Origin of the sequence: Pseudomonas akapageensis (genome assembly GCF_011355085.1) — a bacterium.
GTDB lineage: Bacteria > Pseudomonadota > Gammaproteobacteria > Pseudomonadales > Pseudomonadaceae > Aquipseudomonas > Aquipseudomonas akapageensis.
Genome location: NZ_VXCP01000045.1, coordinates 1 through 56,219 on the forward strand (window position 1 = coordinate 1; position 56,219 = coordinate 56,219).

Below are 56,219 nucleotides of genomic sequence, written 5' to 3' on the forward strand. Positions count from 1 at the left end.
GCGGTGGTGGTGGCGGCAACGGGGGTGGCAATGGAGGCAGTGGCCATGGCGGTAGCGGCAGCGGTGGCAACGGTGGCAATGCCTCGGGCCACAGCAGCGGCGATCACGGTGGTGACCATGCCGGCAACAGCGGCCCCGGCAGCGCCAACTCGGGTCGTGGCAACAACCACGCAGAGCGGGGCGACGACCGCGGTGCTCATCACGCAGGCGCAGAGCCGGGCGACGACCACGGTGTTCATGTAGGCGGTGAACCGGGCGACGACCGTGGTGTTCATGCAGCTGGTGAACCGGGCGACGATCGTGGTGTTCATGCAGCTGGTGAACCGGGCGACGATCGCGGTGTTCATGCCGGCGGCGAGCCGGGCGACGATAACAGCGGCGTCTGAAGGAAGCTGACTGCCTCATACAAAACCCCAGGGACTGGTTTTGTATGAGGCAGGCTTGCTGCTAGGGAATGACAGGACGCCTACGCATATGGGAATTTTTCCCGCACCGCTATACTGGGTTTATCTGTCAAGGAATGCGCTGAATGCAACCGCCCAGCCTGCCTGTTTCCCTGCTAAAAGCCCTCAAGCATGTCATGCGCCCCCTGGTGCGCCTGATGCTCCGTAAAGGCGTCACCTATTCCGTGTTCGCCGACCTGCTCAAGGAGGTCTTCGTCGAGGTGGCGGACCGTGAATTTCGCCTTGACGACAAAGCCCCGAGCGACAGTCGCGTCAGCCTGCTTACCGGCGTTCACCGCAAGGATGTGCGGCGCTTGCGCCATACCGACGACACGAATTTCAACGCGCTTCCCGAAAACATCACCTTCGGTGCCCAACTGGTCAATGCCTGGACCAACAGCATGCCCTTCTGCACCGGTGCCGGCCAGCCGCTGCCCCTGCCGCGCCTGGCCAGTGTCGGCGGCGACTGCTCCTTTGACGCCCTGGTCGCGAAGGTCAGTACGGACATTCGCGCGCGGGTGGTGCTGGACGAATGGTTGCGCCTTGGCGTCGTCCGGGTCGACGAGCAAGACCAGGTCCACCTTGAAGTCCAGGCCTTCGTGCCGCAGAAGGGCTTCGATGAGAAAGCCGCATACCTGGGGCACAACCTGCACGATCACGGCTGCGCTGCGGTGCATAACCTGAGCGGGGAAGGCGTGCCCTTTTTTGAGCGCAGCGTCCACTACGACGCATTGGCCCCGATCAGCGTCGAGGTGTTGCGCGAAGCTGTCGCCAACGAAGGTATGCAGGCCCTGTTCAGTTTCAACCGGCTTGCTGCTGAACTCGAAAGTCATGACCTGCAAAGTCTCGAACCCCGTCAACGCATCACGATCGGCCTTTACTTCTACACTGAGCCCACCGACCCCAACTCGTCGACGGGGCCCTGACCATGACCGTCAATCTGCGCCTCTTTCGTGGGATCACCCTCGCCCTGGGCCTTGCGCTGGGCCTCGTGCTTCCCGTGCAGGTCCTGGCGGCTCCCGTGTGCGTCAGCCGCAATGAAGTGGGCATGGCCGGCGCACCGGCCCTGCAGGCTCCGGGCGGCATCGGTGGCACCGGTAAGGCGGCCGGCGGCGTGGGGGGGACTGGAATTCAAAGCGAAACGGGTGGCGTCGGCGGCACTGGCGCGCCCACCCAGCAACGTCCAGGTGGCATGGGCGGCACGGGTATCTACAGCGAGAATGGCGGGATCGGCGGCACCGGTGCGCCCATCAAGCAGCTTCCGGGCGGCATGGGTGGCACCGGTATCGTCGGCACGATCACCGGGTTCGCTTCGATCTGTCTCAACGGCGTCGAAGTGCACTTTGCCCAGAATGTACCGGTCAGCGAAAACGGCGCGGCCGCCACTAGCGCCCGCCTTGCGATAGGCCAGGTCGTCGCAGTGGAGGCGTTCAACTCTCGGCGAGGGCTGGAGGCGCGGAACATCTCGATCCTGCACGTCTTTGAAGGACCTTTGACCGAGCTTGGGCGCGCTTCGGCGCCACTGCGGGTCATGGGGCAACCGGTGCGCCTGGCCCTGGGCGCGCGGGTCGCTGAGGGGCTGCGTCCGGGCGAGCCGGTACGGGTCAGCGGGTTGCGCAATGCATTTGGCGAGGTTGTGGCCAGCCGTATCGACCGCGCGCCCGGTCTGACGACGGCCAGTGCCATCGGCTCGATTGATCGCGACGGCAGTCTCCAGGGGCTCAAGCTGAGTAATCGCCCAGCGCCCGCGCAAGAAGTGCTGGTGCGCGGCCAATGGTCCGGTCGCGAGCTGCACGTCGCCCAGAGCCGTCCTGACCCGAGCCTGCCTTTCGCGGGCCGGGTGCGCGAGGCTGTGATCGAAGGCCTGGTGCAGGAACGGCATGGCCGGCAGTTGGTGGTTGCCGGCTTCAAGGTGACGCTGGATCACGACACGGTGCTTGTCGGGGATCAACCCGTCGGGCTGTCGTTGGATCGACGCGTGCGGGTGAATGGTGTGTTCAGCGGGGCGCGCGAAGTACGGGCAACGCGCATCGAGTACCCCCGCGAACAAGTGGATACGCCCGGCAGGAATAATTCCGGGCGAGGCAGCGCCGCTGAAGGCGACACTGAGCAGAGGCGGCAGGAGTCGGGCGACGACAATAGCGGCCACAGGGAAGCCGATGACGGCTTGCGCAGCGAATCCGGCCACGGGAGCGACGACAGCCGCGAAGGTTCCGGGAAACTGGAAAGCGTGGAGCAGAACGAAGCAACAGAGCGCGTCGAGAAGGTGGACAACTCAGGCAAGAATGAGAAGGTCGAGAAAGTAGAGAAGGTCGACAATTCCGGCAAGAGCGAAAAGGTCGAGAGAGTAGAAAGGGTCGAGAAGGTTGAGAAGGTCGAGAAGGTAGAAAAGGTCGAACGTCCGGAGAAGGTCGAGAAAGTCGAACGCCCTGAGAAGGTCGAGAAGGTCGAACGTCCAGAGAAGGTCGAGAAAGTCGAGCGTCCAGAGAAAGTCGAAAAGGTCGAAAAGGTCGAACGTCCTGAAAAGGTCGAGAAGGTTGAACACCCGGAAACGGTCGAAAAGGTGGAGCGCCCGGATCGTTCTGGAAAGGGGAGTTAAGCAGTGCGCTCATGATGCGCTATTGTCATAAGCAGCCAGGCTGGCTTGATAACATCACGCTCGCGCCATGCTAAAAACGTTTTGTGAACTTCGATGACTGGATACACCGAGGTGAACATGGATTTCAGGCGCACCCTGATTGCCAGCCTGCTCGCCAGCCTGACCTTTCCGGTCCTGGCCGATACCTTCAGCACTTCGATCGGCGCCGACTACTCGGAAGGTGACTACGGTACCGGCACAAGATCCGAAATCTGGTACGTCCCGCTGGTCGGCAAATACGAAACCGGGCCCATGACTTACAGGCTCACCGTGCCCTGGCTGCGCATCACCAACCCTTCGGTCGGCCCTGATGGCGCACCGTTGCCGGGCGGATGCGGCAAAGTGGAAAGCGGTCTGGGCGATACCATCGCCAGCGCCGACTATGCCGTGCTCGACGGTAGCCAGAGCAGCGTGCTGGTGGATCTGATTGGCAAGGTCAAGTTCCCCACCGCCGACGAAGACAAGTGCCTGGGCACCGGAAAAACCGACTACTCCGTCCAGGTCGACCTCGCCAAGGCCTTTGGCCCGGTAACCGGGTTCGCCACCCTGGGCTGGCGCAAGTTCGGCGATCCGTCCGACTCCAACTTCGACGACCCGATATTTGCCAGCCTTGGCTTCGCGCTACCCGTAGCGGCACTCACCACAGTGGGCGCCTCCTACGACTGGCGGCAGAAAGTCGTCTCGACGGGTGACCAGATCAAGGAGCTCACTCTCTTCGTCACCCGGAAACTCAACCATGAATGGAAGGTCCAGTTTTATGTGGTGAAGGGTTTTTCCGACGCCAGCCCGGATGGGGAGGGTGGTCTGGTGCTCAGTCACACGTTCTGATATTAAAAGGAAGCGGCCACCCGATGAGTCAGGCTCAAAGCCCGACAGCCCAGACCAGTGCCGCCTGGCCAATCGACTTTCCCTCGGCATCGTTGACGCACCACAACTCCCCCCGTTCGATGCGAAAGAACGAGCCATCCTTTCTGACGCGCACGCCTGTGTATCCGCTGGCGTATCCCTTTTGTGCAACGGCGGCCAGGACTGCAGCGCGTTCGGCCCAGGCGTCGACATTGGCGCTCAGTCGCGAGTGGAGGCCAATAAATTCCTCCTCGGAATAGCCGAAGGCGCGCCGGGCGGCTGCGTTGACGTAGGTAAAACGTGGATCAGCCTGGGTGTCGTGCGCGAGCAAGGCGAAGGGGGCGTGTTCGTCGATCCATTTCAAGCGTTCGGCTTCGTCGCCCGAGAAAAGGTCGTGGGCCAGTCGATAGCCGTGGTAGCGGTAGAAAGCGTCGTCGATGTATTGGAGAAGCTGTTGCTTGTTGTCTGAATCAGTCATCCATTAACCCTCAATATTTTTGGTTCGCGTCGATTCGGCATCATCCTCGTTCCCGCGCTCTGCGTGGGAATGCCGTGCCAGACGCTCCAGCGTCGAACCGCCGGGCGTGACGCGGAGCGTCGCTGGAGGCATTCCCACGCAGAGCGTGGGAACGAGAATCCGGTTTGGTCGGCATCTTTTGCATACACTCCCGATCTCTGCTAGAAGTCCATAGCATCAAAATATTACCAAGCACTCCGCACCGTCTCTCAGCCAAAAAAACAATAAAAGGCGAGGCCATGCTCCGCAAAACACCCCAGCACCCCAACGCGCTTTCCCCCCAGGCCTGGGCCGCTTTCATGCCCACGCCGGCACAACTCTCCAGCGAAGACAGCGGGTGGGCATCGATCACCGCCCGCCGTCACCAGCACCCACCCAGCGGTTACATCCAGCCACCACCACTGGCTGCGCATTTTATCGTGATCCACCTCGATACCCCTGGCGATCTCGGTGTAAAGCTCAACGGCCAGTGGCTGCGCGGGCACAGCCAGCCGGGGCAGATTTCGATCATGTCGGCCAACCAGGAAAACGCCTGGGAGTGGACCTCGGCCATCGATTCCCTGCACGTCTGCCTCGACCCGCAGGTGCTCAAACGCATCGCGCGGGATATCGACATGGCGGGTTTCGAACTGGTGGACGGGATTGGCCTGGAGAACAAGGCGATCTACAACATCGGCCTGGGGCTGCTGGATGAATTGCGCGGGGAGAAGCTGGGCTCGCGGGCGTATGTCGAGGCGCTGACCCAGACGTTTTGCCTGGAGTTGTTGCGCAGCCATTGCAATCTTCACCCCGACGAGCCGGATGAACGTCTGGCGCTGTCACCGCACAAGCTCAAGGCCGCGCTGGATTTCGTCGAGGGCCATCTGGCGCAGAACATATCGGTGGAGGATATCGCGGCGGCGGCCAGGACCAGTCACTTCCATTTCGCCCATACCTTTCGCCAGGCCATGGGCGTTTCGCCGTACCACTATCTGCTGCAACGACGCATCGAGCGGGCCAAGGTGCTGTTGCGGGAAACCGACGCGCCAATCAGTGAAGTGGCGCTGGCCACCGGCTTTTCCAGCCAGAGCCACTTCACGGCCTGTTTCCATCGCACCAGCCAGGAAACGCCGAAGCGTTTCCGTGAGCGCAGCGACGCTTAGCGGTAGTCGCCTTTGCCTGCCGGTATCACCCAGAGCCGGGTGACGATGCAGTACACCAGTGCGGCAATCAACACCGAAGGCAGGGATGCCGTGGTGAAGGCATAGGGGCCGTGGCTTTCATAGGTCAGCGGGTCGAGCAGGCCGACGTAGGTGGCGCAGCCGGCAACCATGGCCAGCAGTGCCGCCGGGTTGTAGCCGGCCCAGAAGCGGTACGGGCTGTTCGCGCTGTTGTCGAACAGCGCACGTACGCCGACGCGGCGTTGGCGCAGGAGGTAGTAGTCGGCGATCTGGATCCCGCACAGAGGCGCGAAGCCCACGCCAATGAAGGCCAGGAAGGTGCCGAAGTGGGCGAAGAACAGTTCCGGGATGAACAGGCCGACAGCGGCCACCGGCAGGATGGTGATCAGCAGCAGGGCCGGCCAGGACAGGTTCTCCAGGGCCTTGAAGTGGCGCAGGCCGATGGCTGACGCGTAGACCCCGGCCACGGCGGTACCCAGGTTGGCGGCCGCGACAAACAGCAGGGCGATGATGCCGTAGGCCGGCCCGCCGATGGTGCGTAGCCACTCCGATGGGTCGGAAACCTGCAGCACCAGGACCCCGGCGATACCGATCAGGCTCAGTGCCGGCACCGGCGCGGACATGCCCAGCATGATCGGCAGGGCAGCGGTGCGGCCCTTGGGCGCCATGCGCACCATGGCGCCGATGTAGGGCCACCAGGACAGCAGCGAGGCGATGCCGATTTCCACGCCTGTGGTGTAGTTCCACAGCTTGTCTGGCGATGCAGCCGCCGGCGTGGCGGTGGCGAGTTCGTCCCAGCGCTGGCTGACGATGATGTAGAGCACCCAGAAGCCGACCAGTACATGGACGACGAGAATCCGCGCGACCTTGTCGACCCCGCTCGACCCCTTCAACAGGAAGCAGAACACCAGCGAGCAGGCCAGCAGGATGGTCAGCGGCACCAGCAGGGCGCTGTTGCCGTCGGCGATCCAGCCGAGCGCCAGGAGCAGTTGCGTGGTCGACTTGGCGAAGAAGATCAGCAGCAGCGAGTTCCAGCCCACGATCGAGATGAACTGCATGGCACTGACCAGGATCCAGCCGCGATTGCCGAACTGCGGCTTGGCTGAAGCGATGGAGTCGACGCCGTAGCGCATGCACACTGGCACCACGGCCAGGGCCACCAGCAGCATGCCGATCATGCAACCGGCGCTCAGCGAGATGGCCCCTTGGGTGAAGGGCAGGTAGGCGCCGACATAGCCGCCGATCAGGTAGCACCAGGTCGCGGCAGCGGCGGTGGCCAGGGAGATACCGAGTTTCCAGCTACCCCAGGTGCGCTCGTGGCGCAGCAGGGGCAGGGCGCTTTTGTCGGCTTCGATGCTGCTGTCGCTGCCGGCACCTGCGGTGGCATCGCTCAGCGTAGAAAGTGGCTCGTTCATAGATTCCACCCCGCTACCAGGGCAACGATGGGCAGGAAAACGCCGAGCAGGAGCAGCCAGAACCAGCTCATGCCGTCGAAGTCCTCGCCTTGCTCGGCCGGGTTCTCCAGCAGTCGCAGACGTCTTTCCAGTTCGCCAGTTTGTTGTTGCATTTGTTTGGCCCTCACCAGATGTCTATTGCCCCCGCAGCCCTGAAGAGGGCAGCGGGGGTGTTTCGTTATAACGCCATTCAACGTTGTCCGGGAAACGCATCTTCATCGCGGAACGGGAACCACCAGAAGTCCTGTGGCGAAGCGGCCGGGTCCATCATCACGAACTTGCTGTGACGGAAGTTATCCAGCCCCTCGGCACCCAGTTGCCGGCCCATGCCCGACTGCTTGCGCCCGCCGAACGGCCCCGCATCGTTGTCCAGCAATGGCGCGTTGACCCACACCATGCCCGCTTCCAGTTCGTGGCTGGCGCGCATGCTTTCTTCCAGGTTGGTGGTGTAGATGGTCGAACCCAATCCATAACGGGAGTCGTTGGACAGCGCAAGGGCTTCGTCGAGGTTGGCCACCTTGCAGATCGGCGCCACCGGCCCGAAGCTTTCATCCTGCATGATCTCCATGCCGGGTGCCACGCCGGTCAGGACCGTGGCTTCGGCGAACCAGCCCTTGTCCAGGCCACGGGGTCGGCCGCCGCCGGCACCGACGCGAGCGCCTTGCTCGATGGCCCGCTGCAGGATCCGCTCGTAGCGTTCGCGCTGAGCCCTGGAGGCCAGCGGCCCCATGTCGACCTTGTCCAGGCCATTTCCGACCCGAATCAGCCGGGTATGGTGGACCAGGCGCTCGACGAATGCATCGTAAACCGCTTCATGCACGTAGAAGCGCTCCGAGGAGGCGCACACCTGGCCGCAGTTGAGGAAGGCGCCGAAGGCCGCACCGCGCGCGGCGATATCGATGGGCGCCGAAGGCATGACGATGAACGGGTCGTTGCCCGAGGTTTCGATCAGGGTGCGCTTGTACTGCCCGGCGCATTCGCGGGCAATGCTGCGCCCGGTCTCGATCCCGCCGGTAAAGGCAACCATGTGCGTGTCGGCGTGGCGCACCAGTTGCTGGCCCACGTCGGCACCGCCGGTCAGCACCTGCACCAGGCCTTCACCCAGTTCGGCGAAGGCCTGGACGAATTGCAGGGTGGTCAGCGAGGTCAGCTCCGACGGCTTGATGATCACCGCATTGCCGGCCACCAGGGCGGCGGCGGCTTGCCAGCAGAGCAGGCACAGCGGGTAGTTGAAGGGCAGAATCAGCACCACCACGCCCAGCGGTTCCTTCAGCGAGAAGTTGAACTGGCCATCGACCACGGGGCCCGCGACCCGGCCGATTTCATGCCGGCCCAGTTCCGCGTAGTAATCCACGGCGGTGGCCGACCAGGAGACTTCGTCGAAGGATTCCTTGTAGGTCTTGCCGATTTCACGGGTGAGCATTTCTGCATACAGCGGGCGCAACGTACGGATTTTCCCGGCCACTTCATGCATGGCTTCGGCCCGGTGCAGGCCGTTGACCCGGTTCCAGCGCTTCTGCGCCTGATTGGCGACGGCGACCGCACGGTCCACTTCTTCGCGGCTGGCTTCACTGAGCTGGCCGATGCACTGCTCGGTAGCCGGGTCGAGCACATCGTATCTGGCGTTGTTGGCGCCGACCTGCAATTGACCATTGATCCAGTGATGACCGCTGAGTTGGGCAAATTGTTCGAGAGCATTCATGGCTGGTGCAGTTCCTTCAGTCGATGGAATGGCGCATCCGGCAGGCGCGGATGCACAAGAGGCAAACCAAGGTTATGCCGCAGCGGGTTCTGGGCTCTTTCAGGTTCCTGCTGGTTTTTATGCAATCTTGCGAATTGTTTTGCCAGCGTGATGGGAGGGCGCCAGAAATGGATCCAAAAAAATAGATCCTTCACGTTAATTTGGCGTCTTTATGTGGCAGCGAAACGGTAAAAATGAGTGGCTGATCTGCCAATTTTCGATTTGAGGCCGAGGTGCCGGGCGCAAGTCCATGTATGATCCGCGCCCGTTTGTGTACAGGGTCCTGGATACCATGCGAGTACCACGTGTCACTACCTACATTCGCAAGGGATCGCGACCGGAATTATTGATTTGGAGTGGCTGCCTGGCGCTGATCGTGCTGGTCGCCGGTCTGGGTAATTGGACCCTGTGGCGCGATTTTCAGGATCGGCAAAGCACGGCGAGCATGCGCACCCGGATCCTGGCAGCCGCCGTCGCCGGATACACGACAACGGCCCTGCAACAACGGCGTCTGAGCATGGATGTGTTGGCTCGGCATTTGTCTGCTTTGCCCTGGCCGTTGGATGATGGCCAAACCCGCGAGGAACTGGAGCGGTTTGTCGATGCGGACCCGCAAAGAAATCCGCTGTTGGTGATCGCCGCGGGCCAGCGCTGGTCGTTGCCCGACCTTCCCGGGGGAGAACTCGAGCGACTGCCGGTGCAGCGTGTTGGCCCTTCGATCTGGTTCGCTGACCGTTTGCAGCTCAATGGCAAATCCTGGCTGCCCGTATTTCGTCGCTATCGTCATCCAGACGGCGAGTGGTTCACCGTCGGCGCCCTGGTGCCGCTGGAGGCGGTTCAGGGTTTTATCGAAAGCCTCGGCTTGCCATCGAATCTACCCATTACCCTATTGGACTTTCAGGGCCGCATCTATGTGCAGCGCGGGCCGGTGCCCCAGCAGGCGCTCGCGCCGGATGACGACGGTTTGCTGCGTCTGGAGGGAGAGGGTGTGCGGGGCACGTTGCTCGCCCGCAAGTCGGTGCCCGACTACCCGCTGCAAGTGGTGGTCGCCCGTTGGCCGGACGAGTACCTGGCGTCCTGGTATCAGCAAAAGCGCCTGACCTTGATCGCCGTCCTCGTCTCGATTCTGGTAATCCTGGGCCTGGCTGCAGGGATGGCATCGTCCTGGCGGCTCCTGGCTCGCAGCGAGCGACGCTATCGTCAGTTGTTCCAATCGATCAACGACGGGGTTCTGCTGGTCGGCCGATCAGGCGTGCTGGAGGCCAACGCGCGTGCAGCCGAGTTGTTCGGCGTCAGTTCCGGCGCCTGCCTTGAAAAACAGAAGCTGCTTGATCTCTGTATGCCCTACCAGGCAGACAACAGGCCGGCGCGCCATTGGCTTGCGCAGTTGCAAGTGGAGGTGGAGCGAGGTTCCGAACTGTTCACCACTCTGAAGTTCAAGCGTCTGGATTCGTCCGGCGAGTTCGAGTGCGAGGTGCATCTATCGCCGATCCGGTTGGGTCGCACCGTCTATCTGCTGGTGTGCATGCATGATATCTCGGCCCGGCGCAAAGCCGAGGACGAGCTTCAGGTGTCGCGGCAGAAACTGCTGGAGGCACAACTCATTGCGGGGCTGGGCGTGTGGTCCTGGGAGGCGGGTGCCGGGCATGTCATCTGGACGGATGGCTGCGCGCGCATTTTCGGCATGCCGGCCGATGTCAGTGAATTCTCGCTCAACGACTTTATCGAGAGCATCGTGGTCGAGGAGCGCGCAGACGCCATCGAGGCCTTCCAGCAGGCATTGCGCGGAGAGCGCCTGGACATCGAGCTGCATATCAGGCGGCCCGATGGCGACCTGCGCAATGTGCAGTTTTGCGGGGTACTGCGCCAGCATGACGGCAACCCGCAGTTGTTGGGGGCGATGCACGATGTCACGGCGCAGAAACGCGTGGAGCGCCGCTTGAGCGAGCGCGAGCGGCATTCCCGCGAGCTGGTCGAGATGCTGCCCGAAGGGCTGCTGATCCATCGCAACAAGAAAGTGATTTTCGCCAACGCCGCGGCCGCCAAACTCTTCGCGGCAGAGTCGGCGTCGCAGCTGGTCGGCCTGGATATTTTCGACCTGATCGATGCCAGCTCCACCGAGCAGGCGAAGTCCGAGATCGAATTGATCCTCGGCCCGGATTACACCCCGGTGTTTCTACCGCGTCGCTATCGTCGCCTGGACGGCACCTGTTTCGATGTTGAAATGGCCGCTCAACGGTTGTTCATCAATGGCCAGGTGTGCGCGCAGGTGGTGATCCGCGATGTCACCGAGCAGCGTTTGCTGCAGCATGACCTGGAAGCGGCCAACGACCGCTTGCAGCGGCTGTCCCGGCAAATCATCGAAGTGCAGGAGCGCGAGCGCCACCACCTCGCCCGTGAGTTGCATGATGATGTGGGGCAATTGCTGACCTTCATCAAGATCAGCGCCGCCGGGGTGCAGCGCCATCTTGACGGCGAGCAGGAGCAGCGCCAGGCGGCGTTGGTGAGGATTGCCGACGAAGCACTGAGCAAAGTGCGGGACCTTTCGCGTATGTTACGTCCGGCACAGCTCGATGGCCTGGGCCTGGTGGCGGCCATGCGCTGGCAGGTGGAAAACTTCCTGCCGCAGTTGCCCGATGGCGTCAGTTGCCGGCTGTATCTCGCCGAGCTGGAACCGCGTCCGGACCCTTGCCTGGAAATTTCCCTGTTCCGGATATTCCAGGAGGCCTTGAGCAATGTGCTCAAGCACGCCAATGCCAGCCTGGTCGAGGTGCATCTTGAGCGGCGTGATGGCAAGGTTGAACTGAGTATCCGTGACAATGGGCAGGGTTTTGACGCCACGGCAGCGTTGCAGAGCGGCAAGGGCATGGGATTGATGGGCATGGCCGAACGGGCCAGGCTCGCAGGAGGTGAGTTCAGGCTGAACTCAAGCCAGGGTAGCGGTACGCAGATAGGGGTAGGCATCCCGGAACACAATAATAGCGAGATGGGGTGATGGGCGTGAGCAGTCGAATCGTACTGGTGGACGATCACACGCTGGTGCGTGCGGGAATCCGGGTATTGCTGGAAGAGTGGGGGTATTCAGTGGTGGCCGAAGGCTGCGATGGCGATGACGTCGAGCGTCTGATCAAGCAGCACCGGCCGGACGTCCTGCTCATGGATATCAGCATGCAGCGCTTGTCGGGTCTCGAGGCACTCAAGCAATTGCGCGTCAACTGGCCGGCATTGCCGGTGATCGTGCTGTCCATGCATGACACCCGCGATTTCGTCGTCAAGGCCATGCAGGAAGGGGCTTCGGCCTACCTGCTCAAGGACGCCGCCGAGGTCGAGCTGCGCCTGGCGCTCGAGGCCGTGCTCCATGGCCACCGCTACTTGAGCCCGAAGGTTTCCGGGCGAGTCATCGAAGCCCTGAACACCCCGGGCGGCCCGGCCGAAGAGGCCACCCTCACGGCCCGTCAGCGTGAAGTGCTCTACTGGCTGGCCAAGGGCAAGACCAACAAGGAGGTGGCCTACCAGCTCGACCTCAGCGTCAAGACGGTCGATGCCCACCGTGCGCAACTGATGGCGCGCCTGAACATTCGCGATCTTGCCGGCCTTGTGGTGTACGCCATCCGCCAGGGCATCCTGGCGCTCGATGAGTAGATCTACGAGTCGGGCCATCGCGTGCCCGGCTCTCGCCTTGTTGCCGAACGAGATCGGCAAAGCTTTATAGGTAGTTTTACCTAGTCGTCCCCCGTAATTGGCTCGTAGTCGACCGCGCCCCAACCCCTCTAGACTGAACGACGGTGACGTGGCCCTGTGCCATCACTCTGGGTTTTCCTGTCCGTGCCGTTCGTGCATGCAGGGGTTCGCGCTAAAAAAAGAGTCATGGGGTACCTTGATGAAACCGAATCCGACGCGCGACCAGGCGCATAACCCCTGGGTGTTGGCAGCGGGTTTGCTGGTGACATCACTGATCTGCCTGGCCGTGGCGCCGGCGTGGTGGCAGGCCGGGCTTGCGGCCATCGGGCAAGGCCTGTTGCTGTGGTGGTATTGGCAGCGGCCCATCAACGCAAAGGTGGAACCGATCACCTCCCTGGCCGACGAAGACTGCTCGGCCGAACTGCGGACCTTGCGCACCTTGCTGTCGAGCATACTGCCGCTCTGGGAGAAACAGGTCGAGCTGGCCCGTACCCAGACTGAAGATGCCGCCGGCGGCCTGACCGAAAAGTTCGTTGCCATGAGCCGCCAGGTCGGCGAAACCATCTCCCTGAGTGCCGATGGCGACAGCCATGACAGCGTCTTCGAAGTCATGCGTGGCGCCCAGGTGGAGTTGCCCAAGGCGGTCAGCGCACTGGATGAAACCCGTGCCGAACGGGAGCACTTCCTGAGCGAAATTCACGAGCTTGGCCACTTCGTCGACGAGCTGTTCAGCATGGCCGAGGACGTCGCCAAGATCGCTTCGCAAACCAATCTGCTGGCCCTCAATGCAGCCATCGAAGCGGCCCGCGCCGGTGAGTCCGGGCGCGGCTTTTCGGTGGTGGCCGACGAGGTGCGCAAGCTCTCGACGATGTCCGGCGAGACCGGTGCACGCATCACCGAGAAAGTCCGGATCATGGGCGGCACCATGCGTGAGCTGGTCGCCCAGGCCAGCCGGGTCGCCGAAGTCGAACAAGGCAAGATTCGTGAAGCCGAAGGCATCGTCAACCAGGTGCTCGACGAGCTGGCCCATGGCATTTCCCAGCTGGAGCAGCGTATCGGCCTGCTGCAGGGCTCCAGTCGCGAAGTGGAGCACACGGTCAATCAGGTGCTGGTCGATCTGCAGTTCCAGGATCGAGTCAGCCAGATCGTCTCGCACACTGTCCTGGACATGCGCCGCCTGCAAGAGCGTCTGCATGACGTCACGCAACTGGAGAGCAAGGCCTGGCTGCAGAACCTGGAGTCCAGCTACACCACCCTTGAACAAACGCGCCTGCACAGCGGTGATTCGCGCCCTCAGGTTGAAGCGTCTTCGGTGACCTTTTTCTAATCCTCTCTCCCAGCTCGAAGTAAAGAGACAACTCCATGGCAAAAACAATTCTGATCGTCGACGACTCCAGCAGTTTTCGGCAAGTGGTGGGCATCGCGCTGAAGACCGCCGGCTACAGCGTGGTCGAGGCCTGTGATGGCAAGGATGCGCTGGGCAAGCTCGATGGTCGCAAGATCAACCTGATCGTTTCCGACGTGAACATGCCGGTCATGGACGGCATCACCTTCGTCAAGGCAGCCAAGCAGCTGCCGGCCTATCGCTTCACCCCGGTGATCATGCTGACCACCGAAGCCGGCGAGAGCAAGAAGAGCGAAGGCAAGGCCGCCGGCGTGCGTGCCTGGGTGGTCAAGCCGTTTCAGCCGCCGGTCCTGCTCGATGCTGTCTCCAAACTCATCCTGCCCTGAGGAACCTGCGCCATGGCGGTTATCGTTCAGCGTGAAGAAGATGCGAGTCACTGCCTAGGTATCACCGGCGAACTGAATATCTACAGTGCCGCCACGGTGCTACAGGAGTTGCTGCAGGCCCTGGAGGCCCACCGGCAACTGGAAATCGGCCTGGCCGGCGTCGATGACTTCGACACCGCCGGCGTTCAGCTGTTGCTGATGCTAAAACGCGAGGCCGCGCGCCAGGACAAGCCATTGACCTTCGTCCAGCATTCGGCGGCCGTGCGTGAAGTGCTCGATCTGCTCAATCTGGTCGCCGAGCTGGGCGACCCGATGGTGATACCGCTCGAAGACGGGGAATGCTTATCGTGAATCTGGACAGTGCACGCGGTGCGTTGGTGCAAGAAGGGCGCGAGTTGCTGGCGGCGATGGAGGAGGCGCTGCTGGCGATAGAAACCGAAGGCTATACCGAGGAGCGGGTCAACGCGATTTTCCGGGCGGCCCATACCATCAAGGGCTCGGCCGGGCTGTTCGGCCTGGAATCACTGGTCAATTTCACTCACGTGGCCGAGAGTCTGCTCGATCGGGTGCGTACCGGCGAGCTGTTCGTCGAAGGGGCCATGCTCTCGCTGCTGCTGACCTGCGGCGATTACATCGGCAGCCTGCTCAGCGCCGTGGAAATCGGTACCGAAGCCCAGGAGCCCGACGAGGCACTGCGTGCCTGGTTGCTGACGCAATTGCAGGAATACCTCGATGGCACCGCCAGCGATACTGCGCAGGAAGTAGCCCCCTTCGACGAGCCGTATGCCAGGGTCGATGTGCTGCAGGGCGAGCCCGTGAGCAGCGATCTCTGGCACCTGTCCTGGCGTTTGTCGCCCGAAGTGCTGCGCAACGGCATGGACCCCCTGTCGTTCCTGCGTTACCTCGGCAAGCTGGGACGCATCGTCTACCTGCATACCATCACCGATCGCTTGCCTGCGTTGGGTGATTTCGAAGCCGAGGCCTGCTACCTCGGTTTCGAGCTGGAGTTCGAGTCCAATGCCAGCCGGCAGGAAATCGAGAGTGTGTTCGAGTTCGTGCTCGAAGACTGCCTGCTGCGTATTTTACCGCCACACAGCCAGATCGAAGAATACCTGCGCCTGATCAGGGAGCTGCCCGAGTCACCGCAGCGCCTGGGCGAAATCCTGCTGCAGAGTGGCGCGCTCACCCCCAATGAACTGGACCAGGTGCTGACCCGCCAGCATGCCGAACCCCAGCCGGCACCACCGCTCGGGACGCTGTTGCTGGAAAGCCAGCTGGTGCCGCAACCGGTGGTGGCGGCGGCCTTGAGCAAGCAGAAGCAAGTGGAAGACAAGCGCAACCACGAGCAAGTGTTCATCAAGGTCGAGGTGGGCAAGCTCGACCAGTTGATCAACCTGGTCGGCGAACTGGTGATTGCCGGCGCGGCAACCAACCTGCATGCCCTGCGCCGCGACATGGACATGGTCGAGGAAGCGGCCCAGGCCATGTCGGTGTTGGTCGAAAGTATTCGCGATGCCTCATTGAGCTTGCGCATGGTGGCCATCGGCGAAGTATTCCAGCGCTTCCCGCGCGTCGTGCGGGACATTTCCAAAGAACTGGGCAAGGACATCCAGTTGCTGGTCACCGGCGCCGACACTGAATTGGACAAGTCCATGGTGGAGCGGCTCGCCGACCCCCTGATGCACATCGTGCGCAATGCCATGGACCATGGAATCGAAACGGCCGAGGAACGTCTGGCCAGCGGCAAGGTAGCCAGCGGTTCGCTGCGCCTGAATGCCTACCACGAGTCCGGCAGCATCGTCATCGAAGTCAGCGACGACGGCCGTGGCCTGGATCGTCAGCGCATCCTCGACAAGGCCTTGCAGCGTGGCCTGGTGCAACCCGATCAGTCACTCAGCGATGCCGAAGTGTATCGCCTGATCTTCGAGCCCGGTTTTTCCACCGCCGAGCAGGTCACCAACCTTTCCGGTCGGGGCGTGGGCATGGACGTGGTGCGCCGCAACATCGAACTGCTGCGCGGTGAAGTGGAAGTCCTCAGTGAATTCGGCCGGGGCGCCACGGTGCGCATCCGCCTGCCGCTCACCCTGGCGATCATCGACGGCTTTCAGGTGATGGTGGGCGACGAGCATTTCGTGCTGCCGCTGGAACAGGTGATCGAATGCGTCGATCTGCCGCCCCAGGAAGGCCGGCACCACTTGATCAACCTGCGTGGCGAGCCCTTGCCGTTTCTGCGCCTGCGCGAACTGTTCAACATCGGTGGGCGTGCTTCGGGACGCGAAAGCCTGGTGGTATTGCAGCACGGCAACAGCCGGGCAGGGGTGGTGGTGGATCAGTTGGTGGGTGAGTTTCAGGCGGTGATCAAGCCCCTGGGCATGTTGTTTCAGAAAAGTCGAGGTTTGAGTGGCTCGACCATCCTCGGGGATGGCCGGGTGGCCCTGATCCTGGATGTCGCGAACCTGCTCCAGCGTGCCAGTGCGTTATCGGTCGGAACACCGGTGCGTGTGAGTGCCGGTGGGGCCTGACAGTGATCGTAGTCAATTGAATTCAATTTGGGTCATCGGAGAAACGTTATGCAGTGGTTCATGAATCTGAAGCTGGGGACGAAACTGATCGCGACCTTTCTGGCGGTGGCGCTGGTGGCATTGGCCATAGGGCTTGCCGCTGTGGTCAATATCGACAAGGTCAACCGCATGATGACCAGCATGTATGCCGACCGGCTGGTGCCCATTCGCGATCTGAACAAGATCGAGATCGAGGTGCTTCAGCACAGCCGGCGCAACTACGTTTCTTATGCGCTGAACGACCCTGCCCAGATCACCATCCAGCTTGCCGAAAACGAAGCATCGGTGCGTAAGATCGAGGAGCTGTTCAATGCCTATCGGCAGACCTCGCTGGTCGATGCCGAAAAGCGCCTGATCGAACAGTACGACCAGCAGATGCCGGCCTACCTGGCGTCGGCCAAGGCGGCCGGGGCTCTGATGCAGGCCGGGCAGATGCCCGAGGCATTGAACAACCTGCGCAATGAAACCAAGCCGCTGTTCGAAGCGTTGCTCAAGACGGTGACGGCCCTGGTCGAGGTCAACAGCACGACCGCCGAGCAGGTCAATACCGAGGCCGACCAGATCGTCGCGGGCATCAGTAACTTCATGATCACGCTGATGATCGGCGGCTTTATCCTGGCCCTTGCCCTGGGCTTGTTCATCACGCGCATGATCGTACGCCAGGTGGGTGGCGAGCCGGCAACGGCGATGGACGCACTGCAGCGCGTGGCGGCTGGTGACTTGACGGTCGACGTGCAACTGCGCCAGGGCGACACCACCAGCATGCTCTACAGCCTGCAACTGATGGTGGGCCGCCTGCGCGGAATCATGAGTGATGTGCGCATGACCGCCGACTCGCTGGCCTCGGCCTCCGAGCAGGTTGCCGCTTCTTCCGAAGCACTGAGCCAGAATGCCTCCGAGCAGGCGGCCAACGTCGAGGAGACCAGCGCCTCGGTCGAGCAGATCGCCGCCACCGTGGCGCAGAACACCGAGAACGCCAAGGTCACCGACAGCATGGCCAGCCAGTCGGCCAAGGATGCGGTCGAAGGTGGCGAAGCCGTGGGCCAGATGGTCAATGCCATGCGCCAGATCGCCCAGAAGATCAGCATCATCGACGACATCGCCTACCAGACCAACCTGCTGGCGCTCAACGCTGCCATCGAAGCGGCCCGGGCCGGCGACCATGGCAAGGGCTTCGCCGTGGTGGCTGCCGAAGTGCGCAAGCTGGCCGAGCGCAGCCAGGTGGCCGCGCAGGAGATCGGCGGCGTGGCGACCGACAGCGTCACCCTGGCCGAACGCGCCGGTACGTTGCTCGATCAGATGGTGCCTTCGATTCGCAAGACCGCCGACCTGGTTCAGGAAATCACCTGTGCCTCCCGTGAGCAGAACACCGGCCTTGAGCAAATCAACCTGGCGGTGGGTCAGTTGGCGCAGACCACCCAGGTCAACGCTTCGGCCTCCGAAGAGTTGTCGTCGACCTCCGAAGAAATGAGCACCCAGGCCGTGCAGCTGCAGGAGATGATTCAGTTCTTCCGCATTGGCGATGAAGCCTTGCAATCGCCGGCGCGTGCGATGCCCGCCATGCGCAAGCCGAAGAAAACCCAGGTCATTGCCATGAAACGTCCACCGCACGAGGAGGTTGTTGACGAAGCGGCCTTCACTCGGTTCTAGGAGGTCTGCCCATGTCTTCACTCGCCATACACCATCAGGGTCGGGCGCTCGCCATTGCCGAAGCGCCACTGACTCAGCAGTTCCTGACGTTGACGCTGGGGCAGGAGTTGTATGCCCTGCCGATCGAGCATATCCGCGAGATCATCGAGTTCGGTGGCTTGACGGAAATCCCGATGATGCCGGAGTTCCTGCGCGGCGTGATCAACCTGCGCGGTGCGGTGGTGCCGGTGGTCGATCTGTCGGTGCGGTTCGGCCGGCAGCGCACGGCCATAGGCCGACGCACCTGCATCGTGATTGTCGAGGTCGAGCAGGAAGGTGCGGCACAGATGCTTGGCATCATCGTCGATGCGGTCAACGAGGTGCTGGCGGTCGATGCCAATCAAGTGGAAACCAGGCCCGCCTTTGGCGCCCGTATTCGCGCGGATTTCATCGCCGGCATCCTCAATCAGAACGAACAATTCGTGATCGTGCTCGATATCCGCCAGGTACTGTCGGTCGAAGAAATCTGCGAGTTGGTCGGGATGGCCTCGCTCGAAAAATAAGGAAGGTTCATGGCACAAGAGAGTGCGGCAACGACGTTGAACTCGAGCATCAGTGACCAGGAGTTCGGGTTGTTCCAACGGTTGTTCCACGAGCAGATCGGCCTGCAACTGACCCCGGTGAAAAAGCCGCTGTTGTGCGGGCGGCTGGCCAAGCGCTTGACGGCGCTTGGGCTGGGCAGCTATCGGGACTATTACAATCTGCTGGTTTCGAAAAGCGGGGCCGAAGAAAGAGAAACGGCGATCGACTTGATCACCACCCATGAAACCTACTTCTTTCGCGAGCCCAAGCATTTCGAATTGCTGCAGTCGAAGATTATCCCCAGCCTGTATGCCAATGACGAACTGCGGGTCTGGAGTGCCGCCAGCTCCACCGGTGAAGAAGCCTATACCCTGGCCATGGTCCTGGACAGTTTTCGCTCGCCCAGGCCCTGGTCGATCACCGCCACTGATATCAGCCGCCAGGTATTGATCAATGCGCGGCGCGGGCTGTACCCGATGACCCGTGGCGAACGCATCCCCGAGCACTATCTCAAGCGTTACTGTCTGCGCGGCAACGGACGCTATGCCGGCTATTTCATGGTGGAGTCGGCATTGCGCGAGCGTGTCGAGTTTCTGCCCGGCAACCTTACGCAACCCTGCAGTGACCTGGGTCTGTTCGATGTGATTCTGCTGCGCAATGTGCTGATCTACTTCGACCCGCCCACCAAGCTGTTGGTGTTGCGCAATGTATTGGAACGACTCAAGCCGGGCGGCTGGCTGATGGTCGGTCATTCGGAGTCCCTGCATGACACCCGCCTGCCCCTGGAGTTGGTAATGCCCTCGGTTTATCGCAAGGCTGCTGAATGAGTCAGAAAGTTTTTATCCGGCCCGGTGGCTGGTTTTTCGGCACCGGCCAGATGCAGGTCGAAACCGTCCTGGGTTCCTGCGTCACCATCACGCTCTGGCATCCCGAAGAAAGGCTCGGCGGCCTGTGTCATTTCATGCTGCCGACGCGGTTGCGCGACGCGGAGCAATCGCTCGACGGGCGTTATGGCGAAGAAGCGGTGCTCTGGCTCAAACAGCAAGCGCGGGCCTATGGGCTGGATATCCGCGATTGCCAGGCAAAGTTGTTCGGCGGGGCGCAGGCCTTGGTCGGGACCAATGGTCATCATGGCGTGGGCTTGCGCAATATCCGCTTTGCCGAGGACTACCTGCGCGCTGAAGGGGTGGCGGTGGTCAGTTGCGATCTGGGTGGCCAGGGGCACCGCTATCTGCGCTTCGACCTTGCCACGGGCGATGTCTGGGTGCGCCATGGTGCGCCGTTGTCGCTGGTTGCCAGATGGCGGGAGAAGGCCGTATGAGCATCAAGGTAATGATCGTCGACGACTCGGCGGTGATGCGCCAGGTCATGCAGGAGCTGTTGAGCGGGTACAAGGATATCGACGTCATCGGCACGGCGATGGACCCTTTGCTGGCGCTGCAAAAGATGGACCGCAACTGGCCGGACGTGATCGTGCTGGATGTGGAGATGCCGCGCATGGATGGCATTACCTTCCTGCGCCAGATCATGGCCAGCCGGCCGACCCCGGTGGTGATTTGTTCGACGCTGACCGAAAAGGGCGCCGATATCACCCTCCAGGCCCTGGCAGCCGGTGCGGTCGAGGTCATTGCCAAGCCCACCGCCGGCCTGCGGGATTTCCTCCAGCAAAGCGCCCATGAACTGGTCAGCGCCATTCGCACGGCCGCCCAGTCGCGACCACGCCAGGGCCGGCAACCAGCCGGCGGTGAGCCGCAGCAACCGGGCAAACTCACCGCCGATGCCTTGCTCAAGGCGCCCAGCAGTCTGCACAACCAGCGCACGACGGAAAAGATCGTCGTGCTGGGAACCTCCACCGGCGGCACCCAGGCGTTGGAGACGGTGCTGCGCGAACTGGGCATCACCTGCCCGGGCATTGCCATCGTCCAGCACATGCCGGAGCGTTTCACCCGCAGTTTCGCCGAGCGGCTGAACACCCTCTGCACCATCGAAGTGCGCGAGGCTCGTGACGGCGACCGCATCCTGCCGGGGCTGGCGCTTATCGCGCCGGGCGGCCGGCACATGTTGATCAAGCGCAGCGGTGCGCAGTATTACGTCGAGGTCAAGGATGGGCCGTTGGTCAGTCGTCACCGACCTTCGGTGGATGTGCTGTTTCGTTCGGCCGCGATCCAGGCCGGGAGCAATGCCCTGGGCATGATCATGACCGGCATGGGCGATGACGGTGCCCGCGGCCTCAAGGAAATGTTCGATGCGAAGGCCCGCACCTATGCGCAGGATGAGGAAAGTTGTGTGGTGTTCGGTATGCCTAAAGAAGCCATCAAGCTGGGAGGTGCCGAGCAGATCATTGCGCTCGATGCCATTCCTGCCGTGCTCATGAGTTGGCGTTGAGAATGAGGGTTCAGGTATGCAATTGAGCAAAATTCCGAAGCGCATTCTGGTCGTCGACGACAGCCGGGTTCAGCGCGAATTCGCCGTTGATCTTTGTTCGCGCCTCGGCGCCAGTGAAATCCATCAGGCCGAGGATGGCGATCAGGCCATTGCGTTGTTGCGTCAGGCCCCGCAAATCGAAGTGGTGATTCTCGACCTGGAAATGCCGGGCATGGACGGCGTGCAGGTGTTGCATGAAATGGTTCGGCTGGGCATGGACCCGGCCGTGGTGGTGGTCAGTGCCAGGGAAAGCGTGCTGCTCAATGTCGTGGAGAGCATGGGCAAGAGCCTGGGGGTCAAGTTGCTGGGCGTGCTGCAGAAGCCGGTGTCGCTGGAGCAACTGGCCGGCAGCCTCGGGCGCTTTGCCGCCGTGCAGCAGCGCGAGGCGTTCCAGGCCATGGCCGAGCAGGTGCCCGATTTGACCGAGCATGACGTTGCCACTGCATTGCGCGAGCGCCAGTTCGTTGCCTATTTCCAACCCAAGGTGGACCTGCGCGATGGCCACCTGTGTGGTGTCGAAGCGCTGATTCGCTGGCAACACCCGGAGCATGGCCTGCTGCTGCCCGGGCACTTCATCGAACTGATCGAGCGCAGCGATGCCATGTCGGCCATCAGCCTGCTGATGCTGGACATTTCGTTGCAACACTGCCGGCGCTGGCATGCCGCGGGTCTGATGGTCAGCGTCTCGATCAACCTCTCGGCACGCTCGCTGTCGGATTCGAAACTGGCCGATGCCATTATCGAGCGCGTCATGGCCAGCGGGATTGCGCCGCGCTACGTGATGCTGGAAATCACCGAGAGCGCGATCATGACGGACCTGGGCATGACGCTGGGTACCCTGGCCCGTTTGCGCCTCAAGGGCTTCGGCCTGTCGGTGGATGACTATGGCACCGGCTTCTCCTGCATGTTGCAGCTGTCGCGCATTCCCTGCTCGGAATTGAAGGTCGACCGTGCCTTCGTCAATGGGGCGAGCGAAAACCTGCACCTGCGGATCCTGCTGGAAAGCGCCCTGGACATTGCGCACAAGTTGAAGCTCAAGGTTGTCGCCGAGGGCGTGGAAACGCTCAAGGATTGGGGGCTGCTGCGTGAGCTGGGCTGCGACGAGGCCCAGGGCTATTTCGTTGCCAAACCCATGCCGGGGGATGTGGTGCTGCTGTGGTGGAGTACCAACAAGGAGCGTCTGCAGAAACTGGTGAAGCCGGAGGGGTTCTTGCGGCGGGTGTTGGGGATGGATGGCTGAAAATTTGCTGTATTAGTGCTGGCCCTATCGCTGGCAAGCCAGCTCCCACAGAAATCTACAGTGAACTCTGTGGGAGCTGGCTTGCCAGCGATGAGGCCGGAACTGCTCACTCAAACAAACGGCTGCCCACCAAACCCTCGTGGTAACCGCTGAGGCCCGGGAATTTCGGTGAGCCTCTGTTGCCAGGCTGCACGCCAGTCACTGGCCACATGCCCGGCCTTGGCCCTGCGTGCCGCCCGTCGGGCAGCATTGCGCGCCTCTTTGCGGGCTTCCTTGAAGGCATCGGTATTGCGGCAACTACGGCATTTCACCCGCGCAAGTTCGGCGGTGGAAACGAGGTTCTTGCCATGGTGGCCGCAGGCAAGATGCCCGGCGACCCGGAAGTGCGTGACCATCGGTGGATCTCCTTCGTAGTGAATGAGATGCCTTATTAAGCTTAGCAGGTGGTCAAATATTGCTACTTTGTTGCCTGTTCGGGCCTCATCGCTGGCAAGCCAGCTCCCACAGATACATACAGCGGCGGACCCTGTGGGAGCTGGCTTGCCAGCGATGAAGCCGGCCCTGCCTACCAAAACTTGTATGTATACCCAATAATCACTCGATTCTCGTCAATGTCAGTCGTATCACTCCCACGATAAGTGACATTGCGCCACCGCAAGCTCAGGTTCTTCAACGGCCCGCTCTGGATCACATATCCCAGGTCCGTGTCACGCTCCCACTCCCTGGCAGCGGCTGCGCCGACATGGAAGTCATCACCGCGCATGTACCGCGTCATCAACGTCAGCCCGGGAATGCCGGCAGCGGCAAAGTCGTAGTCATAGCGCAACTGCCAGGAGTCTTCCTCGGCGCGCACGAAGTGGTGGTATGTGCCATTGTTCAAGGCCCAGGGGTCGGCGACCAGCAAGAAGGGCAGGCCGGTCCTGCCGTCCTGGTTCTGGTAGGCGATACCCAGCGAATGGCCCTGGGTACTCAACGTGAACATGCCGCCCAGGAAGCGGTTGTCGACGTCGGTCTGGCCTTCGGCATCGCTGCCGAAGTAGCGGATGTCGGCCTTGAAATTGAGGCTGCCGGTCAGTGGCAACTTGTACAGCAGGCTGACGGAATTCTGGCTGTAGTTGTCCTTCAGTTCGGCGCGGTAAAGCGTGGTACTGAACGTCGGCGTGAAGGCATAAGTTGCACCGGCATAGTTGAAACGGTCGGTCGGGACGCCACCGCTGGAACCGTCGGAAAACATGCGCAGATCCTCGTAGTCGGACGAGTCGCGCTGGTGGGCCTGGCGAAACTGACCGGCAGTGAGGTTCAGGTTCTGGATGTCGTTGGAGACAACCTGTGCGCCTTGGTAGGTTTGCGGCAGCAGGCGGGTGTCGTTGCGGAACAGAACCGGCATCACCGGTTCATGGTCGCCGACAGTCACCAGGGTCCTGGCGATTTTCATCTTGGCGGTCGGGCCGAGGAAGCTGAATTCATCCACCGGCTCGCCGGTCAGGCGATTGCGCTGCAGGGCGCCGGTGCCGCTGCTGCCGCCACCGGAGTCGAGCTTGATCCCGACCAGCCCAAGCACGTCCAGGCCGAAGCCGACCGTGCCGTCGGTGAAGCCTGAGGAACCCCGCAGGATAAACCCTTGTGCCCAGTCTTCGGCCTTGCTCTGGGTCTGGCCGTCATGGCGCGGGCCATCGAACAGGCCGTCATCGCGGTAGTCGCGGTTCATGTAGAAATTGCGGGCTTCCAGGCTCAAGTGGCTGTCTGCAAGCAGATCCGCGTGGGCCTGTGCAGCGAACACCAAAGGGGCCACATAGAGGGCTTGGAGGGAAAACCGGGCACGAGTCGGCCCGGCCAATCGACCCATGACGGGATTGGCTGTACACATGATGAGTTGTTCCTGCCTGCTGTTAGTTGTTGTTATTCAACCGGCCCCGTGAGGGGCATGTTTCGGGTTTTATCAACAGAGACACTTCGGCGAGGGCAGGAAGGGAAGAAAGCCTACTGCGCCTCGTCGTCTTGCGGCTCGTTGCCGAGCGATATTGCTGCCATGTCGCCTTGAAGCTTGTTGAGAAAGTGCAGCAGGCTGATGCTGTCGTCGAAACTGAAGCTCTTCAGGCCCTGCTGGTAAAACGTCTGGATTCGCTCCTGCAACGACGCCCAGAACGCCTTGCCGGTGTCGGTCAACTGCACCAGGCGGGCACGGCCGTCATCCGGGTGCGGCACGCGCAGCACGTGGTTGTCGCGTTCCATGCGCTTGAGCACGCCGTCCAGGCTCTGGCGGCTGACGACCAGGTACTCGGTCAGTTCAAAGAACGAAATGCCGCCTTCATGGCCTTCCCGCGAGAGGGCGCCGAGCACGGCCCATTGCACTGTGCTGATGCCCATCTCGTTCTGGACTTGCCTTTGCAGGACGTTGCCGGTCTGGAACAGCCGGAAAAACAGCCTGTTGGGTACGGATCTGTTGTCACTGGTCGTCATTGCTGGATTCCTTGTCGGCTCCGATAGGTCATGTGCGGCGTATGGGCGCCCGGCCTGGCGGAGCAGACAGGGCATCAGTTGGGGACAAACTCGCGCGCAATTATATTTTTCATGATCTGCGCGGTGCCGTCACCGATTTGCAGGCCAAGCACGTCACGCAGGCGCTGGGCGAACGGCAGGTCCTCGCCGTAACCGGTGTGCCCGTGGGCCAGCAGGCACTGCTTGACCACATCGAACGCCAGTTTCGGCCCCCACCACTTGTTCATCGCTGCCTCGGCATTGTGCGGCAGCTTATTATCCTTGAGCCACAAGGCGTAATAGCACTGCAGGCGCGCAGCATGCACGTAGGTCTGCAATTCTGCCAGTGGGTGGGTCAAGCCCTGGAAGGACGACAAGGCCTGGCCGAAGGCCTTGCGCTCGGTCAGCCATTGCCAGGTTTCATCCAGCGACTGCTGCGCCAGGGCCAGGCACTGAAGGCCGATCAGGGCGCGGCTGTAGTCGAAGCCTTGCATGACTTGCTTGAAACCCTTGTTCTCATCGCCCAGGCGATGGTTGACCGGTACTTCGACATTGTCGAAGAAGATCGAACCGCGACCAATGGCGCGCTCGCCGGCGTCCTCGAAACGGGTGGTGCTGATGCCGGCCAGGTTCATCGGCACCAGGAAGGCGCTGATGCCGCTGGCGCGTTGTTCGACCGTGCCGGTGCGGGCGAAGACCACGGCGACGTCGGCCTGGTCGGCCATGGAGATGGAGGTCTTTTCACCGTTGAGCACGTAGACATCGCCCTTGCGCTCGGCCTTCAGGCGCAGGCTGGCGGCATCCGATCCGCCGCTGGGCTCGGTCAGGGCGATGCAGGCGACCTTGCGTCCGGCGGTGATCTCGCTCAGCCATTCCCGGGCCAGTGCCGATTCGGCGTACTGGGCGATGATCTGGCCGTTGAGTGAGGTCAGCAGGGGGATATAGGCCACGTTGAAATCGCCACGGGCCAGTTCTTCGATGATCAGGCCGGCCGTGACGCAGTCCAGGCCGCTGCCGCCGAACTCTTCCGGCAGTTCGCCGCCGAGCAGGCCCATTTCGCCCAGCTGGGCAATCACCTCGCGCTCGATCCGGCCGTCGCGGTCGCGTTGACGGTATCCGGGGGCGAGGACGTCGGCGCTGAAGCGGGCAACGCTTTCGCGGATGGCATTTTGTTGTTCTGTGAAGGCGAAGTTCATGATTCTCTCCAGGCCAGTGCGGGTGCTCTTTGCGGGGGCTGTGCCGGCAGCGCAGGGCCGCCGGCAGTGGGCTCACTTGTAGAACTTGCGGAACTCGGGCTTGCGCTTTTCCTTGAAGGCTGCGACGCCTTCCTTCGACTCTTCGGTGTCGTAGTACAGGCTCAGGGCCTGCATGCCCAGGCCGCCGATACCGCCGATGTTGGCGCTGTCGGCGTTGAACGAGCGCTTGGCGATGGACAGGGCGGTAGGGCTCTTCTCGAGAATCTCCTCGCACCATTTCTGCACTTCTTCGTCGAGCTGATCATGGGGCACCACAGCGTTGACCAGGCCCCAGTCCAGCGCCTGCTGGGCGCTGTATTTGCGGCACAGGTACCAGATCTCGCGGGCGCGTTTCTCGCCGATCAGGCGCGACAGGTAGGCGGTGCCGTAACCCGGGTCGACCGAACCGACCTTGGGGCCGACCTGGCCGAACACGGCCTTGTCGGAGGCGATGCTCAGGTCGCAGACCACGTGCAGCACATGGCCGCCGCCGATGGCAAAGCCGTTGACCCGGGCAATCACCGGCTTGGGCACTTCGCGGATCAGGTTCTGCAACTCTTCGACCGGCAGGCCGATCAGGCCACGGCCGTCGTACTGGCCTTCATGGGCGCCCTGGTCGCCGCCGGTGCAGAAGGCCTTGTCGCCAGCGCCGGTGAAGACGATGACGCCGATGGCCTTGTTCCACCCGGCGCGGTTGAAGGCGTCGATCAGTTCCATGCAGGTCTGGCCGCGGAACGCGTTGTAGCGATCGGGCCGGTTGATGGTGATGGTCGCTACACCGTTGAGTTCCTGGTACAGGATGTCTTCGTAGTTCATTGCAGGCTCTTTCATTGCATAGTCTCCTGGTTTAGCCGGCCATGGTCAGGCCGCCGGACACGCTGATCACTTGTCCGGTAATGAAGTTGGCATCGTCGCTGGCGAGCAGGGCGATGATTCCCGGGTAGTCTTCCGGTTGGCCGAGGCGGCGCATCGGCACCGCATTCTTGAAGGCCTCCAGGAGCTTTTCCGGATTGTTGGAGGTGTCGGCCACACTCTTGAGCAGGGCGGTATCGGTGGGGCCCGGGCAGACCACGTTGAGGGTGATGTTCTTGGTCGCGAGCTCGCGCGCCAGGGTCTTGCTCAAGCCCACCAGGCCGGCCTTGCAGGCGGCGTACACCGCTTCGCCCGAAGATCCGACGCGGGCGGCATCGGACGCGATGTTGATCACCTTGCCGCCACCGGCTTCGAGCATTTTCGGCAGCACCACGTGGTGCATGTTCAGAGCGCCGGTCAGGTTGATCGAAATCAGTTGTTCCCAGTGCTTGGGTTCGGTCTTGAGGAAGGGCATGAAACGGTCGAAACCAGCGTTGTTGACCAGCACCGTGGGCACGCCCAGGTCTTTTTCGATGGCGGCGACGGTTTCGGTGATGGCGTCGTAGTCGGTGATGTCGGCAGCGTAGGCGACTGCCTTGCCGCCGGCTTCACGGATCAGGTCGACGGTGGTCTGGGCTGCGGCGCTGTCGCGGTCGAGCACGGCGACCAGGCCACCTTCGGCCGCGAAACGCAGGCAGACCGCACGGCCGATGCCGCCACCGCCGCCGGTGATGATGATGGTTTTTCCAGTAAGGCCTTTCATGGGGCAATTCTCCGAGGTCGTTGAGTTGCGTTATTCGAGCGGATGGGTCAGCGGCGCCTGGCCGGGTCGATGCGAATGCTCTCGGCCCGTTCATGCAGCTTGAATTTCTGGATCTTTCCGGAAGGTGTGCGGGGCAGGGCCGGCAGTACCTCCAGGTATTCGGGCAGGTAGTTGCGCGACAGGTTGTGTTCGAGCAGGAAGGCCACGGCGTCTTCGAGCAACAGGTCAGCGAAGCCTTCATTCAGGGTGACGTAGGCACAGACCCGCTCACCCAGGCGCTCGTCGGGGCAGCCGACCAGGGCCACGGCGGAAATGGCCGGGTGCTTGTATAGGAGGTTTTCGACTTCCACCACCGGAACGTTTTCGCCGCCTCGAATGACCACGTCCTTGGTACGCCCGGTGATGCGGATGTAACCTCGGTCATCCATGCGCGCCAGGTCGCCGGTGGCGAACCAGCCCTGGGCATCGACCTCATACAGATCGGGGCGCTTGAGGTAACCGATGAACAGGCTGGCGCCGCGCACCTGCAAGTGGCCCTCGGTACCGGCCGCCACCGGCAGGCCGTCATCGTCGACCACCTGCACGGCCATGAGGGGCAGGGCCAGGCCATCGGTATGAATGGCCCGCTCGGGATCGTCCTGCACCCGCGTCATGGTGGCGGCGCCGGTTTCGGTCATGCCCCAGGCCGAGACGATTTTCGCCGGGAGGCTGACGCCAGCCCGCTCCACCAGACTCTCCGGGATCGGCGCGCCGGCCGAGACAAAAATGCGCAGCGATGCCAGCGCTTCACGGTGATCGACGGCAACCTCGACCAGGTCGGCGAGAAACGGCGTCGAGGCCATGGTAAAGGTGGGACGCTCGGTGGTCGCGACCTTCAGGGCAGTGCGCGCATCCCAGACGTCCTGCAATACCGCTACCGCACCCAGGTAAATCGGCATCACCATGCCGTAGAGAAAACCGGTCTGGTGCGCCATGGGCGAGGCCATGTAGACAATGTCGTCGCGGCCCAGCGCCAGCCGTTCGGCGTAGGGCCGCACGTTGTTCAGCAGGGTGTTGGACGTGTGCAGCACGCCCTTGGGTTCACCGGTGGTGCCGGAGGTGAACAGCAACTGCATGACGTCATCGGCATGGGGGCGGCGTTGGCCGAACAAGGCCTGGGTATCACAGGTTTTTTCCCATTCCCGGGAGAGCAATTGCTGCTCGAAACTGTTATCGCCATTGCCGCCAATCACCAGCACATGACGCAGTTCCGGCAGGTCGGCGCGCAAGCCTTCGACCATGCCGGCATAGTCGAAACCCTTGAAGTGCTGCGGCACGACCAACAGGTGGGTGCGGGCATGGCCGAGCATGAAGCGCAGTTCGCGTTCCCGAAAGATCGGCATCAGTGGGTTGAACACCGCGCCGATACGGGCACAGGCCAGGAACAAGGCGGTCATTTGCCACCAGTTGGGCAGTTGGCAACTCACCACACCGTCCTTTTCCACGCCCAGGGCGGCTAGGCCCGCCGCCATGCGGGTGACCACCACATCGAGTTCACCATAGGTAAAAGAGACGGGGCCGTCCTCACCTGCGCGGTAGGCGACAAGGGCCCGGGCGCTTGGGTCGCTGGAAAGCTGTGAATTCCAATAATCAGTAATGATCATGTCGTTACAAGCGATGCTGTTGGGCATGCTTGAGTGACAGTCTGTTGCTGTGCTTGTCCAGGTGTTCATTAATAAGCACCGATTCTTAAGGGTTTCGTTGTTGTTTTTGGAGCTTCCGGTATTGCCCTTTCGATGGGAGTGAAGATACGGCTTTCAAAATTAATATGTCAACATGTTGTCTTTATTTTTTTCTGTGGATAGACTCGAATCCAACCCCGGACAACAGAGGTAGGTGCCATGGCTTTCCACAACATCCTTGTCGAGCAGCGCGAGGCCGTCGGCCTGATCCGTCTCAACCGCCCGGCCGTGTACAACGCGCTCAACGATGCCTTGATGAGCGAGTTGGGCCAGGCATTGCTGGCGTTCGAGGCCGATGACCAGGTGCGGGCGATTGTCATCACCGGTAGCGACAAGGCGTTTGCCGCTGGCGCCGACCTGAGCGAATTGCAGTTCAAGGAGTTTTCCGATGTGTACCTGGAGGACTTCGTCACGGCCAACTGGGAAACCGTGACGCGCTGCCGCAAGCCGGTGGTCGCGGCGGTTGCCGGCCTGGCCCTGGGCGGTGGTTGCGAGCTGGCGATGATGTGCGACCTGGTGATCGCCGCCGACAACGCCCGTTTCGGCCAGCCGGAAGTCAAGGTCGGCACCTTGCCCGGGGCTGGCGGCACCCAGCGCCTGACCCGTGCCATCGGCAAGGCCAAGGCGATGGACCTGTGCCTGACCGGGCGTTTCATGGAGGTCGAGGAGGCTGAGCGCTGCGGTTTGATCAGCCGTGTGGTGCCGCTGGCCGAGCTGCTCGATCAAGCCCTGGCCGTGGCCGCGCAAATCGCCGGCCACCCGGCCATTGCGGTGAAGCTGAACAAGGAGGCGGTCAACCGCGCCTTTGAAACCACCCTGGCCGAAGGCGTGCAGTTCGAGCGTCGATTGATGCACGCCAGCTTCGCCAGCCAGGACCAGAAGGAAGGCATGCAGGCTTTCGCCCAGAAGCGCAAGCCGGTGTGGACGCATCGCTGAGGCTGCGGCCATCAATCGACAACAGAACAAGAACAAGAGGAACTGCCCAATGCCTTCAGTCGTGGAACTGACCCGCGAAGGGGCCGTGGCCCTGATCCGGGTCGACAACCCGCCGGTCAACGCCCTTGGCCATGCCGTACGCGCAGGCTTGCTCGACGCCTTCATGGCCGCCGAGCAGGATCCGCAAGTCGAGTTGGTCATGCTCTATTGCACGGGCAAGACCTTTATCGCCGGCGCCGATATTCGCGAGTTCGGCCAGCCGCCTCAGGCGCCGATCCTGCAGGAGCTGACCCTGGCCATCGAAAACTGCAGCAAGCCATCGCTGGCCGTGTTGCACGGCACGGTGCTCGGCGGCGGGCTGGAAATCGCCCTGGCCTGTCATTACCGCTTCGCCAGATGCGCCACCCGCCTTGGCTTGCCCGAAACCTGCCTGGGGCTGTTGCCCGGCGGCGGTGGTACCCAGCGCCTGCCGCGGCTGGTGGGCGTGGCGACGGCGCTGGAAATGATCCTGTGCGGCGAGCCGATCGATGCAACGCAAGCGTTGCGCCTTGGCCTTGTCGATGGGCTGTTCGATGAAGAACCACTGACCGCCGGCCTCAAGCGTGCACGGCAACTGTTGGCCGACCAGGTGCCGGTACGACGGATCGGCCAGGCCGAAGTGCCCACCGAACGTGACCAGGCAGCCGCTCTGTTTGCAGCAAAACGCATCGAAATACAGCGTACCCAACCCGATTCGTTCTCGGCCCCGCGCTGCCTTGCCGCGATCGAAGCGGCGACTTGCCTGCCGCTGATCGAGGGCCTGCAGCGCGAGCGCGCGCTGTTTCTCGAATGCATGGCATCACCCCAGCGCGCGGCGCTGATCGAAGACTTCTTTGCCCAACGCCGGGCGGCCAGGGGCTCCCGGGCCTGAGCCACTGGCCAGCTTGGCGTTGGCCTCACCATCGATCGAGGACTTTGCATGGACATCAACTACACACCTGCCGAGCTTGAGTTCCGCGCCGAGGTGCGTGCCTTTCTGCATGATGCACTGCCGCAAGACATCGCCGCCCAGGTTCGCCTGGGCAAGCACCTGAGCAAGGACGACCACCAGCGCTGGCAGCGGATCCTCGCCGGGCGCGGCTGGTACGCGGCCAATTGGCCGGTGGCGTTCGGCGGTACCGGCTGGGGCGTGGTGCAAAAGCACATCTTCGAGGAGGAGTGTGCAGCCTTCGGTGCGCCGCGCCTGATCTCCTTCGGCGTGAACATGGTCGCACCGGTGATCATCAAGTTCGGCAACCCGGCGCAGCAGGCCCATTACCTGCCGCGCATTCTTTCCGGCGAAGACTGGTGGTGCCAGGGTTATTCCGAACCGGGCGCAGGCTCGGACCTGGCCAGCCTCAAGACCCGCGCGGTGCGCGAGGGTGACCACTACGTGGTGAACGGCCAGAAGACCTGGACCACCCTGGGCCAGCACGCCAACATGATTTTCTGCCTGGTGCGCACTGATAGCGAAGCCCAGCAGCAGCGGGGCATTTCCTTTCTGTTGATCGACATGACCACGCCAGGCATCAGCGTGCGCCCGATCATCACCCTCGAAGGCGAGCACGAAGTCAACGAAGTGTTCTTCGACAATGTCCGCGTACCGGTCGAGAACCTCGTGGGCGAAGAAAACCAAGGCTGGACCTGCGCCAAGTACCTGCTCACCCACGAACGCACCGGCCAGGCCAGTATTGGCCAATCCAAGGCGGCGCTGGCGCACCTCAAGCAGGTGGCCCGGGAGGAACTGCGCAATGGCCGGCCACTGCTGGACGACCCGCAGTTTCGCTTGCAGGTCGCCGAAGTGGAGATCCAGTTGCTGGCCATCGAGATGAGCACCCTGCGCATCCTCGCGGCGGCCCAGGCTGGTGAGGTTCCCGGTGCCGAAAGCTCGATCCTGAAGATCAAGGGCTCGGAAATCCGTCAGGCCATCAGCCATCTGCTGCGCAAGGCGCTGGGTACCAAGGCCTTGCCTTTCCTCGAAGAAGAACTGCACGACGGCTTTGCCGGCACGCCGCTGCACAGCGACTACAGTGCCGCCCCCGCCAGCCAGTATTTCAACCTGCGCAAGCTGTCTATCTACGGCGGCTCCAACGAAATTCAGAAGAACATCATCGTCAAGATGATTCTTGAGCTTTAAGGAGGCACGCAATGGACTTCACACTCAGCTCCGAGCAGCAGATGCTGCAAGACACCGTGGCCCGCCTGGCCCGCGATCACTACAGCTTCGAAGCGCGCAAAGGCTACTACCGCAGTGAGGCGGGCATGAGCCCGGATTTCTGGAATCAGCTGGCCGAGCTTGGCTTGTGTTCGGTGCCGATTGACCAGGCCCATGGTGGCTTTGGCGGCAGCGGCGTGGACAACTGGCTGATCATGGCCGAGCTCGGCCGCAACCTGTGCCTGGAGCCGTTTCTGCAATCGCAGATCCATGCCGCCGGGTTGCTGCAGCAACTGGGCGATGCCGACCAGCAGGGCCAGTGGTTGGGGCAAGTGGCAGAGGGTGCGCTGCAACTGGCGGTAGCCCTGGAAGAGCCACAAAGCCACTACCAATTGCACGATGTGCAGACCTGTGCCCGGCCGGTCGACGGCGGCTGGCGCCTGTCGGGACGCAAGGTCGCCGTGGTCGGTGGCGCCAGTGCAGGGCTGATCCTGGTGTCTGCGCGCACTGCTGGCGATGACCGTGACGACCAAGGCATCAGCCTGTTCTTGCTCGAACCACAGGCCGTCGGGCTCAAGCGTCATGACTACCCGTGCATAGACGGCCCGCGTGCCAGCGATCTGATTCTGGACGATGTCTTCGTCGCCGAGGGCGCGTTGCTGGGCAAGGCTGGCGAAGCCCTGCCGGCCTTGCGCTACCAGCAGGGGCGGGCCATTGCCGGCCAGTGTGCCGAAGCCGTCGGCGGCATGCAGGAAGCCTTTCGCCTGACCCTCGATTACCTCAAGACGCGTAAGCAATTCGGCGCGCCGATCGGCAAGTTCCAGGTGTTGCAGCACCGCATGGCCGACATGCGCGCCGAGCTGGAAATGGCCACCTCCATGGCAATCCTCGCCGCCTGCGTGGCCGACCAGGCCGACAGCGACGAGCGCAGCCGGCAGCTGGCCGCCGCCAAGTTCGTGGTGGTGCGCGCTGCGCGCTTGATTGCCGAACAGGCGATCCAGTTGCACGGCGGCATCGGTATGACCTGGGAATACAACCTGGCCCATCACGCCAAGCGCCTGGTGATGCTCAGCCATCAGCTGGGTGACGACGATCACCATTTGCAGGCCTATGCCCGGTTGCTCACCGACCGTGCACACGCCCACTGAGGAGTCAGCCATGCAGCATTTCAGACAGATCGGCATCATCGGCAGCGGTGCCATGGGCCGGGGCATCGCCCAGTTGTTCGCCAGTGCCGGGGTCGAGGTCTTGCTTCACGACAGCCGCAGCGAAGCCATCGAGCAGGCGCTGGGTCATAACCGCGAACTGCTCGAGCGCGCCGCGGCCAAGGGCAAGCTCAGCGCCGAGGCGCTGGCGGCATCCCAGGCGTGCATGAGCCCGGCCTATCGCCTGCAGGACCTGGCCGGCTGCGATCTGTTGATCGAAGCCATCGTGGAGAATCTCGAAGCCAAGCAGGCGCTGTTCCGTGAACTCGAGCAACTGGTCAGCGTCGATGCGGTGCTGGCCAGCAATACCTCGTCCTTGTCGATCAGCCAGATTGCCAGCGGTTGCCGGCATCCCGAACGCGTGGCTGGCTTTCACTTCTTCAATCCGGTGCCCTTGATGAAGATCGTCGAGGTGGTGCGCGGCGAACGCACGGCGCCCCAGGTGGTCGAGCGGCTGAGCGCCCTGGCCGAACAGGCCGGGCACTTCGCGGCAGTCACGCCGGATTCCCCGGGTTTCCTGGTCAACCACGCCGGACGTGCCTTTGGCCCGGAAGCTTTGCGTATTCTCGGCGAAGGCATCGCCAGCGCGGAGCAGATCGACCGCATCCTCAAGGACAGCCTGGGCTTTCGCATGGGGCCCTTCGAGTTGTTCGACCTGGTCGGGCTGGACATTGCCCATGCAGTGATGGAGTCGATCCATCAGCAGTTTTATCAGGACCCGCGCTACACACCTTCGGCACTGGTGCCGCCACGGCTGGCCGGTGGCTTGCTGGGGCGCAAGAGCGGTGAGGGGTTCTATCGCTATGCAGACGGCAAGGCGGTGCTATCGGAGCCGTTGCCGATGCCTGCTGCGACGATCGATCGGCCATTCTGGCTGGACAGTCGCGATCCGGCGGTACGAGAAAAAGTTGCGGCCGTGCTGGCGGTGGCCGGTGCCGAACTGGAGCAGGGCACCCGGCCCGGCCCGACGGCAATCTGCCTGGTCACTCCGCTAGGCGAAGATGCCAGCAGTGCTATCGCAACCCAGCAACTGCCGCCCGAGCGCAGCCTGGCCCTGGAGACTTTTGCCGGCTTCGAGACAAGGCGGGTGTTGATGCGTCAGCCGGCGCTCGACCCGGCTGTGTTGGCCCAGGCTCGCCAGGTGTTCACAGCCGATTGCGTGCCGGTCGAAGTGATCAACGACTCACCGGGCTTCATCGCCCAGCGCGTGCTGGCCGGGATCGTCAACCTCGGTTGCGAGATCGCCCAACGGCGCATCGCCACGCCCGCCACCCTGGACCGTGCCGTGCAGTTGGCGCTGGGTTATCCATTGGGTCCGCTGGCATTCGGCGAGCGCTTTGGCGCGGCCCGTATCCAGCAGATTCTCAACGCCCTGCACGACTTGTTTCAGGAGCCCCGCTACCGGGTCAGCCCCTGGCTGCGCCGACGCGTGCAGTTGGGGCTGTCGCTGACCACGCCTGAGGAATGACCATGACTGCCTATATCTACGATGGCCTGCGCACGCCCTTCGCCCGGCATGCCGGCGCCCTGGCCAGTATCCGCCCGGATGATCTGTTGGCGACCCTGGTGCGTGCACTGGTAGCGCGTAACCCATTCGATAGTGCTGAATATGAGGATCTGATCGCCGGTTGTAGCAATCAGGCCGGTGAGGATGCGCGCAACCTGGCCCGTCACGCGGCGCTGCTGGCCGGGCTGCCGACCTCGGTGGCCGGGGTGACGGTCAATCGCTTGTGTGGTTCGGGCCTGGCCGCCGTGCTGGATGCCGCGCGTGCAGTGCGTGCCGGTGAGGGCGAGTTGTTTATTGCAGGCGGTGCGGAAAGCATGAGCCGTGCACCCTTTGTCGTGGCCAAGGCCAACAGTGCGTGGTCGCGGGATTTCATCGCGTTCGACAGCACCATCGGCGCGCGCTTTCCCAACCCTCGGGTCGAGGCCGCGTTCGGCACCGACTCCATGCCGGAAACCGCCGACAACATTGCCCGTGAACTCGGCATCGGTCGCGAGCAGGCCGATATCTATGCGGCACGCAGCCAGGCACTGTTTCAGGCGGCGCTCGAGGAAGGTTTCCATAGCGGCGAGATACTGCCCATCGAAGTGCCCCAGGGGCGCAAGCAGCCACCCCGGCTGGTCGACCGCGATGAACACCCACGCCCGGACAGTACGGTCGAGGCATTGAGCCGACTCAAGCCTCTTTTTGCTGAAGGCGTGACCACTGCCGGCAACGCATCGGGCGTCAACGATGGCGCGGCGGCGTTGCTGATCGGTTCGTACGAAGTGGGTCAGCGTCATGGCTGCAAGCCACGCGCGCGGATCCTCTCGGGTGCCGTGGCCGGTGTGGAACCGCGCCTCATGGGCCTGGGGCCCGTACCCGCCATCGCCAAGGCCTTGCAGCGCGCGGGATTGACACTGGCCGACATGGACCTGATCGAAATCAACGAAGCCTTCGCCGCCCAGGTCCTGGGTTGTGCGCAACAACTTGGCCTGGCCTTCGACGATTCGCGCCTGAACCCCAACGGCGGTGCCATCGCCGTCGGCCATCCATTGGGCGCTTCCGGTGCGCGCCTGGTCATCGGCGCCGTGCGGCAACTGGAGCGCACGGGCGGTCGATATGCCCTGGTCAGCCTGTGTATCGGCCTGGGCCAAGGCATTGCCTGCGTGATCGAACGACTCGACTGAACCCCCACAACAACAACAACGCTATTCGGAGAACTTCACCATGGCCGCAAAGGCAAGCTTCAACTGGATCGACCCACTGCTGCTGGATCAACAACTGAGTGAGGACGAGCGCATGGTGCGCGACAGCGCCCGCCAGTTCGCCGCGAAACAACTGGCGCCACGGGTGCTGGAAGCCTTCCGCCATGAACAGACCGACCCGGCGATTTTTCGCGAAATGGGCGAGACCGGGCTGCTGGGCGCGACCATTCCCGAGGTCTATGGCGGCAGTGGCTTGAACAGTGTCTGCTATGGCCTGATCGCCCGTGAGGTGGAACGCGTGGACTCGGGCTACCGCTCGATGATGAGCGTACAGTCCTCGTTGGTGATGGTGCCGATCCATGAGTTCGGCTCCGAAGCCACCCGGCAGAAGTACCTGCCGAAGCTGGCCAGTGGCGAGTGGATTGGTTGCTTCGGCCTGACCGAGCCCAATCATGGTTCCGATCCGGGTTCGCTGATTACTCGGGCCAGGAAAGTCGAGGGCGGCTATCGTCTGACCGGGGCGAAGATGTGGATCACCAACAGCCCGATTGCCGATGTGTTCGTGGTCTGGGCCAAGGACGATGCGGGCGACATTCGTGGCTTCGTGCTGGAAAAGGGCTGGCAGGGGCTGAGTGCACCGGCGATCCATGGCAAGGTCGGCCTGCGTGCCTCGATTACGGGGGAGATTGTGATGGACAACGTGTTCGTGCCCGAAGAGAACCTGTTCCCGGACGTGCGTGGCCTGAAGGGACCGTTCACTTGCCTGAACTCTGCCCGTTACGGCATCAGCTGGGGCGCGTTGGGAGCGGCTGAAGATTGCTGGCACACGGCGCGTCAGTACACGCTTGATCGTCAACAGTTCGGTCGGCCATTGGCAGCCAATCAACTGATCCAGAAAAAACTCGCCGACATGCAGACCGAAATTACCCTGGCACTACAGGGCTGCCTGCGCCTCGGCCGGATGAAGGATGAAGGCATCGCTGCCGTGGAAATCACCTCGATCATGAAGCGCAACAGCTGCGGCAAGGCACTGGATATCGCGCGCATGGCGCGGGACATGCTTGGGGGGAATGGGATTAGCGACGAGTTTGGCGTGGCGCGGCATCTGGTCAATCTGGAGGTGGTGAACACCTATGAGGGGACGCATGATGTGCATGCGTTGATATTGGGCCGGGCGCAGACGGGAATTCAGGCGTTTTGCTGATAGACCGCGGCGCTTGAATCGCGGCGGTCCTGCGATCCGGCAAGACCCGCACCCACAGAGATCACTACTTACCTGTGGGAGCGGGCTTGCCCGCGATCCCACGCGCAGCGTGGGAAACATTCAACGGTTGGCGTCAAACCACTCCTGAGTATCTGCCAACGCCTTGCCAAACACCTCCAGAATCGCCCGAATATCCGCCTCGGTCGAAATCAGTGGTGGGCAGAAGGCAATCGCGTCACCCATGTTGCGGGTGATCATGCCGTGCGCCTGGGCGCGGCCGGCCAGGTAGCGACCCAGCTTGCCGACTACCTCGAACGGCGCCTTGGTCTCACGGTCAGCGACCAGTTCGACCGCGGCGATCAAGCCAATGCCACGCACTTCACCCACCAGCGGATGATTCGCGAACTCGCGCAGGCCGGCCTGGAGGACTTCGCCCATGGCCGCAGCGTGCTGCACCAGGTTGTCTTCCTCGATGATCTTGAGGTTTTCCAGCGCCACGGCGGCGGCAACCGGGTGGCCGCTGCCGGTGAAGCCATGGCCCAGGGTGCCCAGGTTGTGGCTCTGGTCGGCGATGCCCTGGTACAGCTCGTCGTTGATCAGGATCGCCGAGATCGGCTGGTAGGACGACGACAACTGCTTGGACAGGACCATCACATCCGGGCGGATGCCGAAGGTCTGGCTGCCGAACATGTTGCCGGTACGGCCAAAACCGCAGATCACTTCGTCGGCGACGATCAGCACGTCGTGCTTGCGGCACACGGCCTGGATCTTGTCCCAGTAGGTACGCGGTGGCACGATCACGCCACCGGCGCCCATCAGCGGTTCGGCATAGAAGGCCGCGACGGTTTCGGCGCCTTCGCGCAGGATCAGGCTTTCCAGTTCGGCGGCCAGGCGATCGGCGAACTGCTCTTCGCTTTCACCTGGCAGGGCATTGCGGTAGTGATGCGGGCTGCCGACATGGTGGAAGCCCGCCAGCGGCACATCGAAGCCACGCTGGTTGGCCGGGATGCCGGTCAGGCTGGCGCTGACGATGGTGATGCCGTGGTAACCGCTGACGCGGCTGATGAATTTCTTCTTGGCCGGCTTGCCGATGGCGTTGTTGCGGTACCAGATCAGCTTGACCACGGTGTCGTTGGCTTCGGAACCGGAGTTGGTGAAAAACACCTTGCTCATGGGCACCGGCGCCATGGCGATCAGCTTGTCCGCCAGCTCGATGCTCGGGGCGTGGGACTTGTGGCTGAACAGGTGGTAGAACGGCAGTTGGCGCAGTTGTTTTTCCGCCGCCTTGATCAGGCGCTCGTTGCTGAAGCCCAGCGCCGTGCTCCACAGACCGGACATGGCCTCTATGTACTGCTTGCCCTGGTCGTCGTAGACGTGGATGCCTTCGCCACGCTCGATGATCAGCGGGCCGACTTCTTCGTGCACGCGGGCATCGGTGTAGGGGTGCAGTTGGTGTTGCTTGTCTTTTTCGGCCAGCGACAGATCTTGCTTGCTCATCATGAGACTCTCTCTAAAAGGAAATGGGCTCGAAAAGGAAAGGGGCTTGCGCCCCTTTTATGGCATCAACGTCCGGTTGATACCGGAATACCGCCCAAGGCGGTCACACGTGCCTTGGCCTTGGCATGCCGACGGCTGACCAGCAGGCCGGAACAGACCACCAGCACGCTCAACACGGCGGTGGCAACCACCTCCAGTTGATGGTCGGGACGGAACAACATCACCACCAGCACGCCGGAGATGAACAGGATCACTGCCCAGGTCAACCACGGGAACAGCCACATGCGGTAGTCCAGCTGCTTGCCTTGCGCGGTGAGTTTCTTGCGCAGGCGCAATTGCGAAACAGCGATCACCAGGTACACCAGCAGGGCGATGGTGCCGGAGCTGGCCATCAGGAAGCCGAACACCTTGGACGGCACCATGTAGTTGGCGATCACGGTCAGGAACGCCGCACCGGTCGACAGCAGCACCGCATAGATCGGCGTACCGCTGCTGGTGGTGTGCTGCGCACAGGCCGGGGCTTCGCCGCGCTTGCTCAGGGAGAAGAGCATGCGCGAAGCGGTGTACAGCGAGGAGTTCAGGCAACTGGTGACCGAGGTCAGTACCACCACATCGATCAGCATCTTGGCATGAGGCACGCCGAGGATTTCCAGCACGGTCACGTACGAGCCTTCGCTGGCCAGGCGTGGGTCGTTCCAGGGCACCAGGGCGACGACGATGAAGATCGACAGGATGTAGAACAGCGCGATCCGCCAGATCACCGAGTTGGTGGCGCGGGAGATCTGCTTCTCGGCAGCGTCCGATTCGGCCGCCGCGATGGTCACCACTTCCGCTCCCAGGAACGAGAACATGGTGATGAGCATGGCGCTGATCACGGCACCAAAGCCGTTGGGCATGAAACCACCGGTGTCCCACAGGCGCGAGACGCCGCTGACGCCGGTGTCGGGCAACAGCCCCATGATGGCGCAGATACCCAGGGTGATAAAACCGACAATGGCCAGCACCTTGACCAGGGCCAGCCAGAACTCGAACTCACCGTAGTTCTTCACGCTGAACAGGTTGGTGGCCGTCAGCAGCAGGGTGATGACCAGCGACAGTACCCAGATCTCCAGTTGTGGCACCCAGGAGTTGATGATGGTTGCAGCAATGTTGGCTTCGATCGGGATGATCAGCACCCAGAACCACCAGTACATCCAGCCGATGCTGAAACCGGCCCACTTGCCGATGGCGCGGTCTGCATAGGTGGAAAAGGAGCCGGTGTCTGGCGATGCAACGGCCATTTCGGCCAGCATGCGCATGACCAGAATCACCAGGATGCCGGCGAAGATGTAGGCCAGCACGGCAGCCGGACCTGCCTCGGCGATCGCCCGACCGGAGCCGACGAACAGGCCCGCACCAATGACCCCGGCAATCGAGAGCATGGTGACGTGACGGGATTTGAGCCCGTGGCTCAGTTTGTTCTGGGGGGTGTTATTGTGCTTGTTGTTCATGGTCTTACCTTTCTCAAACAGCGTCCTTGCCGTAGCGAAAACAGGACAGTCCCGGCACGCATGTACCAGGACCGCCTTGGTTTACTCACCGCAGTGACAGAGGACGTGCCTTACGCCAGTTCGTCGAAGCACTCGGCGATGATGCCCAGGCCACGCGCAAGGTCGGCATCGCTGACGGTCAGCGGTACCAGGATGCGCAGGACGTTGTAGTAAGTACCGCACGACAACAGGATCAGGCCCTTGTCGCGGGCGCGAGCGACGATCTTGCCGGTCAGCTCGGCATTCGGCTTGCTGGCATCACCGCCCTCGCACAGCTCCACGGCCACCATGGCGCCGAGGTTGCGCACTTGCAGCACGCTGTTGTGCTTCTCGCCGATCTGGCGCAGGCCAGTGGTGAGGATTTCACCCACCGACTTGGCGCGGTCCAGCAGTTTTTCTTCTTCGAACGCCTCGATCACCGCCAGGGCGGCAGCGCAGGACACCGGGCTGCCGGCGTAGGTGCCGCCCAGGCCACCAGGGGCGACCGCGTCCATGATCTCGGCCTTGCCGGCCACGCCCGCCAGCGGGAAGCCGCCGGCGATGGATTTGGCGAAGGTGGTCAGGTCGGCAGCGATGCCCATCTGTTCCATGGCGAAGAAGGTACCGGTACGGCCGGCACCGGTCTGTACTTCGTCGGCGATCAAGACGATGCCGTGCTCGTCGCACAGGGCACGCAGGCGCTGCATGAAGGCTTTCGGCGCGACGGTGAAACCGCCTTCGCCTTGCACCGGTTCCAGAATGATGGCGGCGATGTCGCTTGGCTGCGCGTCGTTCTTGAAGATGCGTTCGATGCTGGCGATGGCGTCATCGATGCTGATGCCATGCAGCTCGTTCGGGTACATGGCGCGGTAGATACCACCTGGCATCAGGCCCATGCCGGCAGAGTAGGGCACCACTTTGCCGGTCAGCGACAGGGTGTAGTGGGTGCGGCCATGGTAGGCGCCGGTGAAGGCGATCACGCCGGTGCGGCCGGTATGGGCGCGGGCGATCTTGATGGCATTCTCGACGGCTTCGGCGCCGGTGGTGACCAGCAGGGTCTTCTTGGCGAAGTCGCCCGGGACCAGTTTGTTCAGCTTCTCGCACAGTTCGACGTAAGGCGCGTAGGCGAAAACGTGGAAGCAGGTGTGGGTCAGCTTGGCTTGTTGCGCCTGTACGGCGGCCATGACTTTAGGGTGCAGATGGCCGGTATTGAGCACGGCAATGCCGCCGGCGAAATCGAGGTACTCGCGACCTTCGACGTCCCAGACAGTGGCGTTTTCGGCACGGTCGGCGAAGATCTGGTGGATCTGGCCGACGCCACGGGGAATGGCGTCCAAACGACGTTGCTGCAGGGACTGGTTGGTATCGCTCATGCTTGCCTCATGGGCCGCAACAGCAGCGGCCTTGTTGATTGAAAAACGGTGGAGATAAAGACCAGGGCTATCAAATGCCGATGCAGAGGTATTTGATTTCCAGGTAGTCCTCGATGCCGTACTTGGAGCCTTCGCGGCCCAGGCCCGAGGCCTTGATGCCACCGAACGGCGCCACTTCGTTGGAGATGATCCCGGTGTTGACGCCGACGATGCCGTACTCCAGCGCCTCGCCCACACGGAACACGCGGCTCAGGTCGCGGGCATAGAAGTAGGAGGCCAGGCCGAACTCGGTGTCGTTGGCCATGGCGATCACATCGGCTTCATCCTTGAAGCGGAACAGTGGTGCCAGCGGGCCGAAGGTTTCTTCCTTGGCCACGGCGGCATTGCGCGGTACATCCACCAGCACGGTCGGCTCGAAGAAGGTGCCGCCCAAGGCGTGGGGCTTGCCGCCGGCAACCACGCGAGCGCCTTTGCTCACGGCGTCGTCGATGTGTTCCTGAACCTTGGCCATGGCCTTGGCGTCGATCAGGGGACCTGTGGTGATGCCGTTTTCCAGGCCGTTGCCGATGTTCAGCTTGGCCACGGCGGCTTTCAGTTTTTCCACGAAGGCATCGTAGACACCGTCCTGGATATACAGGCGGTTGGCGCAGACGCAGGTCTGGCCATTGTTGCGGTACTTGGAAATCAGCGCGCCATCGACGGCGGCGTCCAGGTCGGCGTCATCGAACACGATGAAAGGTGCGTTGCCGCCCAGTTCCAGGGAAACCTTCTTGATGTCCTTGGCGCACTCGACCATCAGCTGGCGGCCGATTTCGGTGGAGCCGGTGAAGGTCACCTTGCGCACGATCGGGTTGCCGGTCAGCTCGCCGCCGACTTCGCCGGCGCTGCCGGTGACCACGCTGAACACGCCTTTCGGAATGCCGGCGCGCTCGGCCAGTTCCGCCAGGGCCAGGGCCGAGTAAGGCGTCTGCGAGGCGGGCTTGAGGACCATGGTGCAACCGGCGGCCAGGGCCGGGCCGGCCTTGCGGGTGATCATCGCCGAAGGGAAGTTCCACGGGGTGATGGCCGCGGTCACGCCGATCGGCTGCTTGAGCACCATCAGGCGCTTGTCGACCTGGTGACCGGGGATCATGTCGCCGTAGACGCGCTTGGCTTCTTCGCCGAACCACTCGAGGAAGGAAGCGGCATAGGCGATTTCGCCACGGGATTCAGTCAGCGGCTTGCCCTGTTCCAGGGTCATCAGGCGCGCCAGGTCTTCCTGGTTGGCCATCATCAGGTCGAACCACTTGCGCAGCTTGTTGGCGCGTTCCTTGGCGGTCAGGGCACGCCAGGCCGGCAGGGCCTTGTCGGCGGCCTCAATGGCGCGGCGGGTCTCGGCGGCGCCCATTTTCGGCACGCTGCCGATGATTTCGCCGGTGGCCGGGTTGTTGACCTTCAGGGTCTGGCCGTTGTCGGCATCTACCCATGCACCGTCGATGTAGGCTTGTTGGCGGAACAGTTGCGGATCGTTGAGTTGCACGCGAAATTCCTTCTTATCGGGTTGCGACGGAGGCCGCCAGAGGGGCGGGCCGAGCGGTGTTGACGGGTTTGACGAAACTGGCGCCGGAGTTGGCGAGCTGCTCGCGGACCTTGTCGACGATGTGCGCGCCGATCGGGATGGCCGAAGTAGCAGCAGGCGATGGGGCGTTGCAGACGTTGACGCTGCGGGCGGTGTTGACGAACACGAAGTCCTCGATCAGCTTGCCGTCCAGCGACACGGCCTGGGCGCGTACGCCGGCCGGGTAGGCGGTGAGGTCGCTCTTATTGATGCTCGGGCAGTACTTCTGCACTTCCTTGAGGTAGCCGCCCTTGAACATCGAGTTCTTCATCTCGATCAGGCCGGGGCGCAGGTTCTTCATCAGGACCTTGAGAATGCCCGGGGTGGTCAGGATTTCGAACATGTCCTTCAGGGAGATATCGGACTTGCGATAGCCTTCGCGCTTCATCGCCAGCACCGCGTTGGGGCCGACGGTGACAGTGCCGTCGATCATGCGGGTCAGGTGCACGCCGAGGAATGGCATGGACGGATCCGGGATCGGGTAGATCAGGTGGTTGACGATCTGGTTGTGCTGCTTGGGCAGCAGGTAGTACTCACCACGGAACGGGCAGATGACGAAGTTCGGCTTGATCCCCAGCATGCGCACTACGCGGTCGGACATCAGGCCCGAGCAGGTGATCAGGAAACGGCCGTGGTGCTCGGTGTTGCCGGTGCGTACCACGACTTCGTCGGGGCGCTCGTCGATGGCGACGACTTCGCTGTTGTAGCGGATTTCGCCACCGGCGGCTTCGAACTCGCGGCCCATGGCAGCGGTCACCTGGGCGTAGTTCACGATGCCGCTCGACGGCACGAAGATCCCGCCCAGGCCGACGATGTTCGGCTCACGCTCGCGCAGTTCCGCCGCTGACAGCCAGTCACGCTTGATGCCGTTGGCCTCGGTGCGGTCCCACAGCGCGCTCATGCGCTGCATTTCCAGCTCGTTGGTGGCCACCAGCAGCTTGCCGCACTCGTCGTAGGCGATGCTGTGCTTGTCGCAGAAGGCCTTGGTGGCCTTGTTGCCTTCCAGGCAGAAGCGCGCCTTCAGGCTGCCCGGGGTGTAATAGACGCCGGCATGGATCACGCCGCTGTTGTGGCCGGTCTGGTGCCTGGCCGGGCCGGACTCTTTTTCCAGCAGCAGGATTTTCGCGTCCGGGTAAACCTGGGTCAGTTGCATGGCCGTGGACATGCCCACAATGCCGCCACCGATGATGATGAAGTCGTACACAGCCATTAGCTTGCACCTGCCTGAATGTATTTATTTGGGAACGACGAGGGCCACACGCGGTGGCCCTGTCATTTCAGCGCTTGGCGAGCATTACTGGCCGCGCTGGTACATGGTTTTCTGGTAGCTGATGTAGCCGCGCTGGCGCATCAGCTCGCGGCGCAGGCCTTCGTGGGCGGTGAAGCGGTCACGGCCGTGCAGCCAGAACATGTTGTTGACCAGCACGAAGCTGCCGACCGGCACCGGTACCGACACCTTGTTCTCGCTGCCTTCCAGGGATTCGCTCATGGAGTTCAGCCAGATGCCTTCCTCGAAGTCCTTGGGCTGCACGAACTGGTCGATGTAGCGCATGGTCGGGCGACCTTCGGCATCGTTGTCGAACACGGCATGGAACACGTCTTCACGCACGTTCTTGCTCGGTGGCGCGGTGAAGCGCATTTCACGACGGGCCAGCGGATGAGTGTAGTACTGGTTCAGATCTTCCCAGTCGTCCAGGTGCAGCAGCAGGGTGTTGCCGCCTTCCATGTTCTGCTCGTCGATCTTCATCATCAGCACGTAGTCGGTGCGTTCCTGGACGAAGGTGCCGTCGTTGTGCAGTTCCATCACGCGGTGTGGCTGGCGCAGGTAGCTGTCGGAGTTGTCGGTGTTCACCACCACAAAGCGGGCGTAGAACTGGCCGCTCATCGCGTCGAAGTTGGAACGACCGATCAGGTGGGCCACGGCCGAGGAGAACTTGACCATGTCATCGGCCTGGCTCACATCGTTCAGACCTTCGGGGGTGACCAGCAGGCCGCCGGTGGCGCGGTCCAGGATGGTGTTGACCAGTACCGGGCGCAGGGTGCCTTCGCACAGTTCGTCGAGGACCTGGCCGACGCGGAACCGCAGGAACGACTTGTACTCCAGTGCCTGGACCGGCCACTCGGCCACCGCCTTGACGAAGGCGTCGACGGTTTCCTTGGCGAATTTCAGTTCCAGCAGGCGCGGCGACTGCCTGGAGGGGGTGAGGGTGAAGCCCTTGCTCTCCGATGGCAGTGGCATCACAAGGTCCTGAATCTGAGTAAAGGCGTTCATGGCAGTTCCTGGTCAGAAGGTAGTGATTGGCGCCTGTCTGGATTGATCTGGATCAGGCATGGAGCAAAAATATCGCCATCCATTAAAAATGTCTACATTTTTGTGTAGAGGCGACAAAATATACTTTCGTCTAATGTTTTTCGTCTGATAGATGATTGGGTATGATTGGGTTTTGACCCAGTTCTAGGAGCAGCACCTTGGATAGCCTCACCCCCAAGCAGAACTCTGCAATCAGCGGGTATGAGTGGCTCAAGCAGGACATCATCCGTGGCGTGTTCAAACCCGGTGAAAAGCTCCTCATGAGCGGGCTCAAGGAGCGCTATGACCTGGGCGTCGGTCCGCTGCGCGAGGCCCTGTCACAACTGGTGGCCGAGCACCTGGTGGTGGTCATCAGTCAGAAGGGCTACCGGGTCGCGCCCATGTCGCTGCAGGAAATGCAGGACATCTACGACGCCCGCGCCAACCTGGAAGCGATGATCGTGGGCCTGGCCATCGAGCGCGGCGACGATGCCTGGGAAGCGCAGATCCTCGCCCAGTGCCATACCTTGTCGAAGGTGATGGACGTGAAAACTCGCGAACAGGTACTCGATGTCTGGGATGAACGGCACAAGGCCTTCCATACCGCCATCGCTGCCGGTTGCGGCTCCAAGCACCTGTTGCAGGCGCGCGGCTACCTGTTCGACCAGGCCGAGCGCTACCGCCACCTGTGGTTGACCCAGACGGTGTTCTCCGAAGAAGCCCTGGAACTCAAGCGCAAGGAACACGCCGCGCTGGTCGAAGCCATCCTGGCGCGCGACGCGCCACGGGCCAGCGCGATGATGCGCACCCACTTGATGACGCCGGTGCCGATCATTGTCGAGGTGATGAAGCAAAGGGCTTAAGGCGGCAACTGGGCTTGCCGTTTCGGATAGTCTGGACCAAACTAACTGAACTTAGTTTGTTTTGGGGGGTGCTTATGCACACAGTCAATATCCATGAAGCCAAGACTCATTTATCGCGCCTGATCGATGAGGCCGTGAATGGTGAGCCCTTTGTGATTGCCAAAGCGGGCAAACCCCTCGTCAAGGTGATGTCCTTGAACACTCCGGCACCGGATCACATGAAACGCCTGGGCTTCATGGTTGGTGAAATAAAGGTGCCTGCTGATTTTGATCAGATGGGGAGTGCGGAAATCGAGCAAATGTTTGGCGGTGAACAGTGAAGTTGCTGCTCGATACGCACATGCTTTTGTGGGCTGCCGGGGATCCAGAGCGTCTGTCACTTGACGCCCGTGAGTTGATTGGCGCGCCTGAAAACGATTTGTTCTTCAGTGCTGCCAGCTTGTGGGAAATCGCGATAAAGCATGGGTTGGGACGAGACGACTTTCAGGTCAATGCACGTGTTCTGCGCCGGGGATTGCTCGACAACGGCTACAAGGAACTTCCCATCGGTAGCGATCATGCTGTCGCCATCGATAGTCTTCCACCGATACACAAAGACCCGTTTGATCGCATACTCGTCGCCCAGGCAACCGTCGAAGGCATCACCTTGCTGACAGCTGATGCGTTAGTTGCACAATACCCGGGACCGGTGCGAAAGGTCTGAGCAACTCGATTCAAATACCCTGGTAGCGACGCCAATTTTCCCGTCCGGGCGCATAATTCATCTATAGGCAACACAGCAGGCGCTGCTTGCCGCGCCGGAATTTTCACGCCGGCAGCACACACCTTCACAAGAGGAGTGTCAGCATGCATTCCTATTCATCTTTTTCACCGGTCTTCCGGGATCGTCAGGAAGCCGGCAAGGCCCTGGTCGAAGCGCTGCGCCCGTTGTTGACGGAAACACCCGTTGTTTTGGCGTTGCCCCGGGGCGGGGTGCCGGTGGGCTACGAAATCGCCCGGGCTTTCAACGCGCCGCTGGACGTGGTCCTGTCGCGCAAGATCGGTGCACCCGGCCATGAGGAGTTCGCCATCGGTGCGATTGTCGATGGCCCTGAACCGATCTGCGTCGTCGACCAGATCCTGCTTGATTCGATGGGCATGTCGGCGCACTGGTTCGAAGATGCAAAAGCGCGGCAGCTCGAGGAAATCCGGCGGCGCCGCGAACTCTACTGCGGCCATCGACCGTCGCCCTTGCTGGCAGGGCGCGAGGTCATCGTCGTCGACGACGGCATTGCCACCGGCAATACCGCCCGGGTCGTGCTGATGTCGCTGGCAGGGGAGCAGCTCAAGCGCCTGATTCTGGCTGTGCCGGTCGGGCCTCGGGAAAGCCTGGAAAGCTTGCGGCCGCTGGTGGATGAGCTGGTGTGTCCGGTCGTCCCCGACTGGTTCGGATCGGTCGGCGCACAGTACGCGCATTTCGAACAGACCAGCGACGAGGAGGTCATCGAGTTACTGGACAAGGCGCGGCGAGCCCTGGGTTAGCTCGATGCCTCACTCGCTGAAGACTTTCAGCACATCCCCGGCGACCGCTACCCGCCGTGTCACCAGCTTGGCTTCGATTCGGTCCAGGTGTTCATTCATCAAACGCAGTGCGCCGGGGGCGTCCCGCTGCTCGAGCGCGTCGACGATCGCCGCGTGTTCCTGCCAGGCGCAGTGGCTGCAGGGCTGCTCTTCGAATTGGGCGATGATCAGTGAGGTCAGCGGCAGCAGGTCGTTGAGAAACTGTGCCAGCGGCGCGTTGCCGGCCAGGTTGGCCAACTGCAGGTGGAACTCACCGCCCAGGCGGATGGCGGCGCAGCGCTGACCCTGTTCATGGTGCTGGCGCTCGTTGTCGATCAATTCTCGCAGCTGGCGCAATTGCGCCGGTTTCGGGTTCTGCGCGGCCAGGCCGATCAGGGTAGTTTCGGCCAGGCGTCGGGCGTGCAGGATCTGCTGGGTTTGCTCGCTGTCGGGAGCGGCGACCTGGGCCTTGTGATTGGGCCGCTGGAAGATGACGTTCTGGTGCGACAGCTTCGCCAGTACACCGCGGATGATTGTGCGGCTGACACCGAAAACCTGCGCCAGTGCCTCTTCGGTCAGCGGGGTGCCTGGGGCCAGGCGTTGCTCCAGGATCGCGTCGAAAATCTGCGGGTAGATAGACTTTACCGAGACTTTGCTTGCGCCCGACGCAAGAGGCTGTTGGCGGGTTGTGTTCATCGTTTGCCTCCAGGGACGTGGCGTCATTTGCCCAGATTGTCATCGGGAATGTTCAGGGTGATGCCCATGCGCAGGCCTTCCTGAATGATGTGCTTGCGCATTTCGGCGCTGGCCAGGGCGCTGTTCTTGTTGCGGATGGCGCGCACCACGGCTTCGTTTTCCTGCAGGCGTTCGGCCAGGTGTTCGGGCGAGTTGCGCAGCATTTCGGCGCTTTGCTTGAGGGCGTTGCTGGTCTGCTGCACCACGTTCTGAAAGATCGGGTTGGACGTCAGGGTGAAGAGTTCTTCGTGGAAGGCGATGTAGGCGTTCAGGCCGGCTTCGCTGTCATTGGCTTCCAGTGCTTCGCGCATGTCCATCAGGGTCAGGCGCAGTTGGCCGACTTCCTTGCTACTGATCGACTGGGCGACCAGTCCGACGATGAAGGGCTCGAGGGTATAGCGCAGCTGCAGGACGTCTTCGAGGCTGGCACCGGCTACTGCGCTGTCGCTGCGTTGCGGTTCACTCGGGGCGCCATCGAGCACCACCACGCCCTTGCCGGGCATCGAGCGCACCAGCCCCAGGGTTTCCAGCACGATGACCGCCTCGCGCAGGCTCGGGCGGCTGATACCCAGCTGTTCGGCCAGTTCGCGTTGACCCGGCAGCATATCGCCTGAGCGCCACTGGCCACGGGCCAGGGCTTCTCGGAGTTTTTCCACGACCGAATTGACGACGGTTGAAGAGGTGATCACTGTTTGCTCCATGAAAAAGGCAGTAAAAGTCATTGTTCCGCCTGGGCCGGGGCCTGCACAAGGCAGGCTCCGGTACAGCTATCAGAACTGTTGGTGGTGCACCGTGGGTGCTGTTTTTCTGGGTTGGAAGGTGAAGCCTTCCTTGCCGGCCAATACGTTGTTGGCGCGGGTTGTGTCGATGTCTTTTTCCCAGCGGGCGATGGCCACGGTGGCCACGCAGTTGCCGATGAGGTTGGTCAAGGCGCGGCCGATGCCCATGAACCAGTCCACGGCCAGTACCAGCACCAGGCCGACCACCGGGATGGCCGGAATGGCGGTCAGGGTCGCGGCCAGGATCACCAGCGCCGACCCCGGGATGCCGTGGGCACCCTTGGAGGTGATCAGCGACACCAGCAGAATCGTCAGCAGGTCTGACATCGACAGCGGCGTACCGGTGGCGTTGGCAATGAACACGATGGCCAGGGTCAGGTAGATGGAGAAGCCGTCCAGGTTGAAGGAATAACCGGTCGGGATCACCAGGCCGACGGTGGAGCTGCCGATCCCCAGGTGTTCGAGTTTACGCATGATCTGTGGCAATACGGCGTCGGACGAAGCGGTGCCCAGTACGATCAGCAGCTCTTCGCGCAGGTATTTCAGCAACGGCAGGATACGCAGCCCCGACAGGCGCATCACCAGCCCCAGCACCAGCAGGACGAAGGCTGTGCAGGTCAGGTAGAACAAGGCAACCAGGCCGCCCAGGTGTTGCAGCGAGTCCAGGCCGTACTTGCTGGTGGTGAAGGCGATGGCGCCGAACACGCCGATAGGGGCCAGGCGCACGATCATGCCCATGATGCGGAAAATCACATGGCTCAGTTCATTGATCAGCCGGGATATCCCCGACGCCGCTTCGCCGACCAGGTTCAGCGCACTGCCGAACAACACCGAAAACAGCAGCACTTGCAGGATGTTGTTGTCGGCAAAGGCGCCGACCACCGAGGTCGGGATCAGGTCCATGAGGAACTGGGTGGTGCTGTGCATGTGTTTGCCGCGTTCGGCCAGGTCGCCCATGTCCGCATTCGCCAGTTGATCCAGATGGATGTTGGCGCCGCTGCCGATGCCGGAACTGAAGGCGAAGACCAGGCCGATGACCAGGGCCAGGGTGGTGAGGATTTCGAAGTAGATGACTGACTTGAGGCCGATCCTGCCGACCTTCTTCAAATCGCCAGCGCCGGAAATGCCGCTGACTACCACGCAGAAAACGATCAGCCCGATCAGCATCTTGATCAGCTTGATAAAGCCGTCACCCAAGGGTTTGAGCTGAATGGAGTATTCGGGAAAGCTGAGGCCGCAAGCGATGCCGAGCAGCAGGCCTACAACGACTTGGAGGAAGATCGAACGCGAGCACCATCTGAGCATGGGGAGGATCTCTGGTCGGTGTCCTGGCGTCGGTGCCTGGGGCAATGAGCGAGGACTTAATTGTTGTGGTCTTACCGGTATGTCCAGTGCACGCTCAGAATACGCTTTTCTTGGGGGCGTACAAGAGGGTTTGGGGTTTTTTTGGTTTTACCGGTCTGACCAGTTCGACACTGGAGCTTTGTCATCCTTTTACGCACACCACTTGTCGCAGGGTATGCACGATTTCCACCAGTTCGCGCTGGGCCTCCATGACGCGGTCGATGTCCTTGTAGGCCATCGGGATTTCATCAATGACGTCGGCGTCCTTGCGGCATTCCACATGGGCGGTGGCGCGGATCTGGTCGGCCACGGTGAACAGTTTTTTCGCCTGGGTCCGGCTCATGACCCGGCCTGCACCGTGGCTGCAGGAGCAGAACGATTCCTCGTTGCCCAGACCACGGACAATGAAGCTCTTGGCCCCCATGGAGCCGGGGATGATGCCCAGTTCACCCTTTTGCGCCGATACCGCGCCCTTGCGGGTAACCAGTACCTCCCGGCCGAAATGCCGTTCCTTTTGCACATAGTTGTGGTGGCAGTTCACTGCCTCGAGTTCGGCTTCGAAGGGCTTGGCAATGGCTTGCCGCGCCGCGCCGATGACCGCCTGCATCATCAGGGCGCGGTTCTGCCGGGCGAAATCCTGGGCCCAGCCGACGGCCTCGACATAGTCGGCGAAATGCCGGTTGCCTTCCTCGAAATAGGCCAGGTCGCGGTGGGGAAGGTTGGCGATGTGCTGGCGCATGTCGGCCTGCGCCAGTTCGATGAACTGTGTACCGATGGCGTTGCCGACCCCGCGTGAACCGCTGTGCAGCATGAACCAGACGCGGTTGACCTCGTCCAGGCAGACTTCGATGAAATGGTTGCCGGTACCCAGGGTGCCCAGATGGTGACGGTTGTTGGTTTTTTCCAGGCGCGGGTATTTGTCGGTGATGGCCTTGAAGCGTCCGGCCAGTGCTTTCCAGGCGTGGTCCGCGGCGCCGGGTACGTTGTCCCAGGCGCCCGTGTCGCGCTTGTTTCGGCCGAAACTGCGTCCATGGGGCACCGCTTTCTCGATGGCACTGCGCAGGCGACTCAGGTTGTCGGGCAGGTCGGCGGCGGTCAGCGAAGTGCGCACGGCGATCATGCCGCAACCGATGTCCACGCCCACGGCGGCGGGGATGATCGCGCCAACGGTGGGGATCACGCTGCCGATGGTCGAGCCTTTGCCCAGGTGCACGTCCGGCATGACGGCCAGGTGCTTGAAGATGAACGGCAGTCTGGCGGTGTCGATCAGCTGTGCGCGGGCTTCGGGCTCGACGGGCACGCCCTGGGTCCAGAGCTTGATGGGCTTGGAGCCTGGGACTTCGAGCAGATCGTAGGTGGGCATGGGCGATTCCTGTGCGGGGTCAGGAATATTTTACGCTGTTCTTGCGGGCCCTATCGCTGGCAAGCCAGCTCCCACAGGGAATGTGCACCACCGGCCCCTGTGGGAGCTGGCTTGCCAGCGATGAGGCCCGCCCAGACAACATCAAACCAACTGAGTCGCCGTATTCTTCACCACCGCCAACTCCGGATGCGCTACCAGCTTGTCGATATGCAGCTCATCATTGTTCAACCAGGTCTCGGTCAACACCCGATAGTGCTCCATGTCCTTGCAGCGCATGCGCAGACTGTAATCGAAGGGCCCGCTGATAAGCTGGCATTCGAACACCTGCGGGCAGGCCTTGACGCAGGCTTCGAAGGCTTTCTGGGCGGCGCGGCCGCTCTGGTTGGAGAGGGCGACCAGCACCAGCAGCGACAGCCCCGGGGACACCATCTGCACATCGATGATCGCCCCGTACCCGCGAATCACCCCGCGCCGTTCGAGCTTGCGCACCCGTTCCAGGCAGGGCCTGGGCGTGAGGTGTACCAATGACGACAGCTTTTCGTAGGTGATCCGCCCCTGGTGGCGCAGTACATCGATGATCGCCTCATCGATGCGGTCCAGTGGCGGCGAGGAGTGGTTGCCGTTGGCCTTCGTATCCATTGTCAGGTTATTCACTTCAATCGGTTGGACAGGAATTGCTGCAGGCGTTCACTGCGCGGCTGGTCGAGTATCTCGGCGCCGCCCTGTTCCTCGACCCTTCCCTGGTGCAGAAACAGCACCTGGCTCGAGACCTGCCGGGCAAAGCCCATTTCATGGGTGACCATGACCATGGTACGGCCTTCCTCAGCCAACGTCTGTATGACTTTGAGCACTTCGCCGACCAGTTCCGGGTCGAGCGCCGAGGTCGGTTCGTCGAACAGGATGATCTCCGGCTCCATGGCCAGGGCCCGGGCAATGGCCACGCGTTGCTGTTGCCCGCCGGAGAGGAACGCCGGGTATTGATCGGCAACCCGGCCTGGCAGCCCGACCTTGTCCAGATAGGCGCGGGCGCGGGCCTCGGCCTCCTGGGCGCTGACCCCGAGCACGCGGCGCGGGGCCATGCAGATGTTCTCCAGCACCGTCATGTGGCTCCACAGGTTGAAGTGCTGGAAGACCATGGCCAGGCGCGTGCGCAGGTTCTGCAATTGCGCCGGATGCGGGGCGCGGGCACCGCCTTTGCCCTGGCGCATCTCGATGGTCTGGCCATCGAGGGTGATGCTGCCGGCGTCGGGTTGTTCGAGGAAGTTGATGCAGCGCAGCATGGTACTTTTGCCCGAGCCACTGGCGCCGATCATGCTGATCACATCGCCGCTCCTGGCGTGCAGCGAAACACCCTTGAGCACTTCGTGGTCGCCATAGCGCTTGTACAGGTCCTGGACCTTGAGCTTGACGGCGGCGCTGTCGGCGACGGCATGGCTGTGCCCGGCCGGGCGCGATCGGGTCGGGGTGTTCGGGTGCGACGACAAGGCTTGTACGGATGGTTTCATGGGTTAGCCTCGGGTAGGAGCGAGAAAGGTCATCCAGCGGCGCTCGGCCAGGCGGAACGCGCCGACCAGGGCAAACGACAGCAGCATGTAGAGCAATGCGGCGATGCCGAACGACTGGAATGTCAAAAAGGTTGCGGCGTTGGCGTCACGGGCCACCTTGAGGATGTCGGCGATGGTCGCGGTGAAGGCCAGCGAGGTGGCGTGCAGCATCAGGATCGCTTCATTGCTGTAGGCCGGCAACGAGCGGCGCAAGGCCGCCGGTATCACCACGAACAGGTTCAGGCGCCAGCCGTACAGGCCATAGGCCCTTGCCGCTTCAACTTCACCATGGGGGATGTTGCGAATGGCGCCGGCGAAAATCTCCACGGTGTAGGCACAGGTGTTGAGCACGAAGGCCAGCAGGGTGCAATTCAACGCATTGCGGAAAAACTGGTCGAGCAAGGCGCTGTCACGTACCACCTCAAGGCCGTAGAGGCCGGTGTAGCAAATCAGCAACTGGATATAGAGCGGCGTACCGCGAAACAGGTAGGTGTAGAACTCCACCGGCCAGCGCACCCAGAAATGCTCCGACACCCGGGCGATCGCCAAGGGGATGGAAATGAAGAACCCCAGCACCATGCTGATAATGAACAGCCAGAGGGTCATGGAAAGGCCCGACAGGCCGTTGCCGTCACTCCAGAGGAATGCGGGGCCGTATTGCTGCAGTAATTCGATCATCGCGCCAACCCCTTGATGCCGATGTTGTAGCGCCGCTCCAGGCGTTTGAACACGCGGTTGGAGAGGGTGGTGATCACCAGGTAGACCAGGCCCGCAAGGATCAGGAAATACAAGGTGTTGTTGGTGGTCTTGCCGGCGTTCTGCGCGGCCTTGACCAGGTCCGACAGGCCGATGATCGAGACCAGTGCCGTGGACTTGAGCAGCACCAGCCAGTTATTGCCCAGGCCCGGCAGGGCAAAGCGCATCAGTTGCGGGAACAGCACCAGGCGAAAGCGCTGGGCCTTGCTCAGCCCGTAAGCGGTCGCCGCTTCCAGCTGCCCGGCCGGCACGCTCAAAATGGCCCCACGAAAGTTTTCGGTGAAATAGGCGCCGTAGATAAAGCCCAGGGTGATGACCCCGGCATCGAAGGGGTCGATTTCCAGGTAGCCCCAGCCCATCAGCTCGGTCAGGTCGTTGAGCCACAGTTGCAGGCTGTAGAAAATCAGCAGGATCAGGACCAGGTCCGGCACGCTGCGGATCAGCGTGGTGTACATCGTCGCCGGCATGCGCAGTACACGCACCCGGGACAGTTTGGCGCTGGCGCCGATCAGGCCCAGGGCCAGACTCAGCAGCAGCGACAGCGCGGCAAGTTTGAGGGTCATCCAGGTGCCTTGCGCCAGCAAGGGGCCAAAGCCTTGCAGGCTCAAGGCCTGCAGGCCCATCGAGTCGAGGAAGTCATTCACGGGAAGAGTCTCAGTAAGGCGGGAGACGAAGACCAACACTGACCCGGCAGCGCCGGGTCAGTGGCCGGTGATTCACTCGTTGTAGATATCCAGCTCGCCGACGTATTTCTTCTGGATGGCGGCGAAGGTGCCGTCGGCATGCACGGCGGCGATGCCCTTGTTGATCAGCGCCATCAGCTCGGTGTCGTTCTTGCGCAGGCCCATGGCGATGTCCAGGGGCAGGGTCGGGTCCTTGATCGCCGGGCCGCTCTTGAAGTCGGCGCCTTCGGGCTTGGACAGAAAGTTCAGCTCGGCTTCCAGTTTGTCGGTCAGGGTGGCGTCCAGGCGGCCATTGATCAGGTCGGCGTAGTTCTGGTCCTGGGCCTGGTAGGCCTTGACCTGAACCCCGAGCGGGGTCAGCTTGGCGCGGGCGTAGGCCTCTTGCAACGAGCCTTGCAGCACACCGATCTGCTTGCCCTTGAGCGATTCGGGCGTATCGCCGA

52 protein-coding genes and 2 pseudogenes (1 of these 54 running past the window's edge) are annotated in these 56,219 nt (G+C 62.3%); 28 read left to right on the top strand and 26 right to left on the bottom strand.

What is annotated here, in order from left to right:
* From F2S13_RS29540 to F2S13_RS24635, 4 genes and pseudogenes are all read left to right on the top strand, one after another.
* A pseudogene (locus tag F2S13_RS29540) lies at positions 1-386 on the top strand (hypothetical protein); the annotation flags it as partial.
* A gap of 143 nt (positions 387-529) precedes the next feature.
* Positions 530-1,369, top strand: a complete 840-nt coding sequence (locus F2S13_RS24625) for a DUF6502 family protein (protein WP_166365786.1) — start codon at positions 530-532, stop codon at positions 1,367-1,369.
* 2 nt (positions 1,370-1,371) lie between these two features.
* Positions 1,372-3,042: a DUF5666 domain-containing protein gene (locus F2S13_RS24630; RefSeq protein WP_166365788.1), complete on the top strand. Its 1,671-nt coding sequence runs from the start codon at positions 1,372-1,374 to the stop codon at positions 3,040-3,042.
* 117 nt (positions 3,043-3,159) lie between these two features.
* Entirely contained in the window at positions 3,160-3,909 is a 750-nt protein-coding gene (locus tag F2S13_RS24635; RefSeq protein ID WP_166365790.1) for a hypothetical protein, read from the top strand.
* A 34-nt stretch (positions 3,910-3,943) separates the two neighbouring features.
* On the opposite strand, the gene F2S13_RS24640 is transcribed toward F2S13_RS24635, so the two are convergent.
* Complete coding sequence (locus F2S13_RS24640; RefSeq protein ID WP_166365792.1) at positions 3,944-4,405, bottom strand: MEKHLA domain-containing protein; 462 nt, start codon at positions 4,403-4,405, stop codon at positions 3,944-3,946.
* Between the two features lie 278 nt (positions 4,406-4,683).
* On the opposite strand from F2S13_RS24640, the gene F2S13_RS24645 reads away from it, so the two are divergent.
* Positions 4,684-5,586, top strand: coding sequence for a helix-turn-helix transcriptional regulator (locus F2S13_RS24645; protein WP_166365794.1), 903 nt, complete (start codon positions 4,684-4,686; stop codon positions 5,584-5,586).
* Here F2S13_RS24645 and F2S13_RS24650 read toward each other — a convergent pair.
* The 3 genes from F2S13_RS24650 to F2S13_RS24660 form a co-directional block, all read right to left on the bottom strand.
* Entirely contained in the window at positions 5,583-7,019 is a 1,437-nt protein-coding gene (locus F2S13_RS24650; RefSeq protein WP_166365796.1) for a purine-cytosine permease family protein, read from the bottom strand. The two genes, F2S13_RS24645 and F2S13_RS24650, sit on opposite strands and share 4 nt — an antisense overlap.
* Positions 7,016-7,171, bottom strand: coding sequence for a hypothetical protein (locus tag F2S13_RS24655; protein ID WP_166365798.1), 156 nt, complete (start codon positions 7,169-7,171; stop codon positions 7,016-7,018). The genes F2S13_RS24650 and F2S13_RS24655 overlap by 4 nt, the downstream gene beginning before the upstream one ends.
* 77 nt (positions 7,172-7,248) lie before the next feature.
* Complete coding sequence (locus F2S13_RS24660; RefSeq protein ID WP_166365800.1) at positions 7,249-8,760, bottom strand: aldehyde dehydrogenase family protein; 1,512 nt, start codon at positions 8,758-8,760, stop codon at positions 7,249-7,251.
* Between the two features lie 331 nt (positions 8,761-9,091).
* Between F2S13_RS24660 and F2S13_RS24665 the strand changes: the two genes are divergently transcribed.
* The 12 genes and pseudogenes from F2S13_RS24665 to F2S13_RS24720 all read left to right on the top strand — a co-directional run bounded on the left by F2S13_RS24665 (position 9,092) and on the right by F2S13_RS24720 (position 22,647).
* Positions 9,092-11,794 carry a PAS domain S-box protein gene (locus F2S13_RS24665; protein ID WP_166365802.1) on the top strand — a complete coding sequence of 901 codons (2,703 nt, stop codon included), beginning with the start codon at positions 9,092-9,094 and terminating at the stop codon, positions 11,792-11,794.
* The gene (locus tag F2S13_RS24670; RefSeq protein WP_218584085.1) at positions 11,794-12,441 is read left to right on the top strand and encodes a response regulator; all 648 of its coding nucleotides are present in this window, start codon (positions 11,794-11,796) and stop codon (positions 12,439-12,441) included. The genes F2S13_RS24665 and F2S13_RS24670 overlap by 1 nt, the downstream gene beginning before the upstream one ends.
* A 781-nt stretch (positions 12,442-13,222) precedes the next feature.
* Positions 13,223-13,807: pseudogene (locus tag F2S13_RS29910) on the top strand (methyl-accepting chemotaxis protein); the annotation flags it as partial.
* 35 nt (positions 13,808-13,842) lie between these two features.
* The gene (locus tag F2S13_RS24680) at positions 13,843-14,211 is read left to right on the top strand and encodes a response regulator (RefSeq protein ID WP_166365806.1); all 369 of its coding nucleotides are present in this window, start codon (positions 13,843-13,845) and stop codon (positions 14,209-14,211) included.
* Between the two features lie 12 nt (positions 14,212-14,223).
* Positions 14,224-14,562 carry an STAS domain-containing protein gene (locus tag F2S13_RS24685; protein WP_166365808.1) on the top strand — a complete coding sequence of 113 codons (339 nt, stop codon included), beginning with the start codon at positions 14,224-14,226 and terminating at the stop codon, positions 14,560-14,562.
* A complete protein-coding gene (locus F2S13_RS24690) occupies positions 14,550-16,733 on the top strand; it encodes a chemotaxis protein CheA (protein WP_166365810.1) in 2,184 nt (727 codons plus the stop codon). The genes F2S13_RS24685 and F2S13_RS24690 overlap by 13 nt, the downstream gene beginning before the upstream one ends.
* A gap of 60 nt (positions 16,734-16,793) precedes the next feature.
* On the top strand, positions 16,794-18,422 hold the full coding sequence (locus F2S13_RS24695) for a methyl-accepting chemotaxis protein (protein ID WP_246237998.1): 1,629 nt from the start codon (positions 16,794-16,796) through the stop codon (positions 18,420-18,422).
* A gap of 11 nt (positions 18,423-18,433) precedes the next feature.
* On the top strand, positions 18,434-18,964 hold the full coding sequence (locus F2S13_RS24700; RefSeq protein ID WP_166365815.1) for a chemotaxis protein CheW: 531 nt from the start codon (positions 18,434-18,436) through the stop codon (positions 18,962-18,964).
* Positions 18,965-18,973: 9 nt separating this feature from the next.
* Positions 18,974-19,810: a CheR family methyltransferase gene (locus tag F2S13_RS24705; RefSeq protein WP_166365817.1), complete on the top strand. Its 837-nt coding sequence runs from the start codon at positions 18,974-18,976 to the stop codon at positions 19,808-19,810.
* Positions 19,807-20,304 (top strand): chemotaxis protein CheD, encoded by a 498-nt coding sequence (locus F2S13_RS24710; RefSeq protein WP_166365819.1) that lies wholly within the window; start codon positions 19,807-19,809, stop codon positions 20,302-20,304. The genes F2S13_RS24705 and F2S13_RS24710 overlap by 4 nt, the downstream gene beginning before the upstream one ends.
* Positions 20,301-21,368, top strand: a complete 1,068-nt coding sequence (locus F2S13_RS24715) for a protein-glutamate methylesterase/protein-glutamine glutaminase (protein ID WP_166365821.1) — start codon at positions 20,301-20,303, stop codon at positions 21,366-21,368. The genes F2S13_RS24710 and F2S13_RS24715 overlap by 4 nt, the downstream gene beginning before the upstream one ends.
* A gap of 16 nt (positions 21,369-21,384) precedes the next feature.
* Entirely contained in the window at positions 21,385-22,647 is a 1,263-nt protein-coding gene (locus F2S13_RS24720; RefSeq protein WP_166365823.1) for an EAL domain-containing response regulator, read from the top strand.
* A gap of 110 nt (positions 22,648-22,757) precedes the next feature.
* Here F2S13_RS24720 and F2S13_RS24725 read toward each other — a convergent pair whose 3' ends face one another.
* From F2S13_RS24725 to F2S13_RS24755, 7 genes are all read right to left on the bottom strand, one after another.
* Positions 22,758-23,042 (bottom strand): hypothetical protein, encoded by a 285-nt coding sequence (locus F2S13_RS24725; protein WP_166365825.1) that lies wholly within the window; start codon positions 23,040-23,042, stop codon positions 22,758-22,760.
* A gap of 170 nt (positions 23,043-23,212) precedes the next feature.
* Positions 23,213-24,514: an OprD family porin gene (locus F2S13_RS24730; protein ID WP_166365827.1), complete on the bottom strand. Its 1,302-nt coding sequence runs from the start codon at positions 24,512-24,514 to the stop codon at positions 23,213-23,215.
* 113 nt (positions 24,515-24,627) lie between these two features.
* Positions 24,628-25,107 (bottom strand): MarR family winged helix-turn-helix transcriptional regulator, encoded by a 480-nt coding sequence (locus tag F2S13_RS24735; RefSeq protein WP_166365829.1) that lies wholly within the window; start codon positions 25,105-25,107, stop codon positions 24,628-24,630.
* 74 nt (positions 25,108-25,181) lie between these two features.
* Complete coding sequence (gene aliB, locus F2S13_RS24740) at positions 25,182-26,321, bottom strand: cyclohexanecarboxyl-CoA dehydrogenase (protein WP_166365831.1); 1,140 nt, start codon at positions 26,319-26,321, stop codon at positions 25,182-25,184.
* A gap of 72 nt (positions 26,322-26,393) precedes the next feature.
* Positions 26,394-27,176: a 2-ketocyclohexanecarboxyl-CoA hydrolase gene (gene badI, locus F2S13_RS24745; protein ID WP_166365925.1), complete on the bottom strand. Its 783-nt coding sequence runs from the start codon at positions 27,174-27,176 to the stop codon at positions 26,394-26,396.
* Positions 27,177-27,207: 31 nt separating this feature from the next.
* Positions 27,208-27,975, bottom strand: a complete 768-nt coding sequence (locus F2S13_RS24750; RefSeq protein WP_166365833.1) for an SDR family NAD(P)-dependent oxidoreductase — start codon at positions 27,973-27,975, stop codon at positions 27,208-27,210.
* 47 nt (positions 27,976-28,022) lie between these two features.
* On the bottom strand, positions 28,023-29,618 hold the full coding sequence (locus F2S13_RS24755; protein WP_246238000.1) for an AMP-binding protein: 1,596 nt from the start codon (positions 29,616-29,618) through the stop codon (positions 28,023-28,025).
* Positions 29,619-29,855: 237 nt separating this feature from the next.
* Here F2S13_RS24755 and F2S13_RS24760 point away from each other — a divergent pair, with 237 nt between their 5' ends.
* From F2S13_RS24760 to F2S13_RS24790, 7 genes are read left to right on the top strand one after another with little or no spacing between them, the layout of a single operon-like run.
* Positions 29,856-30,632 (top strand): enoyl-CoA hydratase, encoded by a 777-nt coding sequence (locus tag F2S13_RS24760; protein ID WP_166365837.1) that lies wholly within the window; start codon positions 29,856-29,858, stop codon positions 30,630-30,632.
* A 49-nt stretch (positions 30,633-30,681) separates the two neighbouring features.
* Complete coding sequence (locus F2S13_RS24765) at positions 30,682-31,542, top strand: enoyl-CoA hydratase-related protein (protein WP_166365839.1); 861 nt, start codon at positions 30,682-30,684, stop codon at positions 31,540-31,542.
* Positions 31,543-31,590: 48 nt separating this feature from the next.
* A complete protein-coding gene (locus tag F2S13_RS24770) occupies positions 31,591-32,787 on the top strand; it encodes an acyl-CoA dehydrogenase family protein (protein WP_166365841.1) in 1,197 nt (398 codons plus the stop codon).
* Positions 32,788-32,798: 11 nt separating this feature from the next.
* A complete protein-coding gene (locus F2S13_RS24775) occupies positions 32,799-33,953 on the top strand; it encodes an acyl-CoA dehydrogenase family protein (RefSeq protein ID WP_166365843.1) in 1,155 nt (384 codons plus the stop codon).
* Between the two features lie 10 nt (positions 33,954-33,963).
* The gene (locus tag F2S13_RS24780; RefSeq protein ID WP_166365845.1) at positions 33,964-35,478 is read left to right on the top strand and encodes a 3-hydroxyacyl-CoA dehydrogenase; all 1,515 of its coding nucleotides are present in this window, start codon (positions 33,964-33,966) and stop codon (positions 35,476-35,478) included.
* A gap of 2 nt (positions 35,479-35,480) precedes the next feature.
* Positions 35,481-36,683 carry a 3-oxoadipyl-CoA thiolase gene (locus F2S13_RS24785; protein WP_166365847.1) on the top strand — a complete coding sequence of 401 codons (1,203 nt, stop codon included), beginning with the start codon at positions 35,481-35,483 and terminating at the stop codon, positions 36,681-36,683.
* Between the two features lie 40 nt (positions 36,684-36,723).
* Positions 36,724-37,905 (top strand): acyl-CoA dehydrogenase, encoded by a 1,182-nt coding sequence (locus F2S13_RS24790; RefSeq protein WP_166365849.1) that lies wholly within the window; start codon positions 36,724-36,726, stop codon positions 37,903-37,905.
* A 120-nt stretch (positions 37,906-38,025) separates the two neighbouring features.
* On the opposite strand, the gene F2S13_RS24795 is transcribed toward F2S13_RS24790, so the two are convergent.
* From F2S13_RS24795 to glaH, 6 genes are all read right to left on the bottom strand, one after another.
* Entirely contained in the window at positions 38,026-39,402 is a 1,377-nt protein-coding gene (locus F2S13_RS24795; protein ID WP_166365851.1) for an aspartate aminotransferase family protein, read from the bottom strand.
* 65 nt (positions 39,403-39,467) lie between these two features.
* The gene (gabP, locus tag F2S13_RS24800; protein ID WP_166365853.1) at positions 39,468-40,892 is read right to left on the bottom strand and encodes a GABA permease; all 1,425 of its coding nucleotides are present in this window, start codon (positions 40,890-40,892) and stop codon (positions 39,468-39,470) included.
* 110 nt (positions 40,893-41,002) lie between these two features.
* Positions 41,003-42,283, bottom strand: a complete 1,281-nt coding sequence (gene gabT, locus F2S13_RS24805) for a 4-aminobutyrate--2-oxoglutarate transaminase (RefSeq protein WP_166365855.1) — start codon at positions 42,281-42,283, stop codon at positions 41,003-41,005.
* A 70-nt stretch (positions 42,284-42,353) separates the two neighbouring features.
* On the bottom strand, positions 42,354-43,802 hold the full coding sequence (gene gabD / locus F2S13_RS24810; protein ID WP_166365857.1) for an NADP-dependent succinate-semialdehyde dehydrogenase: 1,449 nt from the start codon (positions 43,800-43,802) through the stop codon (positions 42,354-42,356).
* A gap of 13 nt (positions 43,803-43,815) precedes the next feature.
* Positions 43,816-45,084, bottom strand: a complete 1,269-nt coding sequence (gene lhgO / locus F2S13_RS24815; protein ID WP_166365927.1) for an L-2-hydroxyglutarate oxidase — start codon at positions 45,082-45,084, stop codon at positions 43,816-43,818.
* A gap of 90 nt (positions 45,085-45,174) precedes the next feature.
* Positions 45,175-46,152 (bottom strand): glutarate dioxygenase GlaH, encoded by a 978-nt coding sequence (glaH, locus tag F2S13_RS24820; RefSeq protein WP_166365859.1) that lies wholly within the window; start codon positions 46,150-46,152, stop codon positions 45,175-45,177.
* Between the two features lie 197 nt (positions 46,153-46,349).
* On the opposite strand from glaH, the gene csiR reads away from it, so the two are divergent.
* From csiR to F2S13_RS24840, 4 genes are all read left to right on the top strand, one after another.
* Positions 46,350-47,033, top strand: coding sequence for a DNA-binding transcriptional regulator CsiR (gene csiR, locus F2S13_RS24825; RefSeq protein ID WP_166365861.1), 684 nt, complete (start codon positions 46,350-46,352; stop codon positions 47,031-47,033).
* Between the two features lie 74 nt (positions 47,034-47,107).
* Positions 47,108-47,353 (top strand): type II toxin-antitoxin system Phd/YefM family antitoxin, encoded by a 246-nt coding sequence (locus F2S13_RS24830; RefSeq protein ID WP_166365863.1) that lies wholly within the window; start codon positions 47,108-47,110, stop codon positions 47,351-47,353.
* Positions 47,350-47,736: a PIN domain-containing protein gene (locus F2S13_RS24835; protein WP_166365865.1), complete on the top strand. Its 387-nt coding sequence runs from the start codon at positions 47,350-47,352 to the stop codon at positions 47,734-47,736. The genes F2S13_RS24830 and F2S13_RS24835 overlap by 4 nt, the downstream gene beginning before the upstream one ends.
* A 143-nt stretch (positions 47,737-47,879) precedes the next feature.
* Positions 47,880-48,554, top strand: coding sequence for a phosphoribosyltransferase (locus tag F2S13_RS24840; RefSeq protein WP_166365867.1), 675 nt, complete (start codon positions 47,880-47,882; stop codon positions 48,552-48,554).
* A gap of 9 nt (positions 48,555-48,563) precedes the next feature.
* Here F2S13_RS24840 and F2S13_RS24845 read toward each other — a convergent pair whose 3' ends face one another.
* From F2S13_RS24845 to F2S13_RS24885, 9 genes are all read right to left on the bottom strand, one after another.
* Positions 48,564-49,268 (bottom strand): GntR family transcriptional regulator, encoded by a 705-nt coding sequence (locus F2S13_RS24845; RefSeq protein ID WP_166365869.1) that lies wholly within the window; start codon positions 49,266-49,268, stop codon positions 48,564-48,566.
* A 23-nt stretch (positions 49,269-49,291) separates the two neighbouring features.
* Positions 49,292-49,996, bottom strand: a complete 705-nt coding sequence (locus F2S13_RS24850; RefSeq protein ID WP_166365871.1) for an FCD domain-containing protein — start codon at positions 49,994-49,996, stop codon at positions 49,292-49,294.
* Between the two features lie 81 nt (positions 49,997-50,077).
* Positions 50,078-51,391: a C4-dicarboxylate transporter DctA gene (locus F2S13_RS24855; protein WP_166365873.1), complete on the bottom strand. Its 1,314-nt coding sequence runs from the start codon at positions 51,389-51,391 to the stop codon at positions 50,078-50,080.
* Positions 51,392-51,572: 181 nt separating this feature from the next.
* Positions 51,573-52,793 carry an RtcB family protein gene (locus tag F2S13_RS24860; RefSeq protein ID WP_166365875.1) on the bottom strand — a complete coding sequence of 407 codons (1,221 nt, stop codon included), beginning with the start codon at positions 52,791-52,793 and terminating at the stop codon, positions 51,573-51,575.
* A gap of 141 nt (positions 52,794-52,934) precedes the next feature.
* Entirely contained in the window at positions 52,935-53,432 is a 498-nt protein-coding gene (locus tag F2S13_RS24865; RefSeq protein ID WP_166365877.1) for an Lrp/AsnC family transcriptional regulator, read from the bottom strand.
* Between the two features lie 11 nt (positions 53,433-53,443).
* Entirely contained in the window at positions 53,444-54,298 is an 855-nt protein-coding gene (locus F2S13_RS24870) for an ABC transporter ATP-binding protein (protein ID WP_166365879.1), read from the bottom strand.
* Between the two features lie 3 nt (positions 54,299-54,301).
* Positions 54,302-55,015, bottom strand: coding sequence for an ABC transporter permease (locus tag F2S13_RS24875; RefSeq protein WP_166365881.1), 714 nt, complete (start codon positions 55,013-55,015; stop codon positions 54,302-54,304).
* Entirely contained in the window at positions 55,012-55,716 is a 705-nt protein-coding gene (locus tag F2S13_RS24880) for an ABC transporter permease (RefSeq protein ID WP_166365929.1), read from the bottom strand. Before F2S13_RS24880 ends, F2S13_RS24875 begins: the two co-directional genes overlap by 4 nt.
* A gap of 93 nt (positions 55,717-55,809) precedes the next feature.
* On the bottom strand, positions 55,810-56,219 hold the 3' portion of the coding sequence (locus F2S13_RS24885; protein WP_166365883.1) for an ABC transporter substrate-binding protein. 370 nt of this gene lie beyond the right edge of the window; 410 of the gene's 780 nt are visible here — the last part of the coding sequence; its start codon lies beyond the right edge, outside the window; the stop codon is at positions 55,810-55,812.

Bases quoted from the DNA above. Each gene is read 5' to 3' on its own strand.
- F2S13_RS24625 (WP_166365786.1), top strand. From the start codon at position 530: ATGCAACCGCCCAGCCTGCCTGTTTCCCTGCTAAAAGCCCTCAAGCAT.
- F2S13_RS24630 (WP_166365788.1), top strand. From the start codon at position 1,372: ATGACCGTCAATCTGCGCCTCTTTCGTGGGATCACCCTCGCCCTGGGC.
- F2S13_RS24635 (WP_166365790.1), top strand. From the start codon at position 3,160: ATGGATTTCAGGCGCACCCTGATTGCCAGCCTGCTCGCCAGCCTGACC.
- F2S13_RS24640 (WP_166365792.1), bottom strand. From the start codon at position 4,405: ATGACTGATTCAGACAACAAGCAACAGCTTCTCCAATACATCGACGAC.
- F2S13_RS24645 (WP_166365794.1), top strand. From the start codon at position 4,684: ATGCTCCGCAAAACACCCCAGCACCCCAACGCGCTTTCCCCCCAGGCC.
- F2S13_RS24650 (WP_166365796.1), bottom strand. From the start codon at position 7,019: ATGAACGAGCCACTTTCTACGCTGAGCGATGCCACCGCAGGTGCCGGC.
- F2S13_RS24655 (WP_166365798.1), bottom strand. From the start codon at position 7,171: ATGCAACAACAAACTGGCGAACTGGAAAGACGTCTGCGACTGCTGGAG.
- F2S13_RS24660 (WP_166365800.1), bottom strand. From the start codon at position 8,760: ATGAATGCTCTCGAACAATTTGCCCAACTCAGCGGTCATCACTGGATC.
- F2S13_RS24665 (WP_166365802.1), top strand. From the start codon at position 9,092: ATGCGAGTACCACGTGTCACTACCTACATTCGCAAGGGATCGCGACCG.
- F2S13_RS24670 (WP_218584085.1), top strand. From the start codon at position 11,794: ATGGGCGTGAGCAGTCGAATCGTACTGGTGGACGATCACACGCTGGTG.
- F2S13_RS24680 (WP_166365806.1), top strand. From the start codon at position 13,843: ATGGCAAAAACAATTCTGATCGTCGACGACTCCAGCAGTTTTCGGCAA.
- F2S13_RS24685 (WP_166365808.1), top strand. From the start codon at position 14,224: ATGGCGGTTATCGTTCAGCGTGAAGAAGATGCGAGTCACTGCCTAGGT.
- F2S13_RS24690 (WP_166365810.1), top strand. From the start codon at position 14,550: ATGCTTATCGTGAATCTGGACAGTGCACGCGGTGCGTTGGTGCAAGAA.
- F2S13_RS24695 (WP_246237998.1), top strand. From the start codon at position 16,794: ATGAATCTGAAGCTGGGGACGAAACTGATCGCGACCTTTCTGGCGGTG.
- F2S13_RS24700 (WP_166365815.1), top strand. From the start codon at position 18,434: ATGTCTTCACTCGCCATACACCATCAGGGTCGGGCGCTCGCCATTGCC.
- F2S13_RS24705 (WP_166365817.1), top strand. From the start codon at position 18,974: ATGGCACAAGAGAGTGCGGCAACGACGTTGAACTCGAGCATCAGTGAC.
- F2S13_RS24710 (WP_166365819.1), top strand. From the start codon at position 19,807: ATGAGTCAGAAAGTTTTTATCCGGCCCGGTGGCTGGTTTTTCGGCACC.
- F2S13_RS24715 (WP_166365821.1), top strand. From the start codon at position 20,301: ATGAGCATCAAGGTAATGATCGTCGACGACTCGGCGGTGATGCGCCAG.
- F2S13_RS24720 (WP_166365823.1), top strand. From the start codon at position 21,385: ATGCAATTGAGCAAAATTCCGAAGCGCATTCTGGTCGTCGACGACAGC.
- F2S13_RS24725 (WP_166365825.1), bottom strand. From the start codon at position 23,042: ATGGTCACGCACTTCCGGGTCGCCGGGCATCTTGCCTGCGGCCACCAT.
- F2S13_RS24730 (WP_166365827.1), bottom strand. From the start codon at position 24,514: ATGTGTACAGCCAATCCCGTCATGGGTCGATTGGCCGGGCCGACTCGT.
- F2S13_RS24735 (WP_166365829.1), bottom strand. From the start codon at position 25,107: ATGACGACCAGTGACAACAGATCCGTACCCAACAGGCTGTTTTTCCGG.
- aliB (WP_166365831.1), bottom strand. From the start codon at position 26,321: ATGAACTTCGCCTTCACAGAACAACAAAATGCCATCCGCGAAAGCGTT.
- badI (WP_166365925.1), bottom strand. From the start codon at position 27,176: ATGAACTACGAAGACATCCTGTACCAGGAACTCAACGGTGTAGCGACC.
- F2S13_RS24750 (WP_166365833.1), bottom strand. From the start codon at position 27,975: ATGAAAGGCCTTACTGGAAAAACCATCATCATCACCGGCGGCGGTGGC.
- F2S13_RS24755 (WP_246238000.1), bottom strand. From the start codon at position 29,618: ATGATCATTACTGATTATTGGAATTCACAGCTTTCCAGCGACCCAAGC.
- F2S13_RS24760 (WP_166365837.1), top strand. From the start codon at position 29,856: ATGGCTTTCCACAACATCCTTGTCGAGCAGCGCGAGGCCGTCGGCCTG.
- F2S13_RS24765 (WP_166365839.1), top strand. From the start codon at position 30,682: ATGCCTTCAGTCGTGGAACTGACCCGCGAAGGGGCCGTGGCCCTGATC.
- F2S13_RS24770 (WP_166365841.1), top strand. From the start codon at position 31,591: ATGGACATCAACTACACACCTGCCGAGCTTGAGTTCCGCGCCGAGGTG.
- F2S13_RS24775 (WP_166365843.1), top strand. From the start codon at position 32,799: ATGGACTTCACACTCAGCTCCGAGCAGCAGATGCTGCAAGACACCGTG.
- F2S13_RS24780 (WP_166365845.1), top strand. From the start codon at position 33,964: ATGCAGCATTTCAGACAGATCGGCATCATCGGCAGCGGTGCCATGGGC.
- F2S13_RS24785 (WP_166365847.1), top strand. From the start codon at position 35,481: ATGACTGCCTATATCTACGATGGCCTGCGCACGCCCTTCGCCCGGCAT.
- F2S13_RS24790 (WP_166365849.1), top strand. From the start codon at position 36,724: ATGGCCGCAAAGGCAAGCTTCAACTGGATCGACCCACTGCTGCTGGAT.
- F2S13_RS24795 (WP_166365851.1), bottom strand. From the start codon at position 39,402: ATGAGCAAGCAAGATCTGTCGCTGGCCGAAAAAGACAAGCAACACCAA.
- gabP (WP_166365853.1), bottom strand. From the start codon at position 40,892: ATGAACAACAAGCACAATAACACCCCCCAGAACAAACTGAGCCACGGG.
- gabT (WP_166365855.1), bottom strand. From the start codon at position 42,283: ATGAGCGATACCAACCAGTCCCTGCAGCAACGTCGTTTGGACGCCATT.
- glaH (WP_166365859.1), bottom strand. From the start codon at position 46,152: ATGAACGCCTTTACTCAGATTCAGGACCTTGTGATGCCACTGCCATCG.
- F2S13_RS24830 (WP_166365863.1), top strand. From the start codon at position 47,108: ATGCACACAGTCAATATCCATGAAGCCAAGACTCATTTATCGCGCCTG.
- F2S13_RS24840 (WP_166365867.1), top strand. From the start codon at position 47,880: ATGCATTCCTATTCATCTTTTTCACCGGTCTTCCGGGATCGTCAGGAA.
- F2S13_RS24845 (WP_166365869.1), bottom strand. From the start codon at position 49,268: ATGAACACAACCCGCCAACAGCCTCTTGCGTCGGGCGCAAGCAAAGTC.
- F2S13_RS24855 (WP_166365873.1), bottom strand. From the start codon at position 51,391: ATGCTCAGATGGTGCTCGCGTTCGATCTTCCTCCAAGTCGTTGTAGGC.
- F2S13_RS24860 (WP_166365875.1), bottom strand. From the start codon at position 52,793: ATGCCCACCTACGATCTGCTCGAAGTCCCAGGCTCCAAGCCCATCAAG.
- F2S13_RS24865 (WP_166365877.1), bottom strand. From the start codon at position 53,432: ATGGATACGAAGGCCAACGGCAACCACTCCTCGCCGCCACTGGACCGC.
- F2S13_RS24870 (WP_166365879.1), bottom strand. From the start codon at position 54,298: ATGAAACCATCCGTACAAGCCTTGTCGTCGCACCCGAACACCCCGACC.
- F2S13_RS24875 (WP_166365881.1), bottom strand. From the start codon at position 55,015: ATGATCGAATTACTGCAGCAATACGGCCCCGCATTCCTCTGGAGTGAC.
- F2S13_RS24880 (WP_166365929.1), bottom strand. From the start codon at position 55,716: ATGGGCCTGCAGGCCTTGAGCCTGCAAGGCTTTGGCCCCTTGCTGGCG.